This is a genomic window from Nocardia sp. NPDC004068 (genome assembly GCF_042874315.1).
Taxonomy (GTDB): domain Bacteria; phylum Actinomycetota; class Actinomycetes; order Mycobacteriales; family Mycobacteriaceae; genus Nocardia.
This window is the reverse complement of record NZ_JBIAMW010000012.1, coordinates 177,922-225,308: the sequence shown is the minus strand read 5'-3', so window position 1 is coordinate 225,308 and position 47,387 is coordinate 177,922. Positions and strand designations below refer to the sequence as shown.

The following is a 47,387-nucleotide window of genomic DNA, read 5'->3' as shown; positions in this document are numbered from 1 at the left end:
CCTCGACTCCTCCGACACGATGATCCCTTCCGCTGAGACAAACCGCCCCAGCTTCTCCGATCACCATCCGACCCACAAGATCTCAGACAGTCCCCCCCTGCAAGGGGTGCGGATGCGAATAAAGGGTGCGGCTGGGTTCGTTCACGGGTGGAGGGAGAGCAGGTGGGACAGGCGGTGGTGGGAGGTGCGGCGGGCCGCGGGGTCGTGGGTGCTGGTGTGGACGAGGATTTCGTCGGGAGTTGTTCGGGAGAGGAGGGATTCGAGGGATTCGGCGACGGTGTCCTCGGTGCCCGAGATGTGGTGGCGGAGGGCGTCTTCCAGGTAGCGGCGCTGCCTCGGGGGGAGGGTTTCGGGGTGGATGTCCTCGGGTGGGATCAGGGGTGGGAATTCGCCGTGGGTGCGGGAGTAGGCGGCGGCCCAGGCCTCGGGGAGCAGGAGGCGGTGCGCCTCGGCTTCGGTGTCGGCGATGAGGACGGTCGTCGAGATCATCACGTAGGGGGAGTCGCCCCAGGGGGCGGGCCGAAAGTCCTTGCGGTAGTCGGCGATCGCCTCGGCCAACGCCGCCTCACCACGGACGTTCGCGATGACCAGGGGGAGGCCGAAGCGCGCCGCCCGCGCCGCTCCCGAACCGGTCGCCAGCAGATACGCGGGAATCCGCAGCCCCTCGGCGGGCCAGGCGTGCACGCCGTCACGCCCCCGTGACAGATACTCGAGCAACTCCGTCAGCCGCGCGTCGAAGTCCTCGGCGTCGTCCTTGCCGTGCCCGAGCGCCCGCCGCACCCCGCCGGTGAACCCGACCGAACGACCCAGCCCCATATCGATCCGCCCGGGAAACAGCGACTCCAGCACACCGAACTGCTCGGCCACCACCAGCGGTCGATGATTCGGCAGCATCACCCCGCCGGTCCCCACCCGGATCCGGCTCGTCGCGGCCGCGACCGCCGCTGCCAGCACGGTCGGCGCCGAACCGGCCACACCGGGCACGCTGTGATGCTCCGCCACCCAGAACCGGTGATACCCCCACCCCTCGGCCAGCCGCGCGAATTCGACCGTCTCCCGCAGCGCCTCCGGATGACTCTGCCCCCGCCGGACCCGGGAGCGATCGAGGATCGAGAACCGCACCGCATTCATGCCGGGCACAACGCCCGCGCCCTGACATAAAATTTCACCGTTGAGCCTCGCTAAACGCCCATGCTGCGACTGGCCCTTGTTCTCCCTGGTCCTTGGGGAGGACGATTCTGGTGGACGCGTGCGCGACCGCCGCGACACGTCTGTGAATTAATGTCAGTATCCAACCTGCGGCAACGGGAGGGCCGATGGTCGTACTGTCCGTCGTGATCTCGGCGCTGCTCATCGCGGCGGCGGGCGTGGCGTGCTGGTGGCTGGCCCACGACGAGTCGGCCACCGATCTCGAACTGGCGCACCGGGTGTGCGGACGCTGCCTGCTCGACGGGGTCGACCACGGCCGCAACTGCGCGCCCCCGGCCCAACCCCGGCCGCCGGTGCGAGCCGCGATCGCCCCCGCACCGGCCGCCTCGCTCAGCGGCGGAGTTCCTGCGCCTTGGCCTTCGCGCCCTGAACCATGAGATGCCAGGCGTCGGGATCGCCGCGCAGCACGGCCTGGCCCATATCCTTGATCTGCTCGAAGGTGGCGTGCGGCGGGATCGGCGGCATCTCCGGATCGGTCAGCACATCCAGCACGGTCGGGACATCCGCGGACAGCGCCTGCCGCCACGCGTCCGCCAGCTGATCGGGGTCGTCCACGGTGATCGCGTGCAGGCCGAAGCATCGGGCGACATCCGCGTAGGAGATGTCCGGAAGGTCCTGGGACTGTTCGAATTTGGGGTTGCCGCCCATCGCGCGCAGTTCCCAGGTGACCTGGTTCAGATCGTTGTTGTGCAGCACGCACACCACCAGCCGCGGATCGGACCACAATTCGCGATACCGCGCGATCGTCATCAGCTCCGCCAGCCCGTTCATCTGCATCGCCCCGTCACCCACGATGGCGATGGCCGGACGATCGGGATGGGCGAATTTCGCGCCGATCGCATACGGGACGCCCGGTCCCATGGTCGCCAGAGTTCCCGACAGCGAACCACGCATATGACCGCGGAACCGCAGACAGCGGGCGTACCAGTTGGCCGCCGAGCCGGAATCGGCTGTGACGATGGCGTTCTCGGGAATCTGCTCCGACAGTTCCCACACCACCCGCATCGGATTGACGGGTTCGGCGGAAACCTTGGACTGATGCTCGACGGTCTGCCACCAGTGCTCGATGTTCTTCTCCACCTTCTCCCGCCAGGACCGGTCCTCCTTGCGGTGGAGCAGCGGAATCAGTTGTCGCAGTGTCGCTTTGGAGCTGCCGACCAGATTCACCTCGGTCGGGTAGCGCATCCCGATCATCGCGCCGTCCAGATCGATCTGCACCGCGCGCGCCTGCCCGAACTCCGGAAGGAACTGGGAATAGGGAAAATTCGAGCCGACGATCAGCAGCGTGTCGCAGTCGCGCATCAACTCGTAGCTGGGACGGCTACCGAGCAATCCGATCGGCCCGGTGACGAAGGGCAGATCATCGGGCAGAACGTCCTTGCCCAGCAACGCTTTCGCCACACCCGCGCCGGTGAGCTCGGCCACCTGGACCACCTCGTCGGCCGCCTCGCGCGCGCCCTGACCGATGAGGATCGCGACCTTACCGCCCGCGTTGAGCACCTCCGCCGCGCGGCGGACCTCCTCCTCGGCGGGCACGGTCGTCGACGGCAGGGTGCTGGGCGGGCTGGAGGGCACCTGCTTGAACGCGTGCTGCGGCGGCTCGTACTCCTCCTCCTGCAGGTCCGACGGAATGATGACCGCGGTGGGTGTGCGGTGGGTCATGGCCGTGCGGAACGCGCGGTCGAGGGCGTTGGGCAGCTGGCTGGGGACATTGACCTCGACCAGATAGGCGGAGGCGACGTCCTTGAACAGCGCTTGCAGGTCGACCTCCTGCTGATAGCTGCCGCCCATCGCGCTGCGCGCGGTCTGACCGACGATCGCGACCACCGGGACGTGATCGAGTTTGGCGTCGTAGAGCCCGTTGAGCAGATGGATCGCGCCCGGCCCGGAGGTGGCGGTGCAGACGCCGACTTTACCGCTGAACTTGGCGTAGCCGACGGCCTCGAACGCGGCCATCTCCTCGTGCCGGGCCTGCACGAAACGCGGTTGGTTGTCCGCGCGTCCGAAGGCGGCGACCAGACCGTTGATGCCGTCACCGGGATAGCCGAACACCTGCTCGACCCCCCACTCCCGCAGTCGTCGCACTACCTGGTCGCCCACCTGCATCGCCATCGACTCCTCCTGATCCGCGCGCGGAAACGTGTCGTCAACGGCGTGCTACCCGGTGCCCGGAGGCTCAATCACGCCCCGGCCGGGGGAGCGAGGAACATGTAGCTCTTCTCCTGGGATCGCCGGGTCATCCGCCAGCGGCCGTCCACCCGCGCGAAACTGTCGAGGTACCACAGGCCGTTGAGCATGAGCGTCGGCCGGCCGTCGCCGCCCGGGACGAGCATCGGGTTGTGGCACATGCTCCGGGCGGTGGCCGTGTCCCCGTCGACGCTGATCGAGGAGTTGCCCATGAGATGTTGGTAGGCAAGGAAATTCGGCAACACCGTGGCGAGGAAGCGTTTGGTCTCGGTCAGATCGCCCGCCGGGCCGCCCGTGGCCGTGTAGTCGATGTGCGCGTCCGGGGTGAAGATGTCGTCGAGCAGATCCCACTGCCCGCTGTCCACGGCGTGCGAGTACCGGACGAGCAGGTCCTCGATCTCCAGCCGATCCGAAATCTCCTGTAGGGACAACATCTTCGCCTCCGGGGTGCCGAGCCTTTCGATCATGTCATCAGGCCGCGGCGGCGCGGGGGCGAAAACGCGGAAAGTGCTACCCGCCGGAATCGAACCGGGCCACGAGCGCCCGGGGAGCCTTGTGCCGCCACGCGTCGGTGAGCAGTTCGGTCAGCAGCCGCTCGTCCGCGTTGGCGAGGTCCACCCGCACCGCGGACAGCCGCTTACCCCACCACTGCTCGGCGCACGTTTCCGGATACTCGGCCACGGCCTCCCGGACGCCGGATTCGTCACACATGACGTTGAGGCGATCCGGTTCCGGGAGGGTGGCGAAGATCTTGCCGCGCACCCGGAACGACGGAAAGCCGTGATGGGACTGCTCGACCGCCTCCGGCAGACCGAGCGCGACGCGACGCGCGGCCGCGGCGTCCGACATCAGCGCAATCCGTCCAGGGCGGCCTCGATGGCGCGATGGAAGGTCGGGTAGGCGTAGATCATCCGTCGCAAGGTCGTCGTGGGCACGCCCGCGTGCACGGCCACGGCCAACGCGCCGAGCACCTCGCCGCCCGCCGGACCCACCGAGGTCGCGCCCACGAGCACACCGCGGTCGGCGTCCTCGACGAGTTTGATCAGGCCCGCGTTGCCCGCCTTGTGGATCCAGCCGCGGGTCGAGGAGGCGAGATCGGTCACGGAGGTGCGGAGGTTCAGTCCTTCGTCGCGGGCCTGCGCCTCGGTCAGGCCGACCGCGCCGACCTCCGGATCGGTGAACGTCACGCGCGGAACCGCGTGGTACTGGGCGGTTTCCGAGGAGTCGCCGAGGATGTCGGCCGCGGCGATGCGCGCCTGATACATCGACATGTGCGTGAACGCGCCCTTCCCGGTGACGTCCCCGATCGCCCAGACGCCGTCCGCGGCGCGCAGATGATCGTCGACCTCGATGCCGTGCCCGTGCTCGTCCAACCCGACCGCGCCGATTCCCAACGCCGCCAAGTCCATTCGTCGCCCGGTCGCGACCAGCAGGTTCTCCACCTCGAGCGGTTCCCCCTCGCTCAGATGCACCGTGAACCGCTCGCCGTCGTGCTCGACCCGTTTCGTATCGACCCCTTCGCGGATCGTGATCCCCTCCTCCGCGAACACCTTCGACACCACCGCCGCGGCCTCCGGCTCCTCCTTCGGCAGAATCCGACTCCGCACGACGACCGTCACCTTCGCCCCGAACCGGGCGAAGACCTGCGCGAACTCCATCCCGACCGGCCCGCCGCCGAGCACGACGAGCGACTCCGGCACCGAGGTGGTGGTGACGGCCTCGCGATTGGTCCAGTACGGGGTATCGGCAAGCCCCTCGATCGGCGGAACCGCCGGAGCCGTACCGGGATTCAGCACGATAGCCTTACCCGCCCGAAACACCCGATCCCCCTCGGCCGTAGCGACGGTCACCTCCCCCGGCGCCGAAACCCGCCCCCACCCCCGCACGAACCGCCCCCCGGCCTTCTCGAACCGCTCGACGGCAACGGTGTCATCCCAGTTGTCGGTAGCCTCGTCCCGAATACGCCTCGCCACCGGAGACCAATCGGGCCGCACCTCCGCGTCCCCCGCCAACTCCCCCACCCGCCGCCCCTCGGCCAAGGACTCCGCGGCCCGAACCATCATCTTCGTGGGCACGCAGGCGTAATACGGACATTCGCCCCCGACCAGACGACCCTCGACGCCCACGACGGTCAACCCGGCCTTGGCGAGGCGGGTGGCGAGGTCCTCGCCGCCGGGGCCGAGTCCGACCACGACGGCGTCCACGGTTTCTGCGGGCATGTGCTCCTCCTGGGGTCGGGGTGACGGCTGGCCTGCTGCCCATGCTTGCACGGGGTGGGTCGGTCGGCGCGGATCTGGGGCGCGGAGAGGGAACCGAATCCGGCCGCGGGGAGTCGAAGTAGATGGGCCACTGAACGGCGGGGCCTTCCAGAATGGATGTGTGCTGGGCGAATATGGTCTTCACCCGTCTCGAGGTGCTCAATCCGCTTCGGCCACAGTAGGATTCGTGAGGTCGCCGCGAAGCAGTCGCTGCGCGGAGTGTGGGACGCGGTCCGATCGGGAGCCGAGAAGCTCGGCGGAGGAGGGGGCAAGTAGAGTGCGATGTCTGTCACAGATGCTGTGACGGAATACCAGGGGTTTCCGGACCGAATTCACCGGATGACGACTGTTTGGTTTCATCAGGTCGGCTTGACATGGCATGTCACGCAAGCGTGTCAAGGAGTAGCGCTCATAAGCATGGCTGCTCCGATCTTGTGATAGCGACGAATCCCCTACGCGGGATCGTCCGGTAATACCGGAATTACATTGATGACGGTAGTACTATCTGGCGCGAGCGGATTGGGTTGCTATCCCCTGCGGAGTTCGAAAACTTCATACCCCTGCGCTGCCGATACGTGTGCCAGCGCACCCATCGCCGTTAACTTGCTGGGCGATCTGTGCAGGTCAGGCGCATGAGGTAGGGTGAGATGTCCGGCTGTCTCGGCTGCACGAAAAGCGACCGCCGGGGTGCATCCCGGCGGCCGCCTACGGTGTGGTTCAGCTTCAGAGGTGCTGTGCGATCGCGACGAGCGCCAGTGTTGCTCCGGAGCTGCCGATGTGCGTCAAAACGGTCATCGGAACGGACAGTTGGATGGTGAAGGAGACCTCGGCTGTGGCTCTGCCATTAGCGGCAGCCGGGGTCTCTTCTTTTTCCCGTATTACCTCCTCTCCTCTCATCGAATTCTTGTTTGCCACAAATCTGTGACGCCATTTCAAGAAGGATCTCCTCACTGTGCAGTTGAAATGAGCGGAACTGAGGGTAGCCTGAGCAACCCCAGCTCCCGGGCGCGCTCGGAGTTCGAGCGGATGAACCGTACCCGATCAGAAGGTGACGCCGCCCTGTCCATCGGCACGACAGTTTAAGCGAGCGCCCGCGTAACCAAGCGGTCGGCACGCGAGCCCTCCCGCGTGTCGCGAGCGAGCAAACCGGCAGCGCATCGCCCGGATCCGGGGTCGTGGCCTCCCGTAATGGTCTTGTGCACGAGTTTCCTATGTGCTATAGCAAGCGGCATCACGGGAACATCCCGGTACTATCACAGGCCGGAAAACGCAGGATGTCGAGCTATCCACAGCCTGTGGAATGGAAATTTCTGTCAGCCCCGCTCCGCTGCAACATGCAGATGCACTTTCGTTCGGCCCCGCAGATGGTTTCCTGGAGTTCGCTGGGCCTCCTGCGCCGCCACTCGTCTTCGCGATTTCGCGAAAAGATGAAATGACTCGTACACGCCGGCCATTGCGCCCGGAAGCGCGACGTGTTCCGAAACTATGCCAAATGGCTTAAATAAGACAACCGGACGGTTGCTCGCCCGAGACAAGCATTTGTTTCATGCGCGAGTGCCGGTTTTTCGAGGATGGGTCGCCCCGGGGTGGGCACGCCGCAGGGAGCTTCGCGGGGATGCGGCCCGCAGGGGTCGGTCGAGCGGACCGCGCAAGATCGATGTTTAACCCCCACCCACCCTGGATACACTCCCCATCAAACCGCGCACCCGCCCGAAGGCAGACCGCGGTCCGAGACGTGCCCCCGGCAGGACACACAAAACATGGGCAACTGGAAAACGCCTGGTCATCGTGGGTAAGTATCCGGTTTAGCTATCGGGCCGGGTGTCTGCTGGTCGGTGCGACGTGGTCCCATCCTTGTGGTGCCCCTGGCGGGGCACCACAAGGATGGGACCGGCGGTGAACAGCGGTTTTCGTCAGGGACGTTGATAATCGAAGCGAGATTCCCTTATCCGAAGTCCGATTGATCCCGTTCGATGCTGGTGGGGGTCTGCTGCGACGCTTCTCTTCGCGGTGCTGCCGGGCGCGCTTGCGGAGTCTGCTCGGTTGGGTCGGGTAGGGGCTGCGCTGTAACCCATCGGCGGACGGTGCCGTAGGCCCCCACCGCTGCCGTGCGCTCGACGCGGGTGTCGTCCTGCCAGCGTTTGGTCCCCTTGGTGACCGCTCCGGTGGAGTGTCGATACCGCAGTTGCACCACCGCCGTGCCTCGGGTCAGCACTATCTCCTCGGGGCCGGTGTCAAGGCTGGCCCACCCGTGGTAGTCGGCTTCTGACCTGATCGTCTCGATCTGTGTGGAACCGCCGACGACCGGGCGTCGGCTACGGAGCACGACGATCAGCTCGCCTCCGCTGCGCCACAGCCGCTCCGAGGTGACACCCTCTCGGCCGAGTCCGCGTCCGGTCCATCGTCCGTCGTCACCGCGCTGGTATGAGCGGGGTCGTGCGATCGCGCCGCCGGTTTGGATCACCACCGAGTCCGCTCCCAGCGCCCGCAACTCCTCGACGCTGTCCAGCCGCTTCCCGGCGTCGACGGACACCGCGACCGGCGACGTCGCGGTCTGGGGTACCTGATCGGCCGGAGCGCCGGAATCGGTGCTGCGGGCGCGTGGCGGCCGCGGCCGCGGCTTCCGGCCGTCCACGGTCGAGCAGAGCTGGGCGATCGCTGCCGATAACGCCGCCAGGGCTTCGTTCAGCCGCGCTGCTGCCTCCTTGTCGAACTGGCTGACCGCGTCGTCGGCTGATGCCGCGTCGATCCGGTTCAACCACTCATTCAGCCGCGTTCGCGCTTCAACGATGGCAGGCGCGGCAGCGGCCGCCGTCGAGTCCTTCTCGTTCACCAAACCACTTCAACCACGCAAATCTTGAGACACCAGCCTTGCCGAGCTGAAATGCGCATTTACCAGCTACTCGGCAACCGTCACGCTACCAACTAGCGATCAACTGGACAAAGGGAGACCCTGGCGACTGCCCAGAGCGCTGACGCCGATGGCCGCCCCAGTGCACCTGGGCGGTTGAGGGTGGGCGCGCCGGTGAGTCGGCCGAGCCCCTGGCACGCGTTCGTTCGTCGGTCGCGCACCGAGTCCTTCGCGGATTGTCGTGGGCGGTGACCGCATCCCGCGTGCGCGAACCCGCACCAGCAGTGCGGGCCGGAGTTGCTCGATGTCCGGCCGAACGCAACGGCTACCGTAAGAACACACTAGCTCGACCGATCGGCACCCGGCTTCGGTGACCGGCCGACCTGGATGGAGCCCTGCGCGGGTGAGAGCGCTTGCTCAGGGCACCACTGGGTTACCGACAACGCACCCCGCCGGTTCGCCGTCGCAATCGTGAAATGCGTTAAGCCCAACCATATTCCGGCGTTCGTCCGTGCCCAGGCAAACAGGAAGCCAGGGACTCGGCCCTCCAGTCGCAGGCCCCCGGCCCTGATCCGCATCGGCAACTCACCGCGGAAGTGCGTGGGCTCGACCGGCAGGATGGATGCGAGGTCGACGAAGACCGGCCTCGGCGGATCGACCCCTCGGCGCAACGAGGGTGAGAAGGAATCCGGCCAGTCCTCGAACATGCTTTCGAACCTATCGAACCGATTCCGGAGTCTCCGAGTCGGCGCGGGCGAGCCGAGTCGACGCTGACCGTCGCAGTTTGGCGACGGCGGATTGATAGGGGGCGACCTCTTTGGCGCGTTCGAGGTAGAGGTCCCCGACGTGTTCCTCGATGTGGACGATCGGGGGTTGGGTCATTCGGGTGTTGGGCATCGTCGGAAATTCCAGGAGTGAGAACGACCCGATCAGCGCTCCGATATGGGTGCGGGTGGCGAAGGGGACGAGCCGGATCGACACGTTGGGGAGGTCGTTCATCTCTGCGAGGTAGTCATGTTGGTCGGCCATCACCGCGGGACCGCCCCACTCCTCGCGCAGCGCGGCCTCCGACACGAAAACCTCGGCGGTGAAGGCCGGATCTTGAAGGCGGGCTTGACGTTTCAATTCTCGTTGCACTCTCGCCTCGATCTGCTCGGCGGGTGCGTTGGGGGACTCGGTCCAGGCCACTGCGCGGCAATACTCCGGGGTACGCACGAGGACGGGCAGGCGGATGACCGCCCACGCGGTCAGGCGGACGGCTTGCTCCTCCGCCGCTGCATAGAGATCGAACTCAGTGGTGTTGCGGTCCAGATGGGGCTGCCACCAGCCGCCGCCTCGCCGGGCGGCGATGCGCGTTTCACGTGCCAGGGCCAGAATCACTTTCCGCTCCTCGTCGGAGGCGTTGTAGAGGTCGCACAAGGCGTTCATACGAAGGTCGTTCGCCGATCGCCACGAAAACCCTTCTTCCAGTCGGCCGATCGTTTGCGGGGAGGCTCCGAGGGCCTCGCCCGCCTGTGCCTGGCTCACCTTCGCTTTTTCTCGCAGAGCGCGGAGTTGCTGCCCGAGGGTGCGTTGCGCGAATGTCGAACCTTCTGCGGTCATTTCGATTTCTCCCATTCCTGTAGGTGTTTCTATCCATTCCGGCCCATTGCCCCCCTCAACATTCGGTTGTGGTTAAATGGTGGAAATCGGTTGGTTCTGCTGGGCGGCGCTCATAGCAGGTGTTTGGTGGAAGGGACGAGGTGACCGACGTCGGCGAGTGCTTTGAGCGCGGCTGCCTTTTTGCGGCAGCTCTGAGCCCGGCACCCGATATGGATCTGCATCACAGCGTGGGCGCGGTCGGTGGAGAAAGGTGTCAGAGGGGCCTGGTGGGATTCTTGTTCGGATAATGTGAGGGTGTGATGCATTGCCAGGGTGTGCATGGCGCGTTCCCCCTTCTCGGTGAGTATGAAGATGGTTCTTGATCAGCGGTGAGCCATTCGCGATTCAGGTGGTCGTCGTCTATTTATTCTCAGCGCGCGGCGGGCACGATATCCGGTAGTTTTTTGTCCGGGTACGGGTGAAGTGATTGTGTGGGAGAGCTCGAATCTCGATAGAGGTAGCATGGTGATGTCGCCTGGACGGAGAGCCACCCGTCGCCCAGGTGGGGATTTGTGACAGACAGGATGTAGCCGTCCGGGGATTTGGCGGCGGCCCACGAGTTCGATCCCGTCTCCCCGTGTGATTTCCAGCCCGGCCAGGATGTCCACAGATCGCGCAAGCGGTCGTAGACTTCGTCCGCTTGTTTCCAGGGCACTCCATTAACCCACATGAAAAGTCGCACTTGCTGGGGTCCGTGCAACCTGTACCCCGTATAACAGTTTTCGCTTACGTCTGCACTGAATGATCGGCCCCAGCTGCCTTCGCTCGGTGTCAACGAGAAACTGACACCGACGTCATCGGCGGTTTGCTGGAGGTAGTGGACGATGCGCTGCATCGCCAGGTCTTCCGTAAGGTATTCGTAGGTGGGCCCGTACGGCACGTAGTAGGGATATGGGTCTTTGGCTAATTCTCTCACCAGCATTACGACAACCATCAGCGCCGCGACCACTGGGGTGGCGAGGGCTGCTGTTGTGATGGCGAGAGCGAGTGTTTTCCACCTCGCGCGCCGTCGACCCGGACGCCTCGCGCTGTTATTGATGTCGGAGTCGGGGCTTTCACCTAGATCTTTATCACCCATCGTGTCTCTCGTCAGGGGTTGTCGGGCCGGTCGCGGTCACCACGTCGAGCCAGTCGAGGAACGGGTGGTAGTCGATGGGGTCGGTACTGACCAGCATCGGTTGGCCGTTCTCCTGGTCGCGGTGCAGCAGCCCGTGCTCGTCGATGCGGATGGCGGCGTGTTCGAACGGCACGAACCTCTTCCCGAGGGCTTCGGCGAGGGTGAGCGGGTCGTGCATCCAACTGCCGTCGCGCGAGCGGCACCAGATCGCGAAGTTCGTTCCGGCGATGCGCGCCCAGTCGGGTGCGTCGGGCGCGGTCAATCGCTGGTAGAGCGGCCAGCGCGGAGTCACTCGGATGGCGGGGACGCCGGTGTGCTCGGACAGCACGAGCCGCGGTGACGCGATGGTTCCCAGCACGGCGCGCGCGGCGGGGATGTCGACGCGCAGGTTGTGGCTGGCGCGGGTGGAATTGCGGTAGCGGCTGCCGTCGAGCCACCCACCCATCTGCACGAGCTGGATGTGATCGAGCAGGTCCGGGGCGAGGTTGCGGACCTGGGCCAGGCTGCTCAGCGGGCCACAGCCCACCCACAGCAGCGGCTCGCTGCTGCGCTCGCACAGCTCGCGCACCACCTCGACCAGCGGCGGGGTCGACACCTGCGGCCAACCCGCCACAGTTTCGTAGTCCATCGCCATCCGGCTCGCCCCCAGGTCGACCCCCGCGACGACCTGGACGTCGTCCCGGCCGAGGGCGCCGAGCATCGCCTTGCCCATCCGGGCTCGCAGATCGCCGAAGACCTCGTCGCAGGTGAAGACGGTCAAATCTGTGATGGTGCGGGCGGCGGCGATCAGGTTGATCGCGTCATCGGGGTCGTGCCCCAGATCGGTGTCGAGCACGATCGTGCGCGCGCGAGCGATCGGCGTGGCCGCGGTCTCGCAGTACCACGGCGTCGGTGCGGTCGAAGACATCGGTTCTGCTGCTTTCAAAAGTTGTTGGGTTACTGTGGTTTCGGGTCAACTCAGCGCCCGTCCGGCGTTGGCTGTCCCGGGCCTAGCCGGGAGCTGTCGACGGCTGGAGCTGGCGCAGCCGATGTGGACGCGCGGAATCTCGGTTCGATTGGGGGACAGAACTGTTCGGTCATTCGTCCCGGTCGAGGCCGCCGCTGTGATCGAAAGATCGGCTGAACAGGTACGCCAACCCCTGGGCAACACCGACCATTTCACGGACGGCGATGAAAAAGACTGCGGCGCAGAACAACACCGCCACTTCACGTGATGTCGACTTCATACTCATTCCTGCGACTCCGCGCGGGCACCGAGGTACAGGGAATCCAGGTCCACGACGATGTCTCCATCGCTGTCCGGTGACGAGTCGATTTCGATCGCGGCGTGAAGGTTTCGGCTGTGCGATATGACCATTTCCTTCGCGGACGCTCGGTCGAAGCCCCGCTGCGTCAGGATGGTTTCGGCGCATTCCAGAGCGGACACAGCGCCGTCCATATCGGTGGAACACTGCCCGACCGCGTCGATCAGGAAGGCGGCGTATTCCTCGCTGTACTGGACACTCAGCTTGTGAAGGACGTCTCGCGTGGAACTCCATTCGACGGGCCGCCGCTTCACTCCGCGAATCCCTCGTCCCGTCATTGGCCGGGGGGAGACCGTCGACCGGGATCGGTGGCCGTGGAGACGCAGGCGGTGGACGCCGCTTGCGAGGCGAACCGGCCACAAGGCGGACAGGAAAACGACGGCGACTCCGCAGCCCAGGAGGGTGATCAGGACCGCTCCGCCCCGGCCGAAACCCTCGTCCCGCCCGCGCGTATAGATCTTTTCCGCTACCTGTCGCACGTTCCACGCCTCGATGGCGGCCGAAAGCACCGCGAGGGAGAGGTAGGCGACGCCGACAGGATGTGCTCGGCGAGAATCCTTCTCACTCAAATTCGCTTCCTTTCAAGGGGGGTGAATGGGGGCTGGCAGTGGCGCAAACCGGTTGAAGTCGAGGGGAATTGACCATGTCGAGCAGATCCACATCCGAGCGACTGTCAGCTCGTGAGGGGCTGCCGGGTGCGACAGACTGCGCCGAGGAGGGTCAGCCTCGTCGCGGGGATGTCACCGCCGAGCCACTGTTGGACGGGGGCGATTCCGGGGCCGAGGATGTCGAAGCCCTCGAGGAGGTCACGCACTGCCGCGGTGGATCGGTACTGGACCTGTGCGGGACTGCCCCGGGTGTCGGTCGTCGTTTGGTGGATGATGCGGGGGTCGGTGTCGTCGGTGGTGACATGGGTGAGCGCGAGATAGCTTCCCGGGGCCATGTGTTTGCGGAAACGGGCGATGATGTCGCCGGGGTTCTCGTCGTCGGTGATGTAGTGCAGCAAACCGACCATCAGCACGGCCACCGGCTGATCGAAGTCGATCACCTTCGTCGAGCGGACCTCGTCGATGAGTGCCTCGGGGTCGCGGGCGTCCATCAGCAGGGCTGTCACCTGGTGCTCGAGCAGGGCGGCGGTGTGGGCGACCACGACTGGGTCGTAGTCGACCGCGACGACGCGCGCATCGGGGCAAATCGTTCGTGCGATCTCGTGCAGGTGAGGCTCGGTCGGGAAGCCGGACCCGAGATCGAGGAACTGCCGGATCCCGGCCTCGGCGGCGACGCGGGTTGCGTAGAGCAGGAATTGGCGGCTGAACCAGGCCAGGGTTCTCGTATCGGGGGCGATGGACAGGAGGCGTTGGGCGACTGCGCGGTCGGCTTCGTAGTTGTCTTTCCCGCCGAGCAGGTAGTCGTAGATCCGCGCCGAATGGGGCTGTGCCGGACTGACGCCCTGGGGGGCGCGATCGAACGTGACTGAGTCGGTCACGGGCCGCCCTCCACGCCGGTCTGAGCGACAGACTCTGGGCCGAGTTCTGTTGGGCGCATGAGGTTTCCATGCTCTTGCGCCCATGCGCACAGCAGCGCGTTGTATGTGGCGTGCGCGCCCTCGGTGAGGGCGTACCAGACTGACCCGAACTCGCTGCCGTTCGGCCAGGACACGCCGGGGACGAGGTGCCTGATGGCCGTGCGCAGGGTGGGGTCGAGCGGGCGGAGGGTGTAGTCGCCGGTGTAGTCGGCGACGGCGACGCCCACCGCGGTCGGCCCGACGCACAGCACTGCGCGTAGGTGGGTCAAAAGCGCTGCGGGAGGGTAGGTTTCCCATTCTTGCCCGTACGCCAGGCACGCCTGCGCGGCGGCGCGCAACGCGTCGAGAGGGAGACTGGTGCCGATCGTGACGACCGCGCTGGGCGGGAGCGCGAGCAGGCGGCCGGGAGCGGGGAACGTCCACGCGGTCAGGCCGTCGCGGCTGACGTGGTCGCCGTGTTCCTGGCAGAACCGGGCCCACAGCCGGTGCCCGCGGTCGGCGGTGTCGGCGCACCGGAAGATTCCGCCCGCCACCGCTTCCCACAGATTCGGCACCGCTACGTGCGCGACAGAGCCAACCTCGGCCAACCCGGCCAGCTCGGTGGGGACCCGCCGGGGCACCGTGAAGGTACGCAACACGACGTCGACGCCGCCGAAATCGACGTGGGCGCCCGAGCCTGTGCTCTCCGCCGTGACCGTCAGCAGCGTGGCCTGGCCGCGCGAGGTGACGGCCCGGTAGTGGGTCGTCCCGTTCTCGGCGGTCAGCCATCCGGGATGGTCGGTCAGCAGCAACATCGTCGTCGGTCGTCCTGTCGGGTTTCGTCGCGAAAATGGATGGAGGACTAGCGGTTTCGGTTGCGATAGGCGGGACGGGGCAGATCTCTCAGGGCCGCGGTGACCAACGCCGCGTGATCGACAGTGGGGTTGAAGCTGTAGAGGCCGGTCGGCAGGAGCGGTGCGGGTTTGAAGGTCACCGGCAGCGCGGAGAGGGCGCGGTGGAACGGGCCCGGCCGCCAGTGCAGCTCGGCTTGGGGGCGGGCGAGGGTGAGGTCGGGCAGCGCGTCGAGCAGCTGGTCGATGGCGTCCTGGGCGATCTGGTAGGCCGGGTGGCGGGCGGGGCAGCGGTGGGGTCCGGCGCTCCACGCCAGGTGCGACCGGTTGCCCGTCCGCTCCCCGGCGGTGATTGCGGGGTCGTTGTTGCAGGCGGCGATGCTGATCACGACGGGCTTGTGGGCGGGCAGCCAGGTGCCGTCGAGGAGGGTGGGCTGGCGGGGATAGGTGGTGCAGAAGTTCGCCATCGGGGGGTCTTTGAACAGCACCTCGTCCAGGGCGTCGCGGGTGGACAAGCTCCCATCGAGGAGGTTGCCCCCGAACCGGTCGTCGGTGAGCATCAACAGGACCGTGTTGGTGATCAGATTCGGAACGGCCTCGACACCGGCGCCGTAGATGCTCATCAGCTGCGCGCACACCTCGTCGTCGCTGAGGCCGTGCTCGTGGGAGATCAGGATCGAGGTCATGTCCGGGCCGGGTGCCCGGCGCTTGTGCCGAATCAGATCCATCAGCGCGGTGTGCAGCAACTGCATCCCGTCCTCGGCGGCGGCCCCGGCGTCGAAGCGCGCCGCCATCCCCGCCGCGACCCGCTCCCCGATCTCCGGAGGGCAACCGACCACGTGGTTGAGGATCCGCAGGACCAGCGGGCGGGCGTACTCGCCGAGCACGTCGACTTCCCCGGATTCGCAGAAGCCGTTGATCACGGTGACCGCGTGGTCCTCGAGGATCTGGTGCAGGGCGTGCAGGTCGATCGCGTCGATGGCGGCGCGGGAAGGCTCCCGATAGCGCAGGTGGGCGAGGCCGCTGTTGTAGCGGGCGGCCGGATACCAGCGCATCATCGGGAGCACCGGCGAGTCCGCGGGCACGGACTTCTGCCAGGTGCGCGGGTCGGCCGGGAAGTGGTCGGGATCGTTGAGGATCCGCAGCGCGGTGTGGTAGCCGAGCACCAGGGTCGCGCCGACGCCGGGGGCCAGCTCCACCGGGGCCAACGACCCGAACCGACGCCGCATCTCCCGGTAGACCCCGTGAGGATCTTGCGCGAAGTCGGGGGCGTACAGCGGCACCAGCTCGTCGCCTACATCCACGGGCGACGCGTGCCCGGCCGGGCAGCGACCGGCTCCAGCCGACGGCGTTGCGGGAACGTCGGAATCATCCATCGAGGCTCCAAAAGGGAAGAGAGGCACGGCAATTGACGCGGTGGACCTGCGAGCGCGGCACCGGTTGCGATCAGGTGAGGACGGCCTCGAGGTGGGTGAGCAGCGCGTCCTGGCGGGAGATCGGGACGCGGCCCGCGAGGTAGCCGTCGGGACGGATCAGGCACGCCACGTCGGTGTCGGGCGCTCCGTACACGGTGTGAACGTTCGGAGGGGCCGGGCGCGAACCACTGCCCGCACCGCACGCGGCCGGTGTGGAGGTGTGCAGCGTCACGGGGTGGACTCGGCCGCGGTAGCGCCGTTGGATGCGGTCGATCAGGGCGAGGGTGGCGGGCTCGGGCTGGCTGCGGTGAAGAGTGAGCAGCGTGTATCCGGTGTTCTTGTTCAGCAGGTCGTGTACGCGGGCGTGACCGCGCGGTTCGAGGGGGACGTCCGGGGCGCGGTCACCCGCGGCGAGGTCGGCCAGGGCGGGAGCGTCGGGAGCGGCCTCGACGACGTCGCGGTAGGTGTATCCGAGACCCGCGATTCTCGAGGTGGCGGTCTCGAGGAAATGGGGCTCCTCGACGAGGGCGATCCGATCGGCCAATGGCCGAGAATGATCCATCAGAATGCGGTGCAGCTTGTCAGCGACCGTCATGACCTGCGCGTCGAGCGGTAGCCGCTCCTGCTCATAGGTGTCCAACAGCGACGGCCTCGCGCTGCCCATCGCGACCAATCCGAGTTTCCAGCCGAGGTTGATTCCGTCCTGGACACCGGCATTGAGGCCCAGGCCCCCGGCGATGCTGTGGATGTGCGCGGCATCTCCGGCGAGGAAGATCCGCTCGCGCCGATATCCCGGACAGTCGCGCCGCCAAATCGTGAAAATGCTCGTCGAAACCGGACGGCCGATGGACGCACCGATCGTATGCCGATCCAGAACGCGCTGAAATTCGGCTTGCGCGATCACCCTGTCGGTCGGAGCGGTGCCCCCTGGCTCGCTGAGCAAGACCCGGTAGGTGTCGCCGGGCAACCTGCTCAGCAGCAGCATCCCCGCCTCGTCGATCAGATAATGGATGCGGTCCCCGTCCAGCTTGAGATCAGCCACCGGCGCGTCCATCATGCGTGTGCGGCCCGCGTACGTCGTTCCCTCGAATTTGAGCCCCAGCAGACCCCGGACCGTGGATCGCAACCCGTCGGAACCGATCAACCATTCGGTGCGCACCTCGGTGGTGGTGCCGTCCGACCGGGACAGTACGGCGGTCACCCCCTCGGGGTCCTGGCGGGCGTGGCGGAGGGTCGTCCCCCAGCGCACGGTGACCCCGTGCGCGGAGAGCCACCCGCGCATCAGGGCCTCGGTCGTGCTCTGCGGAATCGCCATCACGTAGCGGTGCCGTGTATCGGCGAGAGCCTCGAAATCCAGCCGAGCGATCTTGTCGGTCTTGTTTGCGAACCGGTAATCCATCGATCTCATCCGCACGCAACGTTCTTGGAAGTCGTCGCTCAACCCGATGGAGGAGAGCCATTCCGCTGTGAGAGGTTGAATTGTGAAAGCTTTGGACTGCGGATTCGACTCCTCGGCGCTGTCGATAACGTCGACGGGAACGCCCCAACGAGTCAGCTCTATCGCGGCAGACAGCCCGGCAGGACCTGCACCCACAATGAGAACTGGTGTGGATGTTCGGGACATGGGAAACCTCTTTCCGCACAGATTCGGGCACGCGCTGCCGACCGCGGAGTCCGCCGTGCATGTTGACGAACCGGTGGGAAAGGTCGGGCGTGAGTCCCGCAACGGTCGTGAGTGCTGTTCCTGTCGGGCCGGATCGATCTCTGACCGCTTCAGCGTCGCAATTGTGGTGTCGAGTTGGAATCAGGCAGTTCGAGAGCGGTTACCGACGAGGGGCCGTTCCCCGTTGACGCTGCTACGTAGAAGATTGGGAAACCTACGTATAAGTCGGGCGTCGGGTGCGTACGTGTGAGGTTTCCTCGGGGTGTGCGGGCGGCGTGACCGGCCCGCGTTCAGCAGCCGAGGAATACGGCGAACGGCCAGGAATACTCCTGTTTCCAAGCTCTGGTGCCCGAGCGTAGCGGTAAGGGTGTCGTGTGCCTGGTGGACGAGGGTGTGGGTTTGTAAAGGAAATTGCCGGAGGTTGAGGGGTCTGGTATGTGTGGAATCGCCTGGGGGAGGTCTGTTTTCGCATTGCCAATCGCGAAAAGCAGGGGTGAACAGACAGCGTGAGGGTCTGCCCGCCGTATCGGCGGTCGAGATGGCGTGCGCACCGGGCGGCGTAATCGGTAGGAACCCTCGCGCGGCGTGAGCTACGGAGGGCACATTGGCAGATTCCGACCGCGGGGCAGGCGAGGAGGCGCTACTCGGGCGACCCGAACTCGTTCGGGTACCGGTCTTGTCGACTTTCCTGGGCCAGATTCGCGAGCAGCGGGGGCTCGACCGGACGGATGCGGCCTCGATGATCGCTTTGAGCACGGTGTATCTCGGCCAAATCGAATCCGGCAGGCGTCGCCCGAGTCCGGAGATGCTCGACAGCATCATCGCGGGGTACGGCATGACCGCGGCGCAGGCGGGTCACGCGCGCAACCTGCTGGCCGATCCGCTGGATCTTCCCTCTGTCGAGTGGTTTCGACGCCAGGTCGCCGAGATGGAAGGTCTCACATGGCATTTGGCCGATCTGTCGGCAATACGAGTGCCCGCGGTCCTGCTGGATCCGGTCGCGGAGGTGCTGGCCTCCAATGCGGACCCGGCTCTTCTGATGCCCGGCCTGCTCGAGGTAGGAAACTACGTGTCGTGGTGCTTCACCCCGAGCGCATCCGAGGTGCTTCTGGACTGGCCCGCTGAAGCCGACTTCGCCGTATCAGCCCTGCAGCGCTCGGCGGGCCGGTTTCGATCGAGTCGCCGACTTCATCGCCTGCTGCGCAGTCTGAGCACCAGCGAGGAGTTCATTCGGCGGTGGAGTGCGCTCACCGAGGTGACGTACCTGCGGCCGATCGATCACTGCATGGTGTATCGAGATCCTGACACCGGAATCCGCTCGGCGACCATTCATCGCACGGTGGTCGGCGAAGCTGGAATGGCGCTGTTCACCGCCTACCCTCGCAAGGTGCCGCCGCGACGGCTGATTTCCAGGTGGCCCCAGCTACGCCCCGACGATGCTGACAGCATTGATGCTGTCAGCATCACTACGAATCCTGGTTACGGGGGCCAAAAGATGTTTCGATGACTGCGCGGCCTCGCTTGCCGCTGGGTAACGGTTTTGTTCGCCTGACGGGAATTCATCGGTCTATGAAGGGTAAGGGAATCGGTCAGTCACCGGTCATGGGTGAATTGTTAGTGGACTTGGTCCGCCGGTCATTGGGAGATTTGTGTGAGTAACCGTCTCGGAAGAATCTTTGCGTGCGCACTTTCGGCTATCGATCGCTCGTCTTCTCGGTTGAGGAGCGCGTTATGACCGACTCCACGCACCGCCTCGGTCAAGAGGCCGACGAGTTCTATCACATTCCGGTGATCCCGCCCGGAACGGATCGGGGAACGATTCTGCGAAGCCGTGCGATCGAGGCCCCGCAGCTACCAGACGATGTCACCGCCATCCAGGTGGTGTATGTCTCTTCGCAGTCGTATCTGGAGACCATCCCCGCGTCGGGCACGGTACTGATACCGCAGCAGACGCACACCGCCGAGCGCCTCCTGCTGGTGTTCTGCCCGGCCTTCCGCGGTCTCGGGCCGTCGTGCGCGCCCTCTCAGCTGCTGGCGCGGGGCAGCGAACCCGAAATCAGTCGCATCTCCGCCGCGTTGCGGCGCGGCTGGACCGTGTCGATCCCCGACGGCGAGAACCTCGGCATCGATCTGGGGAAGCCGCACACCTGGCTGGCCACCCGCGCCGCCGCCTACACCGCCCTGGACCTGGCCCGCGCCGCGACCCGCCTGCCCAACGGCCCTACTACGGACACACCGGTCGTGGTGTGGGGCTACGGGGACGGGGGGCGCACCGCCGTCGCGGTCGCCGAGCATCACCTCGACTACGCCGCCGACGTCGCCGTCCGGGGCCTCGCGGCCGGAGCGGTGGTCAGTGACCCCGGCGCGATGGCCGACCACCTCGACCACCGCCCGTGGGCAGGGTTGGGTCTGGCCGGACTGATCGGGTTGGCGACGGCCTACAGCCACCTGCCGCTGCTGCACCAGCTCACGGCGGCCAGTCGCGGCGTCGTGGAGACCGCAGCCACCGCGACCATCGCGACGTTGTGGAAGCGTTACCGCCAGCCGTTGGGGCAGTGGTGCGCCAGACCGGATCCCTGGGAGGACCCGATGTGGCGATTCGTCCTGGCCCGCGAAGTCAGCGGCACCGAGTCGGTGCCGTCGGTTCCGGTCCTTCTCTACCACGGCGTCGACGACGTGCTGGTCCCCGCCGAGCAAGGATTTCGCCTGGCCGCTCGCTACCGCGGACTCGGCGTGGACGTCGCCTGGCGCGAATACCCCACAGGCCACCGCGGTGCCGCCGCAGCGGGTGTCACCACCGCCCTGGACCATCTCCAAGCTCACGCTGCGCACGGACCCACCGCCCGGCACTGACACAGCGCCCGTGGCCCGTCGCCCCCTCCGTTGTGTTCCGCCTTGTCTCGCCATGGAAGGAGCATTGTGAAAACCGACCACCGGGCTCGCGCCGTCCCCGGCCTCCCCGACATCGGCGGTTGGACGCGGCAACTCCGAACCGGCCGAGGACTGACCCGGCCCGCCGCCGCCGAGCAGCTCCACGTCGGCGTGGCCAGCCTGAAAAACCTCGAAACCAACCGGGGTGCACCCTCCCAGTACCTGCTCGAGCGGCTCGTCGACGGATACAACCTCTCCGTCGCCCAAGCCCGCCACACCCACGAACTCGCGCTCCCGCCGACCACGCTGGCTTCGCTCCCGGAACTGCGCGCCCGTCTCGACAGCCCGGCCCGCCGCGCTCGCCTGGCTCGCTACGACCAGCGCGGTATCGCCTTCGCCTACCTCGATCCGCTCTGGTACGTGATCGCCGCGAACGAGCATTTCCACCGCGCTGTCCCCGGCGTCGACCAACATCAGCACAACCTCGCCCGATGGCACTTCAGTGACGACCCCGCGGCCAGGATCTTCGTCCACCCGGACCAAGCGAGCGCCTTTTTCGTCGCCACTCTGCGCACGGCCATCGGACGCCACCGCGCCTCACCCCGCTGCGTCGACCTGATTCGGCATTTGTCGCGCATCCCGGCCTTCTCCGCGATCTGGACCGCCGGACTCGCCGCCGCCTACGGGCACAGCCCCGCCGATCTCCTCCACCTCCGCGACACCCACAGCGGCGAAACCTATTGCGCGGCCGTACATGTCGGCTACGACGCCTGCGTGCCCGCGGTCCGGCACTGCCTGGCCATCAGGCAGCCCTGACCGCCATGGGTCCATCCGGCCGCAGCTCCGCCCCCGCCGAGATGCCGAGCCTCGGCGCCTCACTGTGGTACGCACGCACCCGGCTGAACCTCAGCCGCGAATCCGCCGCCCGCGAAGCGGAGATCAGCAGCTCTGCCGTCAACGCCATCGAGCACGGCCACCGGATCCCCTCTCGTGAGGTCGTCAACAAATTGGCGCACGTATATCGGCTCAATCACAGCCAGCAGCGCCACATCCACGACCTACGCGAACCATCCGCCCCCCTGCCCCACCCCGACGACCTGCGACAACTCGTCTCCCACCCCGGCATTCAAGCCCACCTCGACCACCTCTCCATCCGTGCCACGCTCGCCGCCTACGCCGACCCCCTGTCGACCGTGCTGCGGTCGAACCAGCTGTTCCAGCGCATCCTGCCCGGCTTGCCAGAGGCGGACAGCAACCTCGCGGTCTGGTTCTTCACTCCCCAGGGCCGCCACACCATCGACCACTGGCACTATGAGGCCCATCGCGCCGTCACCGTCCTCCGGATGCTCCTGGGCCGATACCGCGACACACCCCAAGCGCGAGCACTGCTTCGCAAACTACGAAAGTTCCCGGACTTCAACCAACTCTGGGCCGACACCGGCCTCCAAGTCGCCTACGGACACGTCGGACCCACCGAAATCCGTATCAATATCCCGGGCGCAAAAAGGCCCGTCACACTGAGCCCTGATATCAGTGAGTTCTCCGATCGTAGCGACGTATTCTTCGTCTCCGCCACCTTCGACGACCCTCCGCCGAGTGGACAATCTGTCAGGGCTTGATCGCGACCCCGGCGACGATATGGATGCTGTCATCCACAATGCCTTGCGCGGGATCGGCCGCCAGGCTGGGCCAGCGATTCACACGGACCAGGCCCGGCTCAATGAGATGCGTGTCCTCGAAGAAGCGTCCTATCTGTGTGCGGGTTCGAGACCGTAGCGGCACGCCAAATTTCCGACAACACCGCTCGGCGGCACGCATTTCATCGGGTGCGAAGTCCGGGGTAGCGTGACTGAGCAGCATGTAGCTACCCGGCGCGAGCGCGTTCAGCAACACTGCGACTGAATTACGTGCCACCTCGTCATCGTCTATGAAATGCATAACGGCGATCAGACTCAACCCCACTGGCTGCGACAAGTCGATCACTCCGGCACGCAGAGGAGCGGAGTCTAATATCGTCATAGGGTCGGTGACATCGGCCTGTATAAACGCGGTGCGCCCCTCCGGCGAGCTATTCAGAAGCCCGCGCGGGTTCGCTAGGACCGCCGAATCGTAATCAACGTATACGACCTTGCATGTCTGATCGACGCTCTGAGCGATCTGATGGACATTCGGCTCAAGGGGAACCCCGGTCCCGATGTCCAGAAACTGCCGTACACCTCGTTCGGCGGCAAATCTCACAGCTCGATGCATAAACGCCCGATTCGCTTTAGCGTTCTCGCCCACCGACGGAATAACTTGCGTGAGCTGATTCGCGGCGTGACGATCGATCTCCGCGTTCTCTACACCGCCCAGAAAGTAGTCGTAGATACGCGCGGAATGCGCCGGACCTCCTCTCACTCTGGCGGAGAATTCGCTGTTCCAGACCATGGCCTCGGTTGTCGACGGCGGGTAGCTGGTCATCGCAGCGCCGCAGCCAGCCACAGCAGAAGCCCTTCGTAATCGATCCGGCTCGTCACTTCGACCTCGTTCCCGGTGGGATCGATTCGAAGCTGACCATCGGCGTCGATGACTACCTTTTCCGTTCGAAAATGGACATATGGTTGTTGCAGGGCGGCCGATACAGTCAACGCTTCCCGCATCCAAGGGCCATCTGCCACCTGCGGCTCCTCGACCCACGGAGTCTTCGAGGTCGCAAGTTGCCGATAAAGGGGCGAGGTCGCGGTGATCAGATTTGCAAAAGCCTCGGCGTGCTCGTCAAGCACGAAACGCGGCAAGCCTGCCCATTGAAGCACCAGCTGGGCCGACCGGGGATCCAGCCGAAGATTGCGTGATACGTCGTTCCCGCCGTCCGCGCTGTCGAGACGCCCACCCAATTGAGTAACGTGCATTTCGCCTGCAAGGTCCGGGCGAGCGTCAAGGACACGCCCCAGGTTGGTCATTGCGCCAAATCCCATCCAAACTATCGCATGGGCCGCTGAATTGGCCGCAGTGGCGATATAGTCTATGAGTTCCTCAACGGGAGGGTGCAATTCGCCGTCGCCTGTCCGATAATCAGAAATGAAAGAAACGTCGGCACGGTCCAATCGCTCCAGAAGTCGTGTCCAGGTGGAATGCTCGCCTTGATTTATCCCGGCTTGTGTCACCAGGACGAGACTTTCGACTGTTCGAGCCGCTAGAGTGACGGCAGCTGCGCTGCCGACGCTGAATCCAGCACCAATATCCACAAGAACCAAACGCCGACGTAGTGGCGATGGATCTACGATCACCTTTCAGGTCCTCCTTCGAGAGTGGGGCCTCACGAATCGCCAACAAAAGGAAAAATCACTGATAGCGCTAGAAAATGTCTGAGTCTAAAGAGTGGGGCCGAGCGAGGGGGTGCTTCAGCCTTGAGGGGCATTACGACTCCGCGCTATAAAAGCTTTGTGATCACAAGAATTCTCTGACCCAGTCTGAACCCAGATTTTCATTCAGTTCTACCGTTGTCGCGACTGATTTCAGTTGCTCGATGTTCGACGCGGACCGCCTCCCAGAGGGTTTCCTCGTATTGCGGAAGCAGGCTGATTGCGGTCGCGAGAGTCGGGTAGTCGTCGGGATCGAACGAGATGTGTCCGGTGGGGTAGCCGGGCAATGGCTTGTCGGGCCAGAGGTAGGCGGCGCGTCCGCTGGTGTGGTCGTGGAGGAACAGGATCCGCGGAACGCCGTCGTACACCTCCCACACCGCTGTCTTGTCTCCGAGATTGGTGCGGTGGCGGGCGCGGCCCACGGTTTCGTACAGGAGCATCGGAACTCCTCCGCTCGCTAGCTCGAATAGGGCGTGTCAGATCAACCCTGTCGGAACGACACCCGGCCAAGGGGTGCAAAGTGCGCCCCTGTTAACGAGGGGTACAGAGTGCGCCGAAACGAACTTGGTGGTGCACCGATGAGTACCCAGGTGTTAGACACAAGGGCCTTGGCGAGCCGAAAGCAGAACTAGCGTCAGAGGGTGATGCCGATACTGGTTGCGAGTGATCGCGCCCGATGACCGATGAGAGCGCCGCCGTGGTCGACCGCGTCGACTGTCATTTGCCGGGCGGAAGGCGAATATTGGACTGAGTCGTTGGCTGTTCGAAATGCGTACTCAAGCCAATGAATCATGGCTGCGAAATCGCGTCGCTGATGATAGCTTCGAGCGATCTCTACACCAAGTCGCCCGCGTCGTTCGCGACTCGGTATCGAATCAGGGTCGATATGTTCTGCATGAATACGGGCATCATTGGACTTGGATAGATCGGCAGAAATAGAAACAGCATGTAGCTGCACGTTGGAATTGCCAAACATTGTCCATGGATGATGGTAATTCGGTGCAATCTTTTCGACAGCATCTTTAGCTTGATCCCAATACCGCCACGCATCACCTTCCCTACCAGCACGGGCGGAAGTGGTTGCCGCGTGCAACTGGAGCGCACCGTACATCGCCCGCACCTCATCGCCTGACTCTGGCAAGCGAGGCAAGAGAAGTTCTGCGGCCTCGTTGACAAGCGTCAATGCAGCGTCCGTATCTCCTGTCGTGCGCTGCACCATCCCCATGGTCCACGCTGCTCCGGCCAAGGCAATAGGCGTATCAGCATCCTGAGCCGCCGCCATCGCGCGATCGGCAACGATCCAAACAAGCTCTGTTTCACTGGCCCAGACGACCTCGTGCTGAGTCAAAGCATAAATGTCGGCAAGAATTTCGTTTGCACGACGACGAGCTTCGCCTTCGTTCACGCGCACGGCGGTTCGACCATCCGTGATCAATCGAGGGAGGATGCGGCCGACGTCGGTTCGGTGATTGGGCGATTGATGCCACAAATGCCAAGCGTCGGCAGTGCGCGCAGCCAGTGCAGGAACATCGACTTGGGAATCGGGAGTACGAAGCAAAGGTTCCCGAACTGCTTCACGTATAGCGGGGAGAGCATCGTGGGGAATATGACCAAACGAACGCACCGGAATTGATGGGGAGCCCCCAATGTCCATGTCCGTACCCGCGAGAAGGACCACATCGCCGATACCAAGAGCTTCAGCGAGCTTGACCAGCATCGGGAGGCGGGGAGGAAGCCGGGTGCCCCGCTCAATGCCCTTCAACCAGGACGGTGACATGCCGACTAGCCCGGCCAGAACCGGGCGGGTGAGCCCCCTCCGCTCGCGGAGAATTTGGATGCGCTCGCCTGTGCGCAATCCGCTCATGTCATCGAGCACCCCCCAAACCTAACGGACACAAAGCCAGCCAGCCACATGCGTGTCGCTCCCACACCAGGGGAGATCCCTTTTGGTGCATGACTCGATCCGGGGGTACGTGCCGAGTTCCTCCGTCGAGAGGCACTCCGGTACGTGGTGGATGGCCTTCCCTTACGGAGCCACGGTCAGCACGGCATACGATCACCTGATCGCATCAAGCGGTCAGCCCATTGTGGTGCGCCACTTCAGGACTGAGGTGGTCATCGCGGCTTCAGCGATGCGGTGGGCAGTGGTGGTCTTCAGCCGGTCTTTGGAGCTGGTGATCCATTCGCTCATGAGGGTGTTACCTGCAGCCTGGTATTCGAGCGCCTGGATGAGGCATTCGAGCCGGTCGGCATCGCGGGCGCAGACTGCTTCGGTGGTGGCTTGTGCCTCGAACTCGGCGACGGTGTCGCGGAGCAATGTCGCCAGGATCTGGGGCAGCGCGGAGGTCTGGGTGGCGGTGACGGCTTGGTGGTCGGGTTTGCCGAGGAACGGTTTGGCGACCTGGTTGAGGTCGCGCAGCCGTGTTTCCTGGCTGTCGTGCCACACTGCGAGGTGTGCGGCGCGGGCGGGGTCGCCGCCTTCGTAGGCGGCTATCAGGGCCGCGAGTTGCGCTGTCCGGCACGTGTGGTCGGCGACAGACTCTGGGCTCGGCACGCACGCGTCGATCCATCCTTTGCGGGTTTCGCGTTTGAGTACACCCAGCTCGAAGGCGAACGCCGCGATTTCGCGGGCAGTGTCGGAGTCGAGCTGCTGGATGGCGTCCATATTGAGTTCCTTCGTCGCGTCATCGTCGGAGGCGTACTGCGTAGCCCACGTTATCGAGGGTCCGGCGGGCCGGGATGGTCAATGCGGGGTCACCGTCGATGAGGTCGACTGTGGCCATGGTGCGGGCGCGCAGCACCGGTTCGTCGAGCAGGTGCGGGTGGCTGGAGATCAGGTCGGCGAGGGTTCGGATGTAGAGGTCGATGTGATCTGTTCCCGGCTCTATCCGCCGGGTGAGGTGTAGCAGCAGGGTTCGGCCTGTCCAGCTATGTGGGTCGATGCCGACCATCGTGGTGTCGTCGGGGTAGGTCACGTTCCCGATCTCGCCGACCCAGTATGCCCAGTACAGCAAGTTCGTGAGCTGCTGAGAGTGATCGTCGGCGAGCTGGGAAACGTAGTGGCGCAACGGGTCCGGGTCGCCGTGGCTGGCCAGGGTGATCGCCGCGGATCGCATAGCGAGCCGGGTCGGCGCGGCGTCGTGCGGTGAGGTGTGCAGTCGGCGCAGAGCTTGGCCGGTGATCCAGGTTTCGGAGTCCGGGTGTTGGTCGAATCCGAGTAGGTAGGTGGCCTGGCGGCGCAGCAGGATATCGGCGGGGCGATGGGCGCGGTCGGCGGTGGCGCGGAGCCGATCGAAGAATTCGCGCCGCAGTTCGGCACTGATTTGTGGAGCGCCCGGACGGGGCCCGCGCCCGCGCCGGGCGGCCAGCCCGGCGAGCGGCGGCGGCGCAATACCGTTGACCGGCCATGTGATCAGGCTGGCGAGGGTGCGCTGATGTACTCCCGACGCGAGCGGATGCGCGGCGAGATCATGGCTGTCGGTGGCGGCGAGAATGTCGCCGACAACCAGGTCAGCGTCCATCGCGGCCGCCAGCAGTGCAACGGCGTCGGGCGGGGCACCGTGGCGGGTGAGCAAGGCCCGCAGCCGGGCGAGGTCTCCGGCCCGCACCGAGGCCAGGGACCGGCGCCCGGATTCCCATCCCGACACGGTGGTGGTATCGACGCGGAGGAGTTCAGCGAGCCGGGATTGGGTGAGGTCGGCTGCCTCACGCAGCAGCTTGAGCACGTAACCGGAGATCGAGCCGAAACCCTGACCGGGAGGCAGGGTTTCGTGCGATGCGCGCATGGTTTCCTCAGCGGGGCCGGATCGGTGTTCGCGTTACTCGTACTGCGGGTCAGTTCAACCTTTCGCCTGGTCACCTTACCTTTGTGATAGCGGTCCAACATAGGATCGCGCACATTTGTCAAGGCTTGCAATTGGCGCGAACTCCATTGCTGCGCCTTGATTTCCACGGTGCACGAAGGAATGCCGATGACTCTGGACGACTCGGTGGCGCACTGTCCGCGCCGCCTCTATCCCTTCGGGAACGGCAACCCGCACACTTCGGAGCTGGAACCCGAATACTGGTCCCACGGTCCGATCTCGCCGGTAGTGTTCACCTCCGGCCTACGGGCGTGGCTGGTCACCGGTCACGACCTGGTACGGACGGTTCTCGCCGATCCCCGGTTCTCCCGCGAGCACGCTAACCACGAGCATGTGGCGCGGCTGACGCTGGAACTCCTTCCGCCAGCGGCGATTCTGGCCAACGACCCGCCCCGGCACACCAGGTTGCGGATGCGGATCGCCGCCGTGTTCGCGCCCCGCCAGGTCGCCGCCCTCGAACCGACCGTGGCGGCCGCAGCCGAGAAGCTGGCGACGCGCATGGAGGCGGCCTGCGGGCCGGTCGAGCTGATCTCGGCCTACATCCAGCCCTTCGCCGCAGCGGTGATCTGCGAATTGTTCGGGGTGCCCGAACAGTTCCGGGAACAGGTGTTCACCCTCGGTGACGCCCTGACCGACCGCGACGCGACCACCGAGGCGCTTGCCGAGGCGCGCGCCGAGTGCGAGGAGCTGACGCGGGAAATGGCGGCCGCGAACCCGTCCGGGGTGTTCGCGATGCTCGGTGAATCCGCCGAGGCCGACGACGAGGTGGTGAACCTGGTCATCGCGTGCTTGATCGGTGGCCGCGGATCGCCGACGATCTTCCTGTCCAGCGCGGTCCTGGCGCTGCTCCGCGACCGGGCCCGCTATCAGCTGCTCGCCGACAACCCCGCCGCGATTCCGGTCGCGGTGGAGGAACTGTTGCGGATGGTGCCGGTCGGGATCAGCGGCGGGTTCACCCGTGTTGCGACCACCGATGTGCAGCTGGGGCCGGTGTTGGTGCGGGCCGGGGACGCGGTGGTTCCGGCGACCATCGCCGCCGGGCGAGATCCGGCGGTGTTCGACCGTCCCGACGAACTGGTTCTTGATCGGGACGGCCGGGCCCGGCACCTGGCATTCGGGCACGGCACCCACTTCTGCATCGGTGCGCGTCTGGCCCGCATGGAATCTCGGATCGCACTGACGCAGTTGGTGTCTCGGTTCCCGTCCTTGCACTTGGGAGACGCTGAGAACGGCGTGGTGTGGCGACACGGCCGGGTGAACCGGGCACTTGAGCGGTTGGAGGTGGCATGGACGCCACGTTGATCATCGACGCCCGTCGCTGCGCGGGGACCGGGGTATGTCTGCCCATCGCCGCCGGACACCTCACCTTCACCGGTACCGTTGCCGAGCCGACGCCGGGCACCACACTGCCGATCGCGGCCGCACGGTCAGCCGCGGCCTGCTGCCCGCAGGAAGCGATTACCGTGCTCGAGCACGGCCCGGCCGACTTCCAGGTGCACCAGCCGATCGTGACCCTCGGGCCCGTTGGCACCGATGCCGACGCCGAGGCGGCCCGGCATTGCGCCTCACCCTGGTTGGTCGACTCGTTCGCGGCCGCGATGACCGCCGCCGCCGCAGATCCCCAGGTGTTGGCCTTGGTCGCGGCCGGATATCTGCGCTTGGACACCGAAGGCCGCGCGGTCGATTCATGGGTGGATCAGCACTTCCGGCATCACGGGGTACTGCGGTTGTTGCGCTGCTGGGAAAGCCCGACCAAACCCATGTGCCTGGCCGTGCGCGACGACCTGACCCGTTCACCGGAAACAGTGGCGACCCATCCGGCGACGCGGGTTTTCGCGACCCGGCACGCGCCCGCCGCACGGCTGGTCACCGTCGATGCCAAACCCCTCGCGGCGGCGGCCGCCGCCGCCGGACAGGTCGATGCGGCGATCGCTTCGGTTGATGTGGTCGCCCGCTATCCACACTTGCGGGTTGCGGCGCAGTGGGCACCGACGATGGTGTGGCTGCTGTACGGGCAGGGGGTCAGCGATGCGCCGTGACGATCAGGTGGTCGCCGTGCTCGGTGCCGGGATCATGGCCAGCACCATCGCCGATACCCTGCGCGGCAACGAGTTCCGGCTACGCCGCTACAACCGCACCCAGAGCCGAATCCACGGGCCCGCCGTCGTGTGCGCCACGGCCGCAGGTGCCGCGATCGGCGCGGCGACCGTGTGGAGCCTGGTTCACGACGACGACGCCAGCCATGCGGTCTGGTTCGGCCCGGCCGGAGCGATGGCGGGCGCGGACGGTGCGGTGGTGATCGAATCGTCCACGCTGTCACCGGGCTACGCCCGCGAATGGTCCGACGCGGCGACGGCGGCAGGGGCGTTGCCGGTGGTTGCGCCGGTGACCGGCAGCCGGGCGGCCGCCGCTGATGGCAGCCTGGTGACCTTCGCGGCCGGAACCGATACCGCGCTGACCGCCGCCGCTCCGGTTCTCCAGGCGGTGTGTGGCGAGATCGTCCGGATAGGCGGCGGCCCGGCCGCCGCCGCCCTAACCAAACTCCTCAACAACGGGGTGGCAGCGGTGATCCTGACCGGCTTGGCCGAAGCGCTCGCCGCCGCCGACGGCGCGGGCCTGGACGTCGAGCAGCTGACCGAAGTGTGGTCGCGGCGCGGGTGGGCCGCGCCAGCGGCATCCCGGTACGGGGCCGCGATGCGCGCCCGAGACCACACGTTCACCGACTGCTCATGCGCGGTGATCGCGAAAGACCTGCGGTACCTGCTGGCGGCGCTCGCCGACCGGGTTCCCGCAGCCACATCGGCCGCCGCAGACCGATTCGCCCGCACCGTCGCGGCCGGGCACGCTCAGGCGGAAATGTCGGCAGTAATCGAGGTGAGCACCCCATGAACGAGCCGGAACACGCTGTGCGGGAATGGTTCACCCACAGCTCGACGGTTTCCGACGCCGCGCGCCGCCAAGTCGCCGCCCAGCTCGCCGACTACACCGCGACAGTCGCCGACTACGCCACGATGCTGCTGGGCGACGACACGACGGTAGCGGTATCCGGATCGCTGGCGCGCGGTGAACCGAGCGTCCGCCGCGTCGGGGACCGCTGGGTGCTGGGCTCGGACGTGGATCTGGTCATCATCCCCGACGACGCGGCGGCCGCCGCCGATCTTGTCGCCAAACTCGTTGCGGCGCTGCGGGAATCCCACCCCGAAATCGACACCACGGCGTTCACGGTGGAACGCGACCATCTACCGCGAGTCGCCGGACGATTCGGATGCGATCTGAGCTGCGCCAGTGCGACGCCACTGGCGGGCCCGGCCGCGGTCGGGCCGTCGGTTGCGGTGGGGGCGCGGGAAGGGCTGGAAGGGTTGGTGCATCAGCTGGCCACGGTGTACTGCCCCGACAGCCCACCGAAGGCATCACCGTGGCGACTCAAGACCGCGTTGGAAGCGTTGCGCGCCAACACCACCGGCACCAGCGCCCGCCGCTACAGCGACCTGCCCGGCGACCCCGCCGCGAACGCTCTGCTGAACCCGGTCGTCATTTCGGCGGTGGTCCGGGCCCGCGAACACAACGCCCCGTCCCCGCTGGCAGCGGCGCAGGTCTATCAGCTCACCATCGCGGCCGCGACCCGGCTGTTCGGGACGACCGGCGGCCAATGGGAACTGATCGCCGCCCTACACGATCTGCCGGTTGGCGCGCATCTGCTGGACGGATTCCAGCACGCGGTCCTGGCCGCCACGGTGCACCGCTACGGCCCGGTCGGGCTGCGCCGCTACGCCGCGAGCGCCCTGCACGTCGTCGCGAGCCGGATCAACCCCGACACCGTGCCCACGGCCGCGGATGCGTTGTACCGGCTCACCCGCATCTCCCCAGCCGACGCCAGCGGCCCCGGCACCCATCCCGCCCAGGTCATCGGAGGGCTACTGCGCGAGCTGCGTCGTGACTACTACGGGTGGGTCGGACCCCACAACTTCGGCGCGAACCCTGTCGCCGACTACACCGGACCCACACCGAACAACGGAGCGTCCCAATGAACGAATGGCCCGACTGGATCACCCAGCTTCCCCAAATCACGTCGGCCTTTCCCGCTGAGGGATATCTACTGGCCGGTGATCACGGACAGCTCGTGTTCTGGCAATTCCGCGCCGAAACGGTCGTGCCCACCCACCAACACGGCCCGCAAATGGGGATCGTCGTCGCGGGGCATATCGAACTGCACACCGACACGACCCGCACCCTGGCGGCCGGTGAGATGTTCACCCTCGCCGACCAGCAGCCGCACGCGGCCACCGTCGCGGCGAACACGTTGGTGCTGGAAGTGTTCGCCGACGCCGACCGCTACCGCCCGACCGAGACGGCAGGCCGCCCGTGATCGTCCTCACCGCCGACCGGGTTCTCACCGGAGCGGGCGCGCCGATCCGGTCCGGTGCCGTCGCCGTCGAGGGCGACCGAATCGCGTGGATCGGCACCGTCGGCGACCTCCCGGCCCGATGGAATGCCGCCGCCCGAATCGACGTTGCCGACGGCACGTTGCTGCCGGGAATGATCGACAGCCACGTCCACCTGTCCCTGGCCGAGTCCCCCGATCTCGCCCGCGAACGCGACATCGCCGCGTCGATCCTGCAATCCGGGGTCACCACCGTCCGCGACCTCGGTGGACCAGGCCCGCACGTTCCTGCCCCGCCGGGTCTGCGGGTCACCGCAGCCGGTGTCCCGCTGACCGTTCCAGACGGGCACTGCCACCACCTCGGAGGAGCCGTCACCACCACCGCCGACATCAGCGGCCACATCACCACTGCGGCGGCCGCCGGTGCCCGATGGATCAAAGCAATGGTCACCGGCGGATTCACCACCAGCGGGCACACATCGCCCTACACAACGCAGTTCACCGGCAGCCAGCTCGCCGCGATCGTCACCGCGGCCCGTGAACACGGTCTGCGCGTCGCCGCGCACGCGCACGGCACCGACGGCATCCGCCAAGCTGTCCGGGCAGGAGTCGACTCGATCGAGCATTGCACCTGGATGAGCGAAGACGGGTTCGACTTCGATCGCGGCCTGGTCGTAGAGATCGCCGCCGCCGGGATCACGGTGTGCCCCACCATCAACGAACACGCCCGCAACGCCGTCGGCCGCCTGCCGTGGGCTGTGCGCCGCGAACACCTGTCGCTCATGCTCGCCGCAGGCGTCACCCTGATTCCCGGCACCGATTCCGGCATCCCGCACAGCCGCCATGACCGGTTCCCGCAGTCCTTGCCCGCCTACACCGACCTCGGACTCAGCGCTGGCGAAGTAGTCGAGCTGTGCGGGCGCGTCGCCGCTGACGCGCTCGGCTTAGGCGAGGAGATCGGTACGCTCGCGCGCGGGCGGGCCGCCGACCTGATCGCCGTGTCCGGAGATCCAACCCGCGACCTCACCGCGCTCACCAGGCCGATACTGGTCATGGCCGCCGGGAATCTGCACCACCACGAGCCCGTCCCCCAGGAGGACATCCGATCATGACCGCCGCGCCGACAGTGACCAGCGAATATTCCACGCTCACCCCGTTGCAGATCCGCCTTGCCACCCACCGCGACCACAGCCTCTACCCCGATAATCCGATCGTCACGGTCCTGGAAGCCCTCGCGCTCACCGGCGCCGAGGACATTGCCGACATCGGTTGCGGCGACGGCAGATTCCTCGCCCACCTCGCCACCTCCGGGCACGCCGGGCGGATCGTCGGGGCCGACAACTCCCCAGCCATGGTCGCGGCGGCCGCCGCCATCACCGGAGTGGACGCCTACCGGTGCGACGCGACCGCGCTGCCGTTCCTGGCCGACACGTTCGATGTCGTCACGGCCCGCCACATGCTCTACCACCTGCCCGACCCGCACGCGGCCCTAACCGAGTTCGCGCGGATCACCCGGCCCGGCGGCCGCGTCGCGGTCACGGTGAACCATCCCGGCACCGCCGCCCGCACTCGCGAGGTGATCGAAAACCGCGCCCGCCAGCACGGGATAGAACCAGCATCGGAGTTGGTGAACACGGTCAACTCGACAACCCTGCCCGACATCATGACCAGGGTGTTCGGTGCGGTCGATATCGTCCGCTTCGACAACGCTTTGGTGTTCACCGAACCCGCGCCACTGATCAGGTTCGCTACCTCGCTGTTCGCGTTCTGCGGCATCACCGAAAACCACCCCGCCCGCGACGAGATCACCGCCGCTGCCGCCGCCGACATCACCGACTGGTTCGCCACTCGGCCCGGACAGCAGTTCCGCGACCCCAAGGGCTACATTCTGGCCACGGCCACCATCTGACGAAACCCTGTAGAGGACAACCCGTGAAGCTGCTCGTCACCGGCGGTGCCGGATATATCGGGTCCGTCGTGACCCACCAGCTCGTTGAGGCCGGCCACGAGGTCGAAGTACTCGATGACCTGTCAACCGGCTTCGCCGAAAACGTCCCCGACGGCGTGGTCCTGCACCGCGCATCGGTCCACGACAGCGCCGAAATACTCACCGCCAGTGCCGGATTCGAGGGTGTTCTCCACTTCGCGGCGAAGATCGAAGTCGCCGAATCGGTGCGCGACCCCGAGAAGTACTGGCACCAGAACATCGAAGGGTCCTTGGCGTTGCTGCGCGCGATCCGCGCCGCCGGAGTTCCGCGGCTGATCTTCTCGAGCACCGGTTCGATGTACACCGGGGACGGCACCACCGCGTTCGATGAGGACGCGGCGGTCAGCCCCAAGAACCCGTACGCGGCAACCAAGCTCGCCATAGACCTGATGATCAGCGGCGAATGCGGCGCGGGCCCGCTCGCCGCCGCGAGCCTGCGCTACTTCAACGCCAGCGGCGCAGTCCAGGTGGCTGGCGGGCGCTGGCTCGGCGAACGGCACGACCCCGAAACCCACCTCATCCCGATCCTGCTGCAAGCCGCACTCGGACAACGGGATTCGTTCACGCTGTACGGCACCGACTACCCGACCGTCGATGGAACGTGTATCCGGGACTACATCCACGTCAGCGACCTCGCCAGCGCGCATCTGCTCGCACTCGACGCCATCGAGCCCGGACAGCACGAGATCATCAACCTCGGCAACGGGCACGGACACACTAATCGCCAGGTGCTCGATACAGTGCGAGAAGTGACTGGTCGAGAATTTCCCGTGAAGATCGGCGACCGGCGACCGGGCGACCCGGCGATCTGCATCGCCTCCAGCGAGAAAGCACACCGAGTGATCGGCTGGAAGCCGCAGCGCCCAGCACTCGCCGACATCGTGAGCGACGCCTGGGATTTCCATCAGTCTGGGCACTGGGCTTAGCGGTGACGACACGGTGACGCTGGGGTGGTTCGGAGCCTACGAGTCGCCGCGATGAGCGGTCGCCCACGTCGACCATCCCCGAATGAACCCTCGCGCGAAATCCCGACAGCGCGCACGCGGGTACGTGTTCGTCGACGACATCGAGCAGTACCTGCGCCCGGCGCGGAGACTCGGCATGGGCACCCTCCATGCCATCAACCCCACACCACTCCACGCGAGCTACGACGGTTGTTTACTCGACTCACGTTGAAGGCACGAGTAAAGCTGAACGGGCGCGCGCCTAGCTCTGACGAATCATGGGCCGTTCCTGCCGGTGGCTAGAGAAGCGTGGACGAGGTGGGGTTCAATTGCTGATGAGCCCGTGAGATTTTGTACCCCGTAGAGCGTCAGGAGCGAGGTGGCTGAGTAGTTCTCGATTCGGCGGAAGCTGAGATTTTTTAGCTTTTCGTTGATTTCGGTGTCGGTTAGAAAGGTGCGCCACGGCTCTCCGAGTGCGGCGACGCGGTCGGCGCGGGCATTCATCTGTTGGGCGTCGAGGTTGGTGGGGTTTTTGTGGGGTGGGGTGAAGTAGTCGAAAATCAGTTGAGCGTTGCTGCCGTGTCCAGCGATGGTCCGGAGGGTGGCGTCGATCGAGGTTCTGGTCAGGTACATGGTGACGCCGAGCCAGAGGTACAGGGCGCCGCGAGTGCGGTCGAGGCCGGCCTCGGTCAGTGCCGAGGTGAGGGGTTGCTCGAAGTCGATGGTGGCGAAGGTCAGGGTCGGCGGTATGTCGATTCCGGCCTCGCCGAGGCGATGCCGTTTCCATTCCTGGGTTGCGGGGTGATCGGCTTCGATGAACCGTACGGTGGGGGCCTTGGGTGATATGCGGTATGCGGTGGTGTCCAGACCGGCTCCGAGAATTACGACCTGGCGTGTTCCTGCGGCGATGGCAGTCATCAGGGTGTCGTCGGCGTAGCGGCTGCGTGCGGCGATCCAGAGGCGTCGTCGGCGTGCGAGGTCTGGTGGGAATCCCTGATCCAGTTCGGGCAGGTGGTGTCCGGATTCGCCGACGATTCGTAGTGCGAACGGGTCATGGAAAATCCGTGGTTGGTCGGCGATTTGATGGTAGGCCCTGGCCTGGGCCGTGTACATCGCCGTGCGGCTGGGCTGTCCGACGTGCATTTCCCGGCTCCTATCGCGCGGTGATATCCGGTGTCGGAGTTGTTCGCTGTTTCAGTTGTCGAGGAGTGCTGGCTTTGTTTTGGAGGTTTTACTGGGCGGGCCGCTATCTGTTGAATGTGTTGGTGGGTTTTCCGCTGGGGTTGTGCGTCTCTAGTGCTCGGACTTCGGGAAGCTTTTCTTCGGGTACGTAGTGGATGATTCGGTCGCGGGAGGTGATGCCGAGCTTTTTCGTGATCGCCAAAACCTGGGAGGCGACGGTTCTTTCGCTGGAGCGCCGTCGATCCGCGATCTCGCCGTTCTTCCATTTGGCGGCGGCGAGGAGTGCGATTTCTTCTTCGCTGGCGGTGAGTCTGCTCCAGTGGGATTTGCTCACGCTGGTGATGTCGGTGTCGAGGGTGAGTGTGCCCATGGCGAGCTGGTGGACTTCGCCGAGGTCGGGCCTGAGCTGCTGGCCGCGGGCTTCGGCGGCGGCGTAGGTGTCGGGGCCGATCGCCTTCCGGGCGACGTCTCGGGCGTGGAGGGCAGCGTCCGCGAAGGAGCCCATGTCTTCGATCGAAATACCGAGGTCGGCGCGCAATTTTTTGACGCCACCGGCGAGGTGGGCGATCTCGAGTGCGGTGTCGGTCGGTCTGCCGTCGACGCGCCGCCGGGATATCGCGTACGCCTTCGCCCAGATCAGCAGCTCGATGCTCCATGCCGCGCCCCATTGGTCGCGGACCTCGATCTGGCGTGTGAGCGAGTGCCGGAGCACGGTTTCGGCTTCGGCGGGGTCGCGGTGGCGCATCACGGCCACGGCGTAACCGAGTTCTGCCCATGACTGGGCCCAGGTCGCGCCGGATCGTCGGGCGGTGTCGAGGCATTGCGTGGACAGGCGGCAGGCGTGTTCGGCGGATCCGAGTAGGGCCGCGGCGAGGGCGGCGAAAAGCCCAGCCATGACTTCGCTGCTGCTCTCGCCCGCGGCCCGGAATCGGGCGACCGCCCGGTCGAGGACAGCGATGGCGCGGGGGTCTCGCCGGGCCATGAACAGCGCGGTGCCCGTGGCGAGGTCGGTGATGGCGGGCAGCCCCAGATCGAGGTCCGGTCGCTCCCGCCACAGCGCCATCTGGCGGGAGTCGGCGAGGCAGGCGGCGACGCATTCCTCGAGCAGCTCGATGCCTTCGGCCGACTGCCCTTGTCGCAGTGTCAGCCAGCTGATCGCGGACTTCGCGATGATCTGGGTGGGCGTGAGGGGCTTGCGGACTCCCCAGCTCGCGTCGATGCAACGTGTAGTCCAGAGCCGGATGTCGCGGAGCGAGCCTCGAACGAACGGGACCCGCATCTTGATCAGTGATACGCAGATCTCGAGACCGGCGTCGGCTTCGCCGGGCACGCTGGCCGCGGTGTCGATCGCGCATCGGATTTGGTCCCAGGCCGCTCGCGCCCAGGCGAGGCTCTCGTCCTCGCGCGGCCCGAAGAAGTGGGCTGCGGTTTCGGCGAGCTGGTCGCGGTAGTAGTGCAGATGCGCCACCGCGAGCCGCCGCTCGGCGTCGGGGTCGCGCTGTCGCAGGAAAGACCGCGCCGCCAGGCGCAGCGTTTCCAGCAGCGAATACCGCACCGCGGTCGTCGTGTCGTGTCGGGTGACCAAGGTTTTTTCAACGAGGGCGTGCAGCAGGGTTTCGATGTCGGGCAGGTCCGGGTCTCCGCAGATGGCTCGGATGGCGTCGAGGTCCGCGCCGACCTCGTCGGCGCCCGGCTCGTCGGTCGAGGTGTCGTAGCCTGCGGAGAAAACGCTCAAATTCTCGAAGAGCCTGCGCTCCGGTTCGGTGAGTCCGTCGTAGGACCAGGCGACGGCATGGTGAACGCCACGATGGCGCACCTCGCTGCCGACACGCGTGCCGGATTGCCAGCCCAGTCTGCGGTCGTCCGGTCCGCCGGTGAGTCCGGCGCTGATCATGTCCAGGGATTGGTAGGTGAGCTGTGCTGCCGCGATGCGGATCCACAGGGGGTGCAGGTCCATGCGGCGGCAGATTCGGGCGACGGTGGCCTCGTCGTCGGTGGGTACGGCGATGCCGCGCTGGCGTGCGAAGTCGCGGAACAGCGCGATGGCGTCGCCGAGGGGCAGCTGTCGTACGTTGACCAGGTATTCCTCCACCCATCCGAGTGGCTCGCGGCTGGTGGCGAGGATGGTGAGGGACGGTAGTGCCGTGAGCAGATCGTCGACGACGTGGCCGACGCTGCCGAGGATGTGCTCACAGTTGTCGAGGACCAGCACGCGACGCTGGGGCCCCTCCTCGTAGGCGGGGCTGGCGAGGGCGTCCACGAGAGCGTCTCGGGCATCGCGGCCGGAGAAGTCGTTGGCGATCACGGCTTGCGCGACTTCCTGCTCGACGGTCTCCGCGCTCGCGTTGCGAGGAACGCGGGCAAGCCGAACCCAATGCACTGTCACACCGTCGCCGTGCTCTTCGTGCAGTCGCCGCACCGCCTCCAGCGCCAACCGGGTCTTCCCGACACCGCCGGGACCGACCAGCGTCAACAATCCAATATTGTCGTCGGTGAGCAACCTTCTTATTTCGTCAAGCTCACGCACACGACCGACGATTTTTCTGGCGGGCTCCAGCCCCCCGCTGCCAGGCTTTCGCATATCACAGATCATAGACGCAAGCCGAGGCGACAGCGCCGAGCGCGGATTCATCTCACACCCCCACAGGAAACGCGCGTGCGGGATTTCCATGGGCTCGGAGCCTGCGCCGAAGCCCAGAACTGATCGTCGTATTCACGTGATCGCGTCCCCAAGGGACTTATTCACTATCGCACACAAGCCAGACCGGTAGCACTGCCCCTATACGGACAATTCTTCCGGACCTGCGGACGACGGACACCCGGCCTACGTACGAGCTACGTACAGGCCGACCGAAAGTGCTGATAGAGCCCCTCGTCGTGCGGACCCTGGTCCGTGATCCTCCATCGAGCGGACAGATCGCAACCGCCCCCGATTCCCTGCCGGGACGGTCTACCATCACCCGCACCGCGCGGCGGGGGGTGCGTCTGCGGAGCGGCCGGGCGTTCGCGGCGGAAAGTCGTCATTTACTACTTTCGTTATCCCTTTCGATCGTTATCCCAGATCGGTGCCGATGCCGAAAGGTATAGCTGGGGTGGTAACCGTTTTTTTCGCCCCGCAAACTCTGGTGCGGGAGGCGGTTCGGGGTTGTGATGAGGGAGCAAGTAACACCCTCCCGAAAGGATCAATTGTGGACCCCTACGTCATCCTGTCCTGGCTCGACGGGCTCACGACCCTGGCGAGCAACGTGCTGACCATCGCCAGCCAGGTGCTCGCCTTCCTCTGATCAGAGGAGATCGATGACGGGGCCTCCCGGCTGTCCCGAGCGGCCGGGAGCGCCCTTTTCTCACGCGCGTAATACGCGCCATTCCCTTTTCTGTTTTCTCGTTCCCGAGGGGTGAATTCATGCCCAAAACAATCCGGCCCGGGGGGTTGGGCGCTCGCGCGCTCGTCCTCGGGGCCACCTCGCTGATGGTGCTCACCACACCCGTGACGACCCTCGCGGCCACTGTCGACTCGATCGCTGATCAGCCGGGGGTGACCAGCCCGGCGCAGCCCGGGACGGCCGCCCCCGCACCGCCACCTCCTCCTCCTCCTCCGCCGTCACCGGCGGATTATCCGACGCAGCCGCCGGAGGTGCGGAACGGTCCGGCCCCGCGGCCTGCGCCTTCGCCGGATCCGGCACCGCCGGTGCAGCTGGCGGAGTTGCATTCGCCGGAGGCGGTGGCTCCGGTCGCGCCGATCGATCCGCCGCCGGACACGATCCGGATCGGCCAGTGGGAGACTCCCGCGCCGGATTGGCTGCCCCCCGATATCCGCGATGACATCAACGGCGTCGCCGCCGGTGCCGAAGCGCAGGTCGCCACAGCTCTGGACTCGGTGGGGCTGCCCGCGGGCCGGTCGGACCGGGTCGCGGGCGCGACCATCGCCGGTGCCGCCGCTGGCGGGGCTGTCGGCGCGGCGGTGACGGGCGCGCCCGCCGCAGCCGCCGGAGCGGTGGTGGGCGGCCTGATCGGCGGGACGGTCGGCGGTATCGCCGGGGCCGCGCTCGGCACCGTGATCGAGGTCCCGGTGATCGGCACCGTCACCTCCGGCGTGGCGGGGACCGCGGTGGGCGCGGCGGCGGGCGCGCTCGCGGGCGCGGTGATCGCCGGGATTCCCGTCGCCGCGGTCGGTGCCCTCACCGGAGGCACCATCGGTGCCGGTTTCGGAGCCGGGGCGGGGGTGGGGCAGCCGTGACCCGCTTGCGTTTCCTCGCCGCCGTGGCCACCGTGCTGGCCTCGTGCGGGGCGGCGTCGTGTCTGCCCGGTCACCCGGGCTCGGCGCAACCGCCGGTGGATAGCTCGGTGTGTCCGGCGTTGTGGGTGTTGGCGGTGCAGGGCACCAGCGAGTCCTCCCCGACCGCGTCTCCGACCGCGGACACGGGAATGGTGGGTGCGCTGCTCGGCCCGGTCGTGGCCGCTGTTCCCGGTTTGGCGCAGCGCACCTATATCGCCTACCCGGCCGGGTTCGGCGGCGCGGTGGGTACTGGGGCGAGCAGTGTCCCCTACACCGAGTCGGTGCGCGCGGGCCTGGCCGCCCTGGACGCGACCGCCGGGCAGGTCGCGGACCAGTGCCCGGCCACCGGTCTCGCGGTGGTCGGGTATTCCCAAGGCGCGCAAGTGGTTTCGCAGTTCGCGCGCGCGGTCGGGGCGGGACAGGGGCCGGTGGCTCCCGACCGGGTCGCCGGGGTCCTGGTGTATTCGAATCCCGATCGTGCTCCCGGCGCGCCGGTGATCGTGGGCCGTCCCGGTCAACTCGTTCCCGATCCCGCCCCGGGCACCTCCGGGGCGGCGGTGTCGGGGGTGGTGATCTCGGCCGCACCCGCGGCGGGTGGGGGTCTGGCCGCCGACGCGGGAGCCGACTACGGCGCGCTTACCGGCCGGGTCGTCGATATCTGCGCTGAGGCCGATGTGAGCTGTGCGGCTCCGGATCGCGCGGCGGTGTTGCGGGTGGGGGCGGAGATCGCGGCGCAGGCCGATCTGCGGGACCCGGTGGCCGCCCTCGCCTCGCTGCAGGGCCTGTTGTCTCGGGTGCTCGGGGATGCGTGGACCCGGGTGGTGCTCGACGATATCCAGATCGGTGCTGGCGGTGTGGATTACGTGCCCGCGGCGAGTCTGGCGCAGCGGCTGACCACCGCGGCCGACCCCCGCACGCCGCCCCCGTCGGCGGAGGAGGTCGCCGCCGCGACCGCCCGCTGGGGGCAGGTCACCGCCGCCGTGGCCGCTGACCCGCTCACCCAGCTCCCTCGCCTGGCCGGGCAGCTGTCGGCGGCGTGGGGGCAGTTCGTCGCGGACAACGCGGATCTGCTCAATCCGGCGGTGTGGTTGCGGTATGCCGATGTGCACGGCCATCACACCGGGTACGCCGCCTCGGGGCAGCTCGCCAGCGGGATCGCGTGGCTGGTCGCGCTGGCCCACGACCTCGCGGGAGGCTCGCGGTGATCACCGACTTCTACGATCCCCCGTCCCTCGAAGGCTTCCGCCACGGCGACCTGATCCGCGCGCGGCCGGTGTTCGTTCCCCAACTCACCGCCGCCGCGGGTGCGTTCCAAATCCTTTACGTCTCCACCAACAGCCGGTCGGAGTTGATTCCGGTGTCGGGGATCGTGGTGATCCCCGAAGAGTACGCCGCGCCGGGAACGAACGCGCTGCTGCTGTTCTCCCCGGGTTTCCGCGGTCTGGGCGGCGCGGAGGTGCCATCGCGGCTGCTGGTGACCGGGAACGAACCCGCCGACTCCGTGGCCGGGATCGAGGCGGCGCTGCGGCGGGGCTGGGTGGTGGCCGTCCCGGACGGCGAGGGCCTCGGGGTGTGGGGGACCGGGCCGCACACCTTCCTCGCCGCCCGCGCCGCCGCGCGGGTGACCCTCGATCTGGCGTGCGCGGTCTACCGCAGCGCCGACCTCGACACCCCCGTCGCGCCGTGCGTGGCGTGGGGGTACGCCGACGGGGGCCGGGCGGTGGCCGCGGCGGGGGAGATGCATCCCTGGTATGCGCCGGAGCTGGATTTGCGCGGTGTCGCCGCCGGAGCCGTTGTCTCCGACCTCGGCGCGCTGGCTCCGCTGATCAACCGTGGCGGCCCGGCGGCGGGGCTGGGGTTGGCGGCGGTGGTCGGGCTGGCGCGCGCCTACGAGCAGCTCCCGCTGCGTCATGTCCTCACCGAGGAGGGTGCCCTCGCCGCGGCCGAAGCCGCTCGCCTGCCCAGCAGCGAGTTGCTGCGCGAGTTCCCGCAGCCGCTGTCGCATTGGTGTCGCCGGTTGGACCCGTGGAACGACGTGTGGTGGCGGCGAGTGCTGGCGTTGGAGACCCTCGCGCATGTCGGGTTGGCGATGCCGCTGCACCTGTATCACGGCACCCGCGACGATCTGGTCCCCGTCCGGGCGGGTCAGCGCGCCCTGATCGCCTACCGGCAGCGCGGGACGACGGTGACCTGGCGCGAGTACGACGCCGGGCACCGCGCCACCGCGGTCGCGGCCATCGGCGATGTCCTGGCCCGCCTCGGTGAGGACCTCACCGACCCGGTCGCCGCGGCGCAGCGGCGCCCGAGCCACAGCGAGGACGAGAGGGAGGGCGAGCGTCCCGAGCACGCCCCCTCGTGAGACCCCCTCCAGGGGAAACCCTGTCCGCACCCCGCCGCGACCCCTGGCGGGGTGCGGACAGGCCCCCGGGAGGACGCACTGTTCAGCGAAGAACCCCCAGTGAACCTCCTTGGGGGAGAGGCGTTTTCGACGGAGGGTGAGATGAATCTGGCGTCCGGGCCGCACCCGCACCGCGACCTCGACCTCGATACCGGGCCCGCGCAGTGGTGGGCCGACGACGACGCCGATGCTCGCGCGGCGTTGTCGGAGGGGCGGTGGTTGGTGGCGGTGGCGTCGGCTCCCCTCGCGCCGCACGCGCCCGGACGGGGCCGGTGGCGGGATGCGGTCGCGCAGCGGGTGCCACGGCGGGCGTGGTGGGCGCTGGCGGCGATCGTGGCCGTGCTGGTGGGAGTGGCGGCGATGGTCGGCCACGCGGGCGATCCCGGTACGTCGGGAGGAGCGACGGCGGTGCCGCCGGATACGTCCAGGCCGCCGAGTTCGACCGGCGCGGTGGGGGAGGGGCCGTGTACGGGGTTGTCGGGCACGGTGGTCACCGATCGTTCCGGTGACCCCGCCACGGTGGCGGGGGTGATCGCCAGCTTCGAAGCCGCCTACTACGTCACCCGCAGCGCGGAGGCGGCGATGCGGCTGCTCGCCCCGGAGTCGGGGATCGCCGCCGACGGGCTCGCCGCGGGCATCGCGTCGATCCCGCCCGGGACCGTGCATTGCGTGGCGATCACCCCGATCTCCGAATCGACCGCGACCGTGCACATCGTCGAACTGCACCCCGACCGGCAGCGCGTCGATTATTTGCAGCTCATCAACACCATCCCGGCCTCGGGAAGTGCGGGGTTGGTGATCAGCAACATTCAGAGGCAAGGATGACCTCCTCTGCGGGTGTGGGTCCGTTGGTGTTGGCGGTGGCGGGGGTGGGTCCTCGAGCGGGGGTGACCACGACGGCGGTGGCGGTGGCGCAGAGCTGGCCGGGCCCGGAGCCCGCGCTGGTGGTGGAGGCCGACCTCGCAGGCGGGCAGCTCGCCGACCTGAACGGGGGTGACCCGTATCTGGGGGTGGCGAGCCTGGCCCGCGCGGTCGCGGCGACCGGGCCGGTGACGGGGGAGCAACTGGTGGAGCATGTGCAGATCCTGGCGGGCGGGGTGGCGGTGCTGGCCGCGCCGCCGGGCCGCGATCGAGCCCGCGCGGCCGTGACCGAATCCCTGCTCGTCCACCGGCGCTGGCCGGGGCTGGAAGCGACGGTGATCGCCGATTGCGGTGCGCCCGAACCGGATTCGCCCCTGGCCCCCGTGCTCGCCGCCGCCGACGCCTGCCTGGTCGTGGTCCGCGCCGACCACACCGACCCGCTCCACGCCGCCCAGCGCATCCTGCGGCTCACCGAGCACTCCCGCCGCCGCGGCGTGCTGGTGATCGGCGCGAGCCCACACAGCGACTTCGCCGCCGCGCTCGCGCTGCCCCTGCTCGGCACCCTCCCCCACGCCCCCGGCTGCGCGGAGGCGCTGCTGCACGGCACCAGGCCCCCGCGCCGCCAGCGACTGCTGCCCGCCGCCCGCACGATCGCCACCGCCGTGCGCCACCAACTCCACCCACCAGCCCCCGACACGGTGACCCACCCGCCCGTCCGCCGTGCCTCGACCGGCCGCCGCCCGGCTGCGGGGCCGCGGGTGTATCGCCTCGACTCGGCGCCGATCCCCTCCACGAGCCCACCCCCGGACTCGACGGACGACCACGTCGACACCGTCCTCCCCGTACCCGCCCCTGCGCCGGTCGACGACCGCGGCGAGCCGCCCCGGGCCGACCGCACCGGCCGCGACATCGCCGCGAGCGCCGACGCCCTGCTGGGCCGGGACCTCGACACCGCGCCCACCGACACCGTGCCCGTGCACTCGGAGTCCGCGGCTGTCACCGAGGTGTCGCCGACGGTCGAGCCGGTGGTGGCGATTTCGGTGTTCGGGCCGGTCCGGGTGGTGTGGCGGGCTGCGGGGGCGGGGGAGGTGGAGATCACGGGGCGGTTGCAGCCGCGCAGCCGGGAGATCCTCGCGGCGCTGGTGCTGCACCCCGACGGGGTGAGCAGGCCCCGGCTGATCGATGTGTTGTGGGGGGAGCATCCTCCCGCGCGGGCCTCGGGCGCCCTCACCAACGCGTTGAGCCGCCTGCGCACCGCGGTCGCCGCCTCGACCCGCGGCCAGGCCACCGACCTGCTCACCGACGACCGGCTGCGCTACCGACTGTCGGAAAGCCTTGTCGCCGCGGACTATTGGGAGTTCACCGCCGCGGTCGCCGCACGTCGCCGCGCCCGCGGCGACGACGAGCAGGCCACGGCGTGTCGCCGCATCATCGACCTCGCCACCGCCGAGCTGGCCAGCGACCTGACCGGAATATGGATCGAACCGATACGCGAGGCGGCCCGCCGCGAATATCTCAACGCGGTCGGCTGGCTCGCCGCGCACACCGTCGAAATCGACCCCCGAGCCACCCTCGGATTACTCGAAACCGCGGTCGAGACCGACCCTTACAACGAGCCCGTGTGGCACGACATTCTGCGCCTACACGCCCGCCTCGGCGAACACGCCGCCCTCACGAGAACCTACTCGCTGCTCACCAGAAAACTCGCCGAGATCGGCGAGACGCCCAGCCCCGAAACCCGCCGACTCCTTGAGCACCTCCGCCACACCACACCGACGACACCCATGAACGAGTCCTCTCGGATCCGGCCGCCTGGAAAGGGGAAAACCCCCGAGGGGTGATCATTCGATGGGCTGGGTAATGGAATGATCGCCTATACTGGGAAGCGGGAAACAGTGCGCCGGATAGGGCACTTGGAATTGTCGCCAGATTCCACCGACGGGGGTATTCATTTTCCGTCGAACCGGTCCGGGTGAGGGGCTGGGAAATGAGCGTGTTTCTCGTGATATCGGCGAGGCCGTTCCGTGGGGTGTTCGGTGGTGGCAATCCGTGGGGTGTTCGGGGGTGTGATCAAGACACCCCTCGACCAGCTCCGCGAAACCGCTGGTGGGGAGCGGTTTTCGTGGGGGGTTCCCTATCCAGGATTGTCTATATACAAAGCTATATAGACATGCTCCCCGGCGGCTACGCGGCGCTCGTATCGCCTACCCGATTACGGATGCACCTCAATCGGCGGGCGGTGTCCGTCGCTGCTCTCTTTATTGTTTTCCCTTTTATTTATTGCCTTTCATTTTGCCGTCTCGCACCGCGGCGGGTGATGTGTGGACCGTTTCTTTTTCGGCTTGCTTTGTCAAATGGGGGCCTCGCGGAAAATTCTTTGAAATTGTGTGCTTTCCGGGGTTGCGCGCCTATCGGGATTCGAGTTAGTTTCGTTGTGCCCCCGGAAAGTCGGGGAATCTGGGAAATCTGATTGAACCCCCCGCCCCCACGATGCGATCATTCGCCGTGTGCTGGCGCGGAAAAACGGAAGGTACTGCCATGACCATGTTCGAATTGTCCAACTCCGACACGTTTGTTGCCGTGCTGTCCGACATGCCCGAAGACATCCGGATGGATAGCGATTACGAAGGGTTCGGGGATTTCGATGCGGCCCGCGTGTGGGCGGAAAACCACATCCGGGAAAGCGTGAACAGCTTCGGCACGGGCGGGGCGTGGCGCGTGGATGTGGTGCGCATGGATCGCGACGATTACGCCGCCGACACGTGGACGGTGGAACCGGATGCGACCGTGGCCCGCGCGGGCTGGGACGCTGCCGCCGGGGCTGTGACGTGGCAGTTCGGCCCGTTCGCGGATCGGTGACCGGGGGCCGCGCGATGACTACCCCCACCACAACCACGGCAACACCTGGCACGGGCACCGGTAGCGGTGCCCGGTTGGGCAACGGTGAACTTCGCCGCATGGTGGCGAAGGTGCTGGCGGACACCCCCGCCACCGAATACGGCCCCCGCGACATCGCGAAACAGCTCGGCCGATCATCGGGCGCGGTCGGGAACGCGCTCAAGAAGTTGGCCGACGACGGGCACGCGGAACAGACCAACACGAAACCGTTGCGCTACCGGGCCACCGCCACCACCGCCGCCGCTGCCGCCGGGGCCCCCCCCCCCGCGGCGGCCCCCGCCCCCCCCCCCCCCCCCCCCCCCGCCCCCCCCCCACCCCCCGGGGGGGGGGGGGCGGGCCCGGAAAACCCGGCGGGCCCCCCCCCCGCCCCGGGCCCGCCAACCCG

At 67.0% G+C, this 47,387-nt stretch carries 42 protein-coding genes; 19 read left to right on the top strand and 23 right to left on the bottom strand.

Going from position 1 to position 47,387, the window contains the following annotated elements:
• Positions 1–141: 141 nt before the first annotated feature.
• Positions 142–1,131, bottom strand: coding sequence for an LLM class flavin-dependent oxidoreductase (locus ACFYTQ_RS28370; protein ID WP_387367538.1), 990 nt, complete (start codon positions 1,129–1,131; stop codon positions 142–144).
• Positions 1,132–1,316: 185 nt separating this feature from the next.
• On the opposite strand from ACFYTQ_RS28370, the gene ACFYTQ_RS28365 reads away from it, so the two are divergent.
• Positions 1,317–1,586: a hypothetical protein gene (locus ACFYTQ_RS28365; protein WP_387367520.1), complete on the top strand. Its 270-nt coding sequence runs from the start codon at positions 1,317–1,319 to the stop codon at positions 1,584–1,586.
• Here the strand turns inward: ACFYTQ_RS28365 and ACFYTQ_RS28360 are convergent.
• From ACFYTQ_RS28360 to ACFYTQ_RS28295, 14 genes are all read right to left on the bottom strand, one after another.
• Positions 1,540–3,321, bottom strand: a complete 1,782-nt coding sequence (locus ACFYTQ_RS28360; protein ID WP_387367517.1) for a thiamine pyrophosphate-requiring protein — start codon at positions 3,319–3,321, stop codon at positions 1,540–1,542. The two genes, ACFYTQ_RS28365 and ACFYTQ_RS28360, sit on opposite strands and share 47 nt — an antisense overlap.
• Before the next feature lie 68 nt (positions 3,322–3,389).
• A complete protein-coding gene (locus tag ACFYTQ_RS28355; protein ID WP_387367535.1) occupies positions 3,390–3,830 on the bottom strand; it encodes a nuclear transport factor 2 family protein in 441 nt (146 codons plus the stop codon).
• Positions 3,831–3,906: 76 nt separating this feature from the next.
• On the bottom strand, positions 3,907–4,245 hold the full coding sequence (locus ACFYTQ_RS28350; protein WP_387367514.1) for an MmcQ/YjbR family DNA-binding protein: 339 nt from the start codon (positions 4,243–4,245) through the stop codon (positions 3,907–3,909).
• Positions 4,245–5,615: a dihydrolipoyl dehydrogenase family protein gene (locus tag ACFYTQ_RS28345; protein ID WP_387367511.1), complete on the bottom strand. Its 1,371-nt coding sequence runs from the start codon at positions 5,613–5,615 to the stop codon at positions 4,245–4,247. The genes ACFYTQ_RS28350 and ACFYTQ_RS28345 overlap by 1 nt, the downstream gene beginning before the upstream one ends.
• Positions 5,616–7,599: 1,984 nt before the next feature.
• Positions 7,600–8,487: a hypothetical protein gene (locus ACFYTQ_RS28340; protein WP_387367508.1), complete on the bottom strand. Its 888-nt coding sequence runs from the start codon at positions 8,485–8,487 to the stop codon at positions 7,600–7,602.
• Between the two features lie 735 nt (positions 8,488–9,222).
• Entirely contained in the window at positions 9,223–10,107 is an 885-nt protein-coding gene (locus ACFYTQ_RS28335) for a helix-turn-helix domain-containing protein (RefSeq protein ID WP_387367505.1), read from the bottom strand.
• A 409-nt stretch (positions 10,108–10,516) separates the two neighbouring features.
• Positions 10,517–11,224: a hypothetical protein gene (locus tag ACFYTQ_RS28330; RefSeq protein ID WP_387367502.1), complete on the bottom strand. Its 708-nt coding sequence runs from the start codon at positions 11,222–11,224 to the stop codon at positions 10,517–10,519.
• Entirely contained in the window at positions 11,217–12,170 is a 954-nt protein-coding gene (locus ACFYTQ_RS28325) for a nucleoside hydrolase (RefSeq protein WP_387367499.1), read from the bottom strand. The genes ACFYTQ_RS28330 and ACFYTQ_RS28325 overlap by 8 nt, the downstream gene beginning before the upstream one ends.
• 169 nt (positions 12,171–12,339) lie before the next feature.
• Positions 12,340–12,489, bottom strand: coding sequence for a hypothetical protein (locus ACFYTQ_RS28320; protein ID WP_387367496.1), 150 nt, complete (start codon positions 12,487–12,489; stop codon positions 12,340–12,342).
• Positions 12,490–12,491: 2 nt separating this feature from the next.
• Positions 12,492–13,136 (bottom strand): hypothetical protein, encoded by a 645-nt coding sequence (locus tag ACFYTQ_RS28315; RefSeq protein ID WP_387367494.1) that lies wholly within the window; start codon positions 13,134–13,136, stop codon positions 12,492–12,494.
• Between the two features lie 104 nt (positions 13,137–13,240).
• Positions 13,241–14,053, bottom strand: a complete 813-nt coding sequence (locus tag ACFYTQ_RS28310) for an SAM-dependent methyltransferase (protein WP_387367491.1) — start codon at positions 14,051–14,053, stop codon at positions 13,241–13,243.
• The gene (locus ACFYTQ_RS28305; RefSeq protein WP_387367488.1) at positions 14,050–14,886 is read right to left on the bottom strand and encodes a hypothetical protein; all 837 of its coding nucleotides are present in this window, start codon (positions 14,884–14,886) and stop codon (positions 14,050–14,052) included. The genes ACFYTQ_RS28310 and ACFYTQ_RS28305 overlap by 4 nt, the downstream gene beginning before the upstream one ends.
• Positions 14,887–14,933: 47 nt before the next feature.
• The gene (locus ACFYTQ_RS28300) at positions 14,934–16,298 is read right to left on the bottom strand and encodes a cytochrome P450 (protein ID WP_387367485.1); all 1,365 of its coding nucleotides are present in this window, start codon (positions 16,296–16,298) and stop codon (positions 14,934–14,936) included.
• Positions 16,299–16,368: 70 nt separating this feature from the next.
• Positions 16,369–17,961: an FAD-dependent monooxygenase gene (locus tag ACFYTQ_RS28295; protein ID WP_387367482.1), complete on the bottom strand. Its 1,593-nt coding sequence runs from the start codon at positions 17,959–17,961 to the stop codon at positions 16,369–16,371.
• Positions 17,962–18,604: 643 nt separating this feature from the next.
• Here ACFYTQ_RS28295 and ACFYTQ_RS28290 point away from each other — a divergent pair.
• The 4 genes from ACFYTQ_RS28290 to ACFYTQ_RS28275 all read left to right on the top strand — a co-directional run bounded on the left by ACFYTQ_RS28290 (position 18,605) and on the right by ACFYTQ_RS28275 (position 22,490).
• Positions 18,605–19,507, top strand: a complete 903-nt coding sequence (locus ACFYTQ_RS28290; protein ID WP_387367479.1) for a helix-turn-helix domain-containing protein — start codon at positions 18,605–18,607, stop codon at positions 19,505–19,507.
• Between the two features lie 224 nt (positions 19,508–19,731).
• Positions 19,732–20,853, top strand: coding sequence for a lipase family protein (locus ACFYTQ_RS28285; RefSeq protein ID WP_387367476.1), 1,122 nt, complete (start codon positions 19,732–19,734; stop codon positions 20,851–20,853).
• A 66-nt stretch (positions 20,854–20,919) separates the two neighbouring features.
• Positions 20,920–21,687 carry a helix-turn-helix domain-containing protein gene (locus ACFYTQ_RS28280; protein WP_387367473.1) on the top strand — a complete coding sequence of 256 codons (768 nt, stop codon included), beginning with the start codon at positions 20,920–20,922 and terminating at the stop codon, positions 21,685–21,687.
• A gap of 5 nt (positions 21,688–21,692) precedes the next feature.
• Positions 21,693–22,490: a helix-turn-helix domain-containing protein gene (locus ACFYTQ_RS28275; RefSeq protein ID WP_387367470.1), complete on the top strand. Its 798-nt coding sequence runs from the start codon at positions 21,693–21,695 to the stop codon at positions 22,488–22,490.
• Here the strand turns inward: ACFYTQ_RS28275 and ACFYTQ_RS28270 are convergent.
• From ACFYTQ_RS28270 to ACFYTQ_RS28245, 6 genes are all read right to left on the bottom strand, one after another.
• A complete protein-coding gene (locus ACFYTQ_RS28270; protein WP_387367467.1) occupies positions 22,480–23,331 on the bottom strand; it encodes an SAM-dependent methyltransferase in 852 nt (283 codons plus the stop codon). The two genes, ACFYTQ_RS28275 and ACFYTQ_RS28270, sit on opposite strands and share 11 nt — an antisense overlap.
• Positions 23,328–24,137 (bottom strand): hypothetical protein, encoded by an 810-nt coding sequence (locus tag ACFYTQ_RS28265; RefSeq protein ID WP_387367464.1) that lies wholly within the window; start codon positions 24,135–24,137, stop codon positions 23,328–23,330. Before ACFYTQ_RS28265 ends, ACFYTQ_RS28270 begins: the two co-directional genes overlap by 4 nt.
• Before the next feature lie 197 nt (positions 24,138–24,334).
• Positions 24,335–24,652 carry a hypothetical protein gene (locus tag ACFYTQ_RS28260; RefSeq protein ID WP_387367461.1) on the bottom strand — a complete coding sequence of 106 codons (318 nt, stop codon included), beginning with the start codon at positions 24,650–24,652 and terminating at the stop codon, positions 24,335–24,337.
• Between the two features lie 194 nt (positions 24,653–24,846).
• Positions 24,847–26,088, bottom strand: a complete 1,242-nt coding sequence (locus ACFYTQ_RS28255; RefSeq protein ID WP_387367458.1) for a helix-turn-helix domain-containing protein — start codon at positions 26,086–26,088, stop codon at positions 24,847–24,849.
• Between the two features lie 201 nt (positions 26,089–26,289).
• A complete protein-coding gene (locus ACFYTQ_RS28250) occupies positions 26,290–26,877 on the bottom strand; it encodes an HD family hydrolase (protein ID WP_387367455.1) in 588 nt (195 codons plus the stop codon).
• A 19-nt stretch (positions 26,878–26,896) separates the two neighbouring features.
• On the bottom strand, positions 26,897–27,997 hold the full coding sequence (locus tag ACFYTQ_RS28245) for a helix-turn-helix transcriptional regulator (protein WP_387367452.1): 1,101 nt from the start codon (positions 27,995–27,997) through the stop codon (positions 26,897–26,899).
• A 186-nt stretch (positions 27,998–28,183) separates the two neighbouring features.
• On the opposite strand from ACFYTQ_RS28245, the gene ACFYTQ_RS28240 reads away from it, so the two are divergent.
• From ACFYTQ_RS28240 to galE, 8 genes are read left to right on the top strand one after another with little or no spacing between them, the layout of a single operon-like run.
• A complete protein-coding gene (locus ACFYTQ_RS28240; protein ID WP_387367450.1) occupies positions 28,184–29,377 on the top strand; it encodes a cytochrome P450 in 1,194 nt (397 codons plus the stop codon).
• Positions 29,362–30,114 carry a ferredoxin gene (locus ACFYTQ_RS28235; RefSeq protein ID WP_387367448.1) on the top strand — a complete coding sequence of 251 codons (753 nt, stop codon included), beginning with the start codon at positions 29,362–29,364 and terminating at the stop codon, positions 30,112–30,114. Before ACFYTQ_RS28240 ends, ACFYTQ_RS28235 begins: the two co-directional genes overlap by 16 nt.
• Positions 30,104–30,964: an NAD(P)-binding domain-containing protein gene (locus ACFYTQ_RS28230; RefSeq protein ID WP_387367445.1), complete on the top strand. Its 861-nt coding sequence runs from the start codon at positions 30,104–30,106 to the stop codon at positions 30,962–30,964. The genes ACFYTQ_RS28235 and ACFYTQ_RS28230 overlap by 11 nt, the downstream gene beginning before the upstream one ends.
• Positions 30,961–32,103, top strand: coding sequence for a hypothetical protein (locus ACFYTQ_RS28225; RefSeq protein WP_387367442.1), 1,143 nt, complete (start codon positions 30,961–30,963; stop codon positions 32,101–32,103). The genes ACFYTQ_RS28230 and ACFYTQ_RS28225 overlap by 4 nt, the downstream gene beginning before the upstream one ends.
• Positions 32,100–32,441, top strand: a complete 342-nt coding sequence (locus tag ACFYTQ_RS28220; protein ID WP_387367439.1) for a hypothetical protein — start codon at positions 32,100–32,102, stop codon at positions 32,439–32,441. Before ACFYTQ_RS28225 ends, ACFYTQ_RS28220 begins: the two co-directional genes overlap by 4 nt.
• A complete protein-coding gene (locus ACFYTQ_RS28215; RefSeq protein ID WP_387367436.1) occupies positions 32,438–33,568 on the top strand; it encodes an amidohydrolase family protein in 1,131 nt (376 codons plus the stop codon). The genes ACFYTQ_RS28220 and ACFYTQ_RS28215 overlap by 4 nt, the downstream gene beginning before the upstream one ends.
• Entirely contained in the window at positions 33,565–34,365 is an 801-nt protein-coding gene (locus tag ACFYTQ_RS28210) for a class I SAM-dependent methyltransferase (protein WP_387367432.1), read from the top strand. Before ACFYTQ_RS28215 ends, ACFYTQ_RS28210 begins: the two co-directional genes overlap by 4 nt.
• Before the next feature lie 23 nt (positions 34,366–34,388).
• The gene (gene galE, locus ACFYTQ_RS28205) at positions 34,389–35,369 is read left to right on the top strand and encodes a UDP-glucose 4-epimerase GalE (RefSeq protein ID WP_387367429.1); all 981 of its coding nucleotides are present in this window, start codon (positions 34,389–34,391) and stop codon (positions 35,367–35,369) included.
• Between the two features lie 294 nt (positions 35,370–35,663).
• Here the strand turns inward: galE and ACFYTQ_RS28200 are convergent, their stop codons facing one another.
• Positions 35,664–36,530, bottom strand: a complete 867-nt coding sequence (locus ACFYTQ_RS28200; RefSeq protein WP_387367426.1) for a class I SAM-dependent methyltransferase — start codon at positions 36,528–36,530, stop codon at positions 35,664–35,666.
• Between the two features lie 103 nt (positions 36,531–36,633).
• Positions 36,634–39,150, bottom strand: coding sequence for an AAA family ATPase (locus tag ACFYTQ_RS28195; protein ID WP_387367423.1), 2,517 nt, complete (start codon positions 39,148–39,150; stop codon positions 36,634–36,636).
• Between the two features lie 822 nt (positions 39,151–39,972).
• Here ACFYTQ_RS28195 and ACFYTQ_RS28190 point away from each other — a divergent pair.
• From ACFYTQ_RS28190 to ACFYTQ_RS28165, 6 genes are all read left to right on the top strand, one after another.
• Positions 39,973–40,806 (top strand): hypothetical protein, encoded by an 834-nt coding sequence (locus ACFYTQ_RS28190; RefSeq protein WP_387367420.1) that lies wholly within the window; start codon positions 39,973–39,975, stop codon positions 40,804–40,806.
• Positions 40,803–42,050: a cutinase family protein gene (locus ACFYTQ_RS28185; protein WP_387367417.1), complete on the top strand. Its 1,248-nt coding sequence runs from the start codon at positions 40,803–40,805 to the stop codon at positions 42,048–42,050. Before ACFYTQ_RS28190 ends, ACFYTQ_RS28185 begins: the two co-directional genes overlap by 4 nt.
• A complete protein-coding gene (locus ACFYTQ_RS28180) occupies positions 42,047–43,204 on the top strand; it encodes a lipase family protein (protein ID WP_387367414.1) in 1,158 nt (385 codons plus the stop codon). The genes ACFYTQ_RS28185 and ACFYTQ_RS28180 overlap by 4 nt, the downstream gene beginning before the upstream one ends.
• 141 nt (positions 43,205–43,345) lie before the next feature.
• Entirely contained in the window at positions 43,346–44,068 is a 723-nt protein-coding gene (locus ACFYTQ_RS28175; RefSeq protein WP_387367412.1) for a hypothetical protein, read from the top strand.
• Positions 44,065–45,945, top strand: coding sequence for a BTAD domain-containing putative transcriptional regulator (locus ACFYTQ_RS28170; RefSeq protein ID WP_387367409.1), 1,881 nt, complete (start codon positions 44,065–44,067; stop codon positions 45,943–45,945). Before ACFYTQ_RS28175 ends, ACFYTQ_RS28170 begins: the two co-directional genes overlap by 4 nt.
• Positions 45,946–46,642: 697 nt before the next feature.
• Entirely contained in the window at positions 46,643–46,963 is a 321-nt protein-coding gene (locus tag ACFYTQ_RS28165) for a hypothetical protein (protein WP_387367406.1), read from the top strand.
• Positions 46,964–47,387 lie beyond the last annotated feature (424 nt).

Coding starts and splice junctions, on each gene's coding strand:
- ACFYTQ_RS28370 (WP_387367538.1), bottom strand. CDS start 1,131: ATGAATGCGGTGCGGTTCTCGATCCTCGATCGCTCCCGGGTCCGGCGG.
- ACFYTQ_RS28365 (WP_387367520.1), top strand. CDS start 1,317: ATGGTCGTACTGTCCGTCGTGATCTCGGCGCTGCTCATCGCGGCGGCG.
- ACFYTQ_RS28360 (WP_387367517.1), bottom strand. CDS start 3,321: ATGGCGATGCAGGTGGGCGACCAGGTAGTGCGACGACTGCGGGAGTGG.
- ACFYTQ_RS28355 (WP_387367535.1), bottom strand. CDS start 3,830: ATGTTGTCCCTACAGGAGATTTCGGATCGGCTGGAGATCGAGGACCTG.
- ACFYTQ_RS28350 (WP_387367514.1), bottom strand. CDS start 4,245: ATGTCGGACGCCGCGGCCGCGCGTCGCGTCGCGCTCGGTCTGCCGGAG.
- ACFYTQ_RS28345 (WP_387367511.1), bottom strand. CDS start 5,615: ATGCCCGCAGAAACCGTGGACGCCGTCGTGGTCGGACTCGGCCCCGGC.
- ACFYTQ_RS28335 (WP_387367505.1), bottom strand. CDS start 10,107: ATGACCGCAGAAGGTTCGACATTCGCGCAACGCACCCTCGGGCAGCAA.
- ACFYTQ_RS28330 (WP_387367502.1), bottom strand. CDS start 11,224: ATGGGTGATAAAGATCTAGGTGAAAGCCCCGACTCCGACATCAATAAC.
- ACFYTQ_RS28325 (WP_387367499.1), bottom strand. CDS start 12,170: ATGTCTTCGACCGCACCGACGCCGTGGTACTGCGAGACCGCGGCCACG.
- ACFYTQ_RS28320 (WP_387367496.1), bottom strand. CDS start 12,489: ATGAAGTCGACATCACGTGAAGTGGCGGTGTTGTTCTGCGCCGCAGTC.
- ACFYTQ_RS28305 (WP_387367488.1), bottom strand. CDS start 14,886: ATGTTGCTGCTGACCGACCATCCCGGATGGCTGACCGCCGAGAACGGG.
- ACFYTQ_RS28300 (WP_387367485.1), bottom strand. CDS start 16,298: ATGGATGATTCCGACGTTCCCGCAACGCCGTCGGCTGGAGCCGGTCGC.
- ACFYTQ_RS28295 (WP_387367482.1), bottom strand. CDS start 17,961: ATGTCCCGAACATCCACACCAGTTCTCATTGTGGGTGCAGGTCCTGCC.
- ACFYTQ_RS28285 (WP_387367476.1), top strand. CDS start 19,732: ATGACCGACTCCACGCACCGCCTCGGTCAAGAGGCCGACGAGTTCTAT.
- ACFYTQ_RS28275 (WP_387367470.1), top strand. CDS start 21,693: ATGGGTCCATCCGGCCGCAGCTCCGCCCCCGCCGAGATGCCGAGCCTC.
- ACFYTQ_RS28270 (WP_387367467.1), bottom strand. CDS start 23,331: ATGACCAGCTACCCGCCGTCGACAACCGAGGCCATGGTCTGGAACAGC.
- ACFYTQ_RS28260 (WP_387367461.1), bottom strand. CDS start 24,652: ATGCTCCTGTACGAAACCGTGGGCCGCGCCCGCCACCGCACCAATCTC.
- ACFYTQ_RS28250 (WP_387367455.1), bottom strand. CDS start 26,877: ATGGACGCCATCCAGCAGCTCGACTCCGACACTGCCCGCGAAATCGCG.
- ACFYTQ_RS28245 (WP_387367452.1), bottom strand. CDS start 27,997: ATGCGCGCATCGCACGAAACCCTGCCTCCCGGTCAGGGTTTCGGCTCG.
- ACFYTQ_RS28240 (WP_387367450.1), top strand. CDS start 28,184: ATGACTCTGGACGACTCGGTGGCGCACTGTCCGCGCCGCCTCTATCCC.
- ACFYTQ_RS28235 (WP_387367448.1), top strand. CDS start 29,362: ATGGACGCCACGTTGATCATCGACGCCCGTCGCTGCGCGGGGACCGGG.
- ACFYTQ_RS28230 (WP_387367445.1), top strand. CDS start 30,104: ATGCGCCGTGACGATCAGGTGGTCGCCGTGCTCGGTGCCGGGATCATG.
- ACFYTQ_RS28225 (WP_387367442.1), top strand. CDS start 30,961: ATGAACGAGCCGGAACACGCTGTGCGGGAATGGTTCACCCACAGCTCG.
- ACFYTQ_RS28220 (WP_387367439.1), top strand. CDS start 32,100: ATGAACGAATGGCCCGACTGGATCACCCAGCTTCCCCAAATCACGTCG.
- ACFYTQ_RS28210 (WP_387367432.1), top strand. CDS start 33,565: ATGACCGCCGCGCCGACAGTGACCAGCGAATATTCCACGCTCACCCCG.
- ACFYTQ_RS28200 (WP_387367426.1), bottom strand. CDS start 36,530: ATGCACGTCGGACAGCCCAGCCGCACGGCGATGTACACGGCCCAGGCC.
- ACFYTQ_RS28195 (WP_387367423.1), bottom strand. CDS start 39,150: ATGCGAAAGCCTGGCAGCGGGGGGCTGGAGCCCGCCAGAAAAATCGTC.
- ACFYTQ_RS28190 (WP_387367420.1), top strand. CDS start 39,973: ATGCCCAAAACAATCCGGCCCGGGGGGTTGGGCGCTCGCGCGCTCGTC.
- ACFYTQ_RS28175 (WP_387367412.1), top strand. CDS start 43,346: ATGAATCTGGCGTCCGGGCCGCACCCGCACCGCGACCTCGACCTCGAT.
- ACFYTQ_RS28170 (WP_387367409.1), top strand. CDS start 44,065: ATGACCTCCTCTGCGGGTGTGGGTCCGTTGGTGTTGGCGGTGGCGGGG.
- ACFYTQ_RS28165 (WP_387367406.1), top strand. CDS start 46,643: ATGACCATGTTCGAATTGTCCAACTCCGACACGTTTGTTGCCGTGCTG.